The sequence below is a fragment of the Microcoleus sp. AT3-A2 genome (assembly GCF_036705685.1).
GTDB lineage: Bacteria > Cyanobacteriota > Cyanobacteriia > Cyanobacteriales > Microcoleaceae > Microcoleus.
The window spans coordinates 1-57,671 of record NZ_JAUBVF010000029.1 but is presented as its reverse complement, the minus strand read 5'-3'; the positions used below and the strand labels follow the sequence as shown (position 1 = coordinate 57,671).

Sequence of the window (57,671 nt, the reverse complement as noted above, 5' to 3'; positions counted from 1 at the left end):
TGGAATAGAGCGATCGCATCGCTCATTTTACCTTGCCCCGACAGCATAGTTCCCAATTTGTAATAAGCATCCGCTTCTTTGGGATAGCGAGCGATTAGTTGCCGGTACAAAGCTTCGGCATTGACAGCATTTCCTTGACCGTAAAGGTCGTTGGCAGTTCTCAAACCCATCGTGTAGCCTTTACCTACAACTTGGCACTTTTTCTCGGACTTGCCTTCCTGCTTGCAAATCCTGAGTTCGTCTCCCTTCATCTCGTAGGACAGAACTTCTCGAACTGCAGGGCCTCGGCGCGGTGGCTGCAAGTTCTGGGACTGCAAGTTTTGCGAGAGTTGCAGGGCGATTGTCTCAGCTTGTGCCGGTTGGGCCGCTGCGGCATTGCAGATTCCTGCACCCACCAAAATGCTTGGGGCGATCCACCTCAAAGGTTTGAACAAGCGAAACTCTCGATCGTTTTTCATGTCTTTTGTGGAAACGTGTTGTTGATATCCTGGGCTTCACTAGCGCCGTAAGAGTCGGAGCAGATCGGGGCCCACCAGATGAAATAGTTAGTTATTAACAGTCGAGATATTTTAGCACTGTGTGGCCGAGTTTGAGTTAAATTAGAGTAGAATTCCGATCGATTCTCAGTCAACCTTAGCAGGAAAATAGAAATGGGGCAGTCTATTCTTACCATGCTCTTTGCGCTCATCCTCGGCTACGCTGTTAACTCCAGCGTCAAAATAGTCAGCGGTGGCGACGAAGCTTTAGTGGAACGTTTGGGTCAATACAAGCGCACTCTAAAGCCAGGATTCCACTTTATCAGTCCCTTGGTCGAAAAAGTCGTCTGCGTGGACACAACCCGTGAAAGAGTTTTAGATATTAAACCTCAGTCAGCAATCACGGGAGATAATGTGGCTCTAGAAGTCGATGCCGTGGTGTATTGGCGGGTTGTGACTTTAGAGAAAGCTTATTATGGAATCGATCAAATTGAAAATGCGATCGCCAACTTAGTTTTAACGACGTTTCGCGCTGAGATTGGTCGATTGCCAATGCAAGACATCTTGGGTTCCCGAGATGACATGAATAAAAAGTTACTCAAGAAGTTAGACGAAGCTACTCAACCTTGGGGCGTCAAAGTAATTCGCGTAGAAATTCAAAGCATTACACCTCCGAAAAGGGTGCAAGAAGCTATGGAATTGGAGCGCGCCACCAAGAGCGAGTGGCAAGCAATGGTCAATAAGGCGATCGGCACTAAGGAGTACATGAGGCTCTTAGTTGAAGCTTTAGACTCCCATCCGAATAGTAAGCAAGTTTTGAATTACTTAGTAACGGAAAAATACTTAGACGCTCAACAAAAATTGGGCGAAAGCGACAATGCCAAAATTCTGTTTATGGACCCCAGGAGCATGAGCGAAGCTCTGGGCGAGCTGATGGGTTCTATGCCCGATGTGATTCATTCTGAGGGCGGGGAAATAAAAGTTATTGATACTCAGACTTCTCAAGACTGATTCCTGAAGATAGCGTCGGCAACCAGACAAACATCGTGCATTTCTCTGACATCGTGAACTCGCAAGATATCTGCCAAATTTGCGATCGCACCTGTACAAGCCGCCGCTGTCCCCCAAACTCTTTGTTTCGCTTCTGGCTGATTCAAAATGTGACCGATGAAGCTTTTTCGCGATACTCCGACTAAAATCGGACAGTTTAAAACACGGAATTTTCGCAACTCTCGCAGAATTTCTAAGTTTTGACTGTAAGTCTTGGCAAAGCCAATACCAGGGTCGAGAATTAGTTGAGATTTGTCAATTCCCGCAGCAACTGCTGCCGCAATTCGATTCTCGAAAAATTCCCCAATTTCCCCCATTAAATCCCGATAATCTGTCAGTTTTTGCATCGTCTGGGGAGTTCCCCGAATGTGCATCAAAATTATTGGTACTTTTAACTGAGCAACGGTTGACAGCATTTCCGAGTCAAAAGTAGCTCCCGAAATATCGTTAATTATATCCGCTCCCGCCTCTACCGCAGCTTTCGCAACCTGCGCTCTGGTAGTATCAACCGAAATAGGAACTGAGCCAAAAATATCGGCTTTTTGTCGCAGTATTTGTATTACAGGTATAACGCGATCGATCTCCTCTGCTAAGGATATTTCCACTGCACCAGGCCGGGTAGATTGACCGCCAATATCAATAATATCTACCCCCGATTTTACCATATTTTCCGCTTGCACTAAAGCAGATTCTATGGTATAGAAATCTCCGCCGTCGCTAAAACTGTCAGGGGTAACATTCAAAACGCCCATTAAATAAGTGCGTTTTCCCCACTCGAAAACTTTATTTCTAATTGTAATATTTTTGTTATTTATCATATCACCTCATCACTCGGCGATTGAAATCGCTTCTTGTCAAACGAACTCCCTCTCTAAAAGACGCAAGAATAAAGCAGAAGCGCTATTCTTAATTCAACCAAAACTCAACCAGCTAAAAACAGTGTCAACTGTCAATTCTAATTCAATTTTATCAATTATTGGCAACAGAGCTGCACCTTTGTACAGTTCTACTTTTTGTCCTGGAGATACTGCCAAAATACTCTCTTCTTCTGGATCTATTAACCACCCCAACTCAATGCCGTTTCGCGAACAGTGGAGTAAGTTACTCAGCACTTTTGTTTGGCTTTGGTTTGGAGAGAGAATTTCTATCTACCAGTCGGGATTAATGTCAAAACGGTTAGCAATTCTACCAGACGGCAAAAAAAGAATTCTTTCCCATCGGAATACTGCTCGATCTGGCACGATTGATGCGCCGCCAAAAGTGCAGCGCAACTCGGGAAAAGCATTGGCAATTTTCCGAGTTTTCGCTACTTGATTGATAGTCTTGCAGAGTTCACCTTGAACTACGCTGTGTTCACCTTGAGGCATCGGCTTCTGAATGATGTGTCCCTCAAGAAATTCTGAGGCAGGTTCAGTTTCAGGAAGCTTGAGGAACTCGTCTAAGGCGGGTTTGGGTTTAACTATCGCAGTCATAGGTTAATTCTCCCGATCCGAGAAACACTGAACGGCACATCACAATTGTAGGCGATAGCTGTTTAATTCCCGCTGCCCTTGTTCCACTTACCAATTAACAATTACCAATTAGCAATTACCAATTAGCAATTACTGATAATTGACAATTCGAGCAAAACTCGCAGCTTCCAAACTCGCACCGCCTACCAGAACACCGTCAATCTCAGGCATCGCCATAACTTCATCAATATTCTCCGGTTTAACAGAACCACCGTACTGAATTGGCACGCCAGGATTAGTCAATTTACTGCGAATCAAACCAATAACTCGGTTAGCTTCCTTCGTTTCGCAAGTATCGCCAGTGCCAATTGCCCAAATCGGCTCGTAAGCAATTACCAACTTATTTTGGTCAACACCAACCAAATCTTTTTCCAATTGAGAAAAAATGTGAGCTTCTGTTTCGCCTGCATCTCGCTGCTGCTTGGTTTCCCCAACGCACAGAATCGGAATTAAATCGTATTTCTGAGCAGCTTTCAGCCGCAAATTCACCGTTTCGTCAGTTTCCCCAAAATATTGGCGGCGCTCACTGTGGCCGATGATGACATAGCGCACACCAAGTTCACTCAGCATTGGCCCGGAAATTTCCCCTGTAAAAGCTCCAGACTCTTGCCAGTGAACGTTCTGAGCACCGAGTCTGATACGGCTGCCGTGCAAATTTTTCGAGAGGACAGCCAAGGAAGTGAAGGGAACGCAAAGCACGACTTCCCGTTCCTCTGGGGTTTCCGTCAGGCAGGACATGAATCCTTGAAGAAACTCTAGGGATTCAGTCCTAGTTTTGTACATTTTCCAGTTGCCAGCAATAACTATTTTCCGCACGGGTGACTCAGTAGCTCTGTGAACATCAAAATCAGGCAACTTATAGTTTAAAGCTTTAGGGTACATTTCAAGCCCTTATTGCCCAAACTCGATGCGAGCTTGCTCAACTAAGTCAACGGTGACGACTTGGGTTTCGGCTTCGCGGGCCAACTGCTCGATGCGGACGCGAGCTTGTCCCCGGACAAAATAGGGAATATTTTTCAGCTTCGCCTTGGCTTCTGGCGTCCATTTTAAATCATCGGAAAATGCGGAATCGGGCATGGCGTATTGAGCGATCGACTACAAGCCTTCATGGATCTGGCTTTGATGGAAAGCCTGGATGTATTAAATTTACCACGATTTGCGATCGCCCCACACCTTCTCACTCTGCCTTAAATTTGTTGCCTAAAATTGCCGACGCTTCTTGTAAAAGCTGATTCTGCTCTTCTCGAATTGCCTCCAACCTGCCCAAAATATTAGCAAGTCGTTCTTGAGACTCCAAACGGTTTGATTCAACTCCCCTCAATTGTAAACCTGAATTATTTTTGTCTTGGGGATTCTTTGAAACCAATGAGTTTACCGCCACTCCACCGACATTACTTACAGATTTAGAGCCGAAACTCACAACTCTTTGCATAAATTTTACAGGGCTTTGCAGAATAAATAACCATCCTCCAGCAAAAAAGCTACTTAAACCCTGAAAAAGACCCAATATAATGAATATAAATAGTAGCAAAATTGCTAAAGATATCAGCGGATGACTCACCAACCAGAAGACTACAGGGTGAGAATCAATCCAATCTTTGACAGTACCATTGATAGCACTTTTGATGGCATCTGAAGCGGTGCCGCTCATATTTCCCGCCTTGTTAATGCTATCTTCTAATGAAGCCTTAGCCTTTTCGGTAGCTTGATTTACACTCTCTACAGCTTGGCTAGTGCTTTGATTCAGAGTATTGACCGCAGAGTTAGTAGTTTGATTAATAGTTTCTTTAGCAGTTGCCGCAGAGTGAGAAACAGCATCAACAGCTTTGTTGGTACTTTCACTGACGCGACTAACTGCTTGATTCGCGACTTCCGATATAGAAAGTCTCGCTTTTTCTGTTTTCTCCGCTACAGTACCTAAAGCATTGTTCGTAGCTTGATTAACAGTATTGACTGCAGAATTCGTAGTTTGAGTGAGAGCTTCTTTGGCCTGAGATGCAGTTTCGGAGAGAGAAGATTTAGCTTCTGCTGTTGCTTCTGAAACAGAATTCACTGCTTTTCCGACTTGTTCCGTCCAAACTTCTTTCGTTTTTTGAACGCTTTGAGAAAAATCAGGGAGTGCTACTGCCATAGTAAGTTATCTCCATCAAGTTAATTTACTCTTTGCCAGTTATTATAGTCAGGGTAAGCTCATCTAATTTGGTATAAATTGTACTTGACAAAAAGACAACTATAGAAAACGTGGCATTCACGTATGAGCAATTCTATAATGCCTTAAAAGCTAAGTCATCAAGCCGTAAAACTCAATGGATAAAGGATTCCTGCCCGCCCGGCCAACGTAATCGTCAAAGCAACCACGCTCAGAAGCCCCACCTATTTCCATGCAAGAGTTACAAGGGAGCTTGTCAAGTTATTTTGATGACGTACCCGACACTCTTGGTGAACCGAACCAAACGCCACCTACTGAAAGACATTCTCGTCATTGCCATATTATCTACAATAGCTGGAGGTGAGGGATGGGAAGACATGGAAAATTATGGAATCAGTAAGCAGCAATGGTTGCAAAAATTTTTAGACTTACCCAATGGCATCCCGAGCGATGATACCTTTCGACGAGTTTTTGAAAAGCTAGACCCGAAAGTTTTAGAACAGAAGTTGACTGAATGGGTTAAACAATTAATTGGGCCAGTTGTCCAACAAGTTATCCCGATTGATGGAAAAAGTATCCGAGGTTCTTATGACCGAAAAACCGGGGAAAAGAATTTACATTTAGTGACGGCGTGGGCGAGTGAAAATAGGTTAGTACTTGGACAAGTTAAAGTTGAAAACCATTCCAATGAAATCACAGCGATCCCAGCCCTATTGGAATTAATCGATGTCACCGGAGCGATTATTACGATGGATGCGATGGGTACTCAAACCGAGATTGTACGGCTGATTCGTAAAAAAAAAGCTGATTACGTAGTTACTCTGAAAAAGAATCATCCCACCCTTTACAAACAAGTCAAAACCTGGTTTTAAACAGCCAGAACCCAGCAATTTGGGGGAATTGAAGTGAGTGAAGATTCCCGAACGGAAGAAGCACATCATCGAATCGAAACTCGAAAAGTTTGAGCGGTTCCAGTGGGGGTTTTAGGGGGGCTTTACAAACAAGAAGACTGGACAGATATTCAGACTATTGTTATAGTAGAACGTTTCCGTTATCTGTGGAACAAAACCACTCATGAAGTACAATTTTACTTAAGTTCCTTACCCGTAGATGCCCAGCTTAATGGTCGCGTTATTCGTCAACATTGGAGTATTGAAAATCAAGAACATTGGGTTTTAGATGTCACTTTCAATGAAGATCGATCTCGCATTCGGTCCTTGAATAGCCCTCGAAACTTGGCTGTTATCAGACGGATGTCCCTGAATGCTGTAAATCAAGAAACTACTCTCAAGCGTAGCTTGCGACAGAAAAGAAAACGGGCTGCAATGAATGATGAATACATGATGCTTCTTCTCAAATCCTTTTGTCAAGACTGATTGAGATGCTCTTACCCTGTTATTATAGTATATACCAATGCTAAATGAGTCATAAACTTTTTACCCACCCCAACCCTCCCCGAACTCGCGGGGAGTCCGTAAGAAATTCACAAATGATGCGAGAATTGCTATAGTATAGCTTCCCTGCCCCCATGCTTTGAAAGATGGTGCCAATGCTGTGACGATGTGTTCCAGACTCAAGCCCAAAGACAGGAGTTTAGACACTATCTGGGCGGATTATTGGGAGAAAGAAGAGAAACAACCTATCCGAGAACGCGCAAAAGGCTGTAAATATTTCTTAACAAAGCTTACGCCTTTTGGCAGTCAGAGCTTCCTCTTGCGAACAAACGCTCAACTAAGGGCGAAGCTATACGCGATCGTGTGACCATCAGATGTATTTCCCAAAAATAGAGCGGACGATCGCTCAAAGATGAGGGAGGAATTTGATGCACCTGAAAAAGCCTGAATTAAGTTGAGAAATATAGCATATTATTCGAGCGGCGATCGCCAGATAACAGGCGATCGTTCGTCAAAGCTCGCTCGACGTTGTAAAAACTGTTTAATGCCCCAAAAATAATTACATATTTACAAAAATTAGTGCAAGTGACCAGACTTTATATCCCCGAAAAAAAGCGATAAATTTTAAGTAGACTGTGGCTGTTGGTTTAACAAACCCGACGCTGCCTACGATTTTGTTGCGGCTGCTTAGCTGGTGTATAATTTATGACATATTGGTCAATTTTTCACTGTCCATCCCAAGCTCAAAATATGCTAGGCTAGAATGTTTCCAAAGCTTGAGATACACCATGACGTATGTATCAATCATTAGAAGAGTCAGCCATTTCGACTAACCCATCTACGGAACCGTCCTCTCTAATTCTGATTGTGGATGACGATGCCTTGATGCGTTTACAACTTCGACTGTATTTACAGAAGGAAAAATACCGAGTGGCCGAAGCTACGGATGGGTTGACAGGGCTAGCAGCTTATGAGGAAGTACATCCAGACCTAATCCTCCTAGATGCAGTGATGCCTACTATGGATGGTTTTGCTTGTTGTCAAAAATTATCTGAAGTGCCTCAGAGCGATCGCCCACCTATTTTGATGATTACTAGCTTGGAAGACAAAGAATCTGTTGATCGAGCGTTTGCAGCGGGAGCGGCTGACTATATTACTAAGCCGATCCACTGGGCTGTTCTGCGACAGAGAGTGCGACGGTTGATTCAGCAATTCCATTTGCAACAGCAACAAACCCTACTTTACAAGCAGCTAGAGGCCGCCAATCGACAATTAAAATACCTCGCGTCAATTGACGGTTTGACTCAGATTGCCAATCGCCGTCAGTTTGACCAACAGCTAGAGGAGGAGTGGCGACGCATGACGAGGCAGCAAACTCCTTTGTCACTGATTTTGTGTGATATCGATTTTTTCAAGCCTTACAACGATACTTATGGACACCAAGCAGGGGATTTATGTTTACAGCAAGTTGCCACAGCTCTCAATCGCAGTATTAATCGAGCTGGAGATTTAGTAGCACGTTATGGAGGTGAAGAATTTGTAGTTATTTTATCCGACACCGAGCTTGAGGGAGCCGTCCAAATCGTTAAGCAAATGCAGGTTCGCATCCAAGCTTTAGCAATAGTCCATAAGAGTTCTCCGTATCATTGCATTACGCTCAGCTTCGGTATTACCAGTGTGATTCCTACCCAAGAGAGCCGGCCAGAAACTTTAATTACTGCTGCCGATGCAGCACTTTATCACGCCAAAGACAAAGGTCGTAACACTTTTTGTACCACGATTCATACAGTTAATGAATTCACCCGTTAAATCATAAGGGTAAAAACTATGCCTCTCGTCATTTGGAATGATTCGTTAAGTATTGGTATTCCAGAAATTGACCACCAGCATAAACAATTAATTGATCAACTCAATACCTTAGTGGATGCCATGTTGGCAAACCGTGGAAAGGAAGAAATAAAAAATATTGTATATTTTTTAGACTTGTATGTAGCACAACACTTCGGCTTTGAAGAAACTTGTATGCAAAGATACAAATGCCCAGTTGCATCTAACAATGCAGCGGCGCATACCAAATTTATTAAAACACTGAGCGAAGTTAAACAAGAGCTACAAACCAACGGAGCGAGTCTTTCGTTAGCCATTAAGGTTAATGAACAATTGCTAGATTGGTTCGTGAACCATATTAAAAAAGTCGATCGAGAACTCAAGTCGTGTATGAGTAAGCCTTGATTGCTGCTGGAAAGCTTAAATAATCGATGGTGCGATCTTCATGGAAACTGTCAGGTAAATAATAGATCGGCTCGATGGCGCTTTTTTTATCGGAATCAGGTAATATTCAGCAACTAGCGATTATAAAAGTTTATGGGAAGGGCTAGCTCAATGCGTAATAAAAGATGGTTAGGTGCGATCGCCCTTCTCACTGGTGCGGGTTTTCTGGGCAACCATTGCAATTTGTCTCTTTTCTTTGGGGTTGATTTCCTCTTTGGCAGTATTCCCATACTGATTATTACTTACTACTTCGGCTGGGGCTGGGGAGGCTTGGCTGGTCTAATTGCAGGCAGCTATACTTATATCCTTTGGAATCATCCATACGCCACGATTATTTTGGTAATTGAGGCTCTGTTTGTAGGGTTTCTTTGCAAGAAGCGCAAACAGCCAAATATCCTGTTATTCGAGGGAATTTACTGGTTCTTAATTGGAATGCCCCTCGTTTGGCTTTTCTACGGTCAAATGATGCAGATGGATGCGAATCAGGCCATCCTCGTTATGTGCAAACAAGCAGTCAACGGCATTTTTAATGCCTTAGTTGCCAGCTTGATCATTTCGTATGCGCCGATTTATCGGTGGATTAGTGCTTCAAAGCATCTCGCCCTCTCTTTACAACAAACTATTTTTCATCTGTTGGTAGCTTTTGTATTTATTCCAGGACTGATCCTATTAGTTTTTGATGGTAGATACTTTGTTGGTCAAATCCAAACCACGGTGCAAACGGATTTACAAACAAACGCAACAACTATCACTAGCGCCATATCTAGATGGCATCAGCGACATCTCTTAGCTTTGAATACATTAGCTGAAGAATCGCTCATACCTGAAGCCACAACTGCTGCTAATACAGCGATTCAATCATCCGAGCAGCTACAAAAAAAAATTAGCCTAATCGAGCAGTTGTTGCCTGATTTTGACAAAATTTATGTTGCCGATTCATCTGGAACAATTTTAGCTACTTCTTCTCGTTTTAATCAAGCCCGTCGGCGCTTGATAGAACAAAGCAGGGAACATAAATCTCTCATTACCCTGGCTCAAGAGCGATCGACACCTTGGATGACTTCTATTCACAAACATTTATTAATGGACGAACCTAATGTAGGATTGAATGTGCCCCTGCAAGTTCAAGGTCGTTTTATTGGGCTGATCCACGGTTCATTAGGATTGAGCAAGATCAAATCTCTCTACATTTTCCAGAGAAACGATCAGAAAATACGCATTACATTGCTAGATCAAAACAACCGAGTCATTGCGAGTAATCAATCCGACCAAAAGCTTTTGACCAGTCTTGAGGAGTCAAAGGACGGCAGCACTCGCATCTTAGAGGGAACCTTGCAGCAGTGGCTTCCTAGCAATAACAAGAATCCAATGATCCGTTGGAAAAACTCTCTGTATATAGAGGAATTTACAATTAGCTCCGATCTGGACTGGAGATTACGCTTAGAAATTCCAGCAGCTCCCTATGTAGAAAATTTACAAAATCGCTACAAGGCTGACTTGAGTATTTTACTCGTCATCACAATGTTGGCATTTTTGTTTGCAACGCTGGTTAGCGAACGACTGGTCAAGCCATTATCCTATTTAGCTCTTGCGACTACCGACTTACCCAACAAGCTTTCAGAAGAAACATTTGAATGGAAACATAGCTCTGTTACTGAAATCAATGAGCTTGCTGGCAATTTTCAATTGATGGCGATCGTCCTTAATCAAAAATTTAGGGAGATTCAACACGCCAACGCTACATTAGAACAGCGGGTTCAAGAACGAACGCAAAAATTATCTATAATCAATCGATCTCTGAAAGCTGAAATTAAGAGACGTAAACAAGCCGAAACTGAGCTAAGAACAAGAGAGGCGGCGATACGAGCTTTATATGAAGTCACTGCTACCCAAAATCTCAATTTTGAGCAGCGCATCCAAGCGTTGATTGACATGGGATGTGAGAATTTTGGGCTTGAAAGTGGCATCTTGGCTCGTGTGCAAGATAATATTTATGAGGTGATGGTTGTGCGATCGCCCGATGGAGTCCTGAAACCAGGTGACGTCTTTGATATTAAGGAAACTTTGTGCTGTGAAGCTTTAGACACAAATGAACCCCTAACCATCGAACATATAGGCACCTCCAAATGGCGTTACCATCCTGCCTATGTTGTCCTTGGCATAGAAGCTTATATTGGAACACGAGTATTAGTTGCAGGCCAAGTCTACAGTACACTCAGCTTCTCTAGTAAATCTCCCCGTGCAGACAGCTTTAAATCTGCCCATGTGGAATTACTGAAGCTGATGGCTCAATGGATTGGTAGTGAAATTGAACGGCATGAGGCAGAAGTCGCTCTGCAAGCGAGTGAAGAGCGGTGGGAACTCGCCCTACGTGGTAGTAATGATGGGGTATGGGATTGGAACGTCAACACCAATGAAGCATTCTTCTCCGCTCGCTGGAAAGAAATGTTGGGCTACGAAGACCATGAAATTCCCCATCACCTGGACGAATGGAGCAAGCGGGTGCATCCCGAGGATCTCGGTTGCGTCATGCAAGTAATTCAAGATCACTTTGAGGGAAAAACTTCTTTTTATACTACGGAACATCGAGTTCTTTGTAAGGATGGGAGCTACAAGTGGATTCTAACTCGAGGGCAGGCGCTTTCGGATGAAGCGGGCAGAGTTGTCCGTATGACTGGTTCTCACAGCGATATTACCGAGCGCAAAAACTTAGAGCAGGAAATTCAAGCCAGAGAGCAATTATTGAATGCTTTCTTTAAAGGAGCTTCCCTAGCAGGGGTGGGGCTGTGTATCCACGATCAACAGTTTCGATTTTTACAAATCAATGAGGCACTAGCTAAAATTAATGGCCACTCTGTGGAGGCTCACTTAGGTAAGACAACCGATAATGTTTTGGGAGAATTTGCTTCTGGTGTGAATCCACTATTACAACAGGTTTTAACAACTGGAAAACCTTCGATCAACTTGGAAATTAGCACAGAAGTATCCAGTCAAACGGGTGCCAAGCGCTACTGGCTAACTTCTCACTTTCCCATTTTCAAGTATGCAGAGCAGCCTATAGCGGTGGGTTGCATTCTAATTGAAATTAGCGAGCGCAAACGAGCCGAAGCGGAACTGCAACAAATGAGTGCGGCGCTAGAAAATGCCGTGGCAGGCATTTCTCGGCTGGACCCTCAAGGATGCTATATCTCTGTCAATGTGACTTATGCTGCCATCTGCGGATATCAGCCCGAGGAAATGCTAGGGATGGAATGGCAAAGAACCGTTCATCCTGAAGATGTTGAGAAGATGGCGGCTGCTTATGAGCAAATGTTGAGAGACGGCAGAGTCGAAGTGGAGGCTAGGGGAATGCGAAAAAATGGCTCTAGCTTCTATAAACAAGTGGTGATGGTCTCTACTTATGACGAGCAAAATGTGTTTGTCGGGCATCACTGCTTCATGAAGGATATTAGCGATCGCAAGGAGGCAGAAGAAGCACTACAACGACAGTTGCAAAAAGCCCTACTGCTGAAGCAAATTACCGAAGAAATTCGTCAAAGCCTCAATGCTCAGCAGATATTTGCAACGGCTGCTATTCAGATTGGGCAAGCTCTTGGGGTGAGTCGCTGCTTAATTAGCACATACCAAGACAATCCACTGCCTCAGTTTCCTATCGTTGCCGAGTATCTAGCAGTGGGGTCAGCGCCCAGCGGGGAGCATGATATTTTGTCGGCCAGTCCTGCTTATACAAAACAATTGATGGCTCAAGATGAAGCCATCGCCTCCCCGGATGTCTATTGCGAATCATTGCTCACCTGTGCTCATTCAATTTGTACCAATCTCAATTTGAGATCGACATTAGCAGTGCGAACCTCTTACCAAGGAGAACCGAATGGTGCCATTTGTTTGCACCAGTGCGATCGTTACCGTCATTGGACCACCGATCAAGTGGAGTTGCTAGAATCAGTCGCGGCTCAAGTAGGAATTGCCCTAGCTCAAGCCAAGTTACTAGAGCAAGAAACTCGACAACGAGAAGAATTAACTCTGAAAAACTGTACCCTGGAGCAAACTAGACTGGAAGCAGAAGCTGCGAACAGAGCCAAAAGTGAGTTTCTGGCGATGATGAGCCATGAAATTCGCACTCCCATGAATGCGGTTATTGGTATGACGGGACTACTGCTCGATACAGAACTCAAGGCTCAACAGCGAGACTTTATCGAGACGATTCGTAATAGTGGGGATACCCTCCTTAGCATCATCAACGACATCCTTGACTTCTCCAAAATTGAGTCGGGCAAGCTGGAGTTAGAAAAGCATCCTTTGAGCTTGAGAGATTGTATAGAAAATGCGATCGACCAACTTGCAGTAAAAGCAGATGAGAAAAATATTGAATTGGGCTACTTCATCCAGCCTCAGACTCCTAACTTCATTTTGGGTGATGTCACCCGTCTCCGTCAGATTCTAGTTAACTTGCTCAACAATGCGATTAAGTTTACTGAAGCTGGGGAAGTTACCATTTCCGTAGAAGCCTCTCTAGTGGATTCTGACAAAACAATTTCTGAGCCAGGTAACTTGTCAGAAAGCTTGTATGAAATCCAGTTTGCCATTCAAGACACAGGCATTGGTATTCCAGCCAACCGGCTCGATCGACTGTTCAAGTCTTTTAGCCAAGTAGATGCTTCGACGACTCGGCAGTATGGAGGGACTGGTTTAGGTTTGGTGATTAGTAAGCGACTGACTGAAACGATGAACGGCATGATCTGGGTTGAAAGCCGAGGCCACGTCGGAGGAACCCCTTCACCAAAATGGCAAGCCGCTAAGCTTAATCGAGTCACAATGGGTTCTACCTTCTACTTCACGATTGTGGCATCCTCTGTGGCTACTGAGTTAGCGGAACCGATGGAAATGTTACCAGAACTATCTGGCAAGCGTTTATTAATCGTGGATGACCAGCCCACTAACCGACAGATTCTGACGTTGCAAGCAGATACTTGGGGGATGCAGAGTCTGGCTGCCCAATCGGCTGTGGAAGCGCTCAACTGGCTTGAGAGTGGAGAAACCTTTGATGTGGCTATTTTAGATATGCAAATGCCACAAATGGACGGCCTCACACTCGCTTCAGCCATCCACCAGCATCCTAAGTACCACCGTTTACCCCTAGTGTTGCTGACTTCAATGGGCTACCCAGAAGCGAGTTCTTCAGCGCTCTCCACCCACTTTGCGGCTTTTTTAACCAAACCCATCAAACAATCCCAGCTCTATCAAATACTGATCCATGTGCTACAAGCTCAACCGAAAAAAGTTCAACAACAACTTCCTAAATCTGTTCAGGATGATATGAAACTGGCCCAGAGACTCCCACTGCGAATTCTTTTAGCAGAAGATCATCTGGTGAATCAGAAGGTGGCACTGCTGCTGTTAGAGCGTTTGGGATACCGGGCAGATATTGCTGCCAATGGATTGGAAGTTTTGGAAGCCCTGAATCGCCAGCCTTATGATGTGGTGCTGATGGATGTACAAATGCCAGAGATGGATGGACTAGAAGCCAGCCGTCGTATTTGCCAGGAGTGGCCGGCTCATACTCGTCCCAGGATTATTGCCATGACGGCAAATGCCATGCAGGGCGATCGCCAGGTTTGTCTTGATGCTGGCATGAATGACTATATCAGTAAACCAATTCGACTAGAGGCTCTCATCCAAGCGCTGAGTCAGTGTCCACCCAACCCGGAACCGCAGCAGGCCCAAAAGGAGGAATCAGATAGCAACAAGCCAGAAATTGATGTGCCAGCGGTTAACCTCACTGAACTACAAGCCTTCTGTAGCAGCATCGATCAAGATTCAACCCAGATTTTGAGCTTGCTGGCAAACTGCTACTTTGAGGAATCTCTAAAGTTGCTACAAGCTATGAAATTAGCGATCGCCCAAGCGGATACTCAAACCCTAAAGCGAGTGGCTCATACCCTCAAAGGCAGTAGTGCGAATCTAAGCGCGAGTCCTCTGGCCCAGCTTTGTAGCAGGTTAGAAGTCATCAGTACCTCTGGTGAACTAGATCAAGCCTCAACGCTGTTGGCTCAAATCGAGGTTGAGTACGATCGTGTCAAGAATACTCTCCAACAAGAACTAGAAAAGACCGAAACTGATCTGTAAAAGTCAATTAAATAGGCATCTTTTGGCATCAGAACTTACGCAACTGTCACATCTCCGAAGTGACAAAAGAGAGATAATGACTGATAACTAATGACTAATGACTAATGACTGCTGGCTCCTGTCGAAGCGGAATCTCGATCACAAACTCAGTACCTTTCCCCAATTCCGAATTGCATTTTAAAACGCCGCCGTGTTTCTCTACCACAATTTGGTAACTAATTGACAGTCCCAATCCAGTACCTTTACCCACTGGCTTAGTCGTGAAAAAAGGGTCAAATATGCGTTTTCTCATAGATTCCGAAATCCCCGTACCGTTATCAGAAATCCGAATCAGCGCGCTAGGAAGAGTACCATTAAGTTGACCGACAGCAGTAGAGATTTTAATTTGAGGATCTACAGATTGACCAGCGAGCAACTTGTGCGATTCCAAAGCATCGATCGCATTCCCAATTACATTCATGAATACCTGATTCAACTGTCCAGCATAACACTCAACTCGATGCAAAATGCCGTATTCTTTCACTAGCACAATGTTTGCACTGTCCGCATTAGATTTCAGCCTGTGCTGTAAAATTAACAGCGTGCTGTCAATGCCCTCGTGAATATCAACCGCCTTCATTTGACTTTCGTCAAGACGAGAGAAATTCCTTAAAGACAGAACTATTTGACGGATGCGATCGGCTCCCACCTTCATTGACGATAGCAATTTTGGCAAATCTTCTAGCAGAAATTCCAAGTCAATATCTTCACTCAATTTGTCTATTTCAGGACTATAAGCGGGATATTGCTGCTGGTAAAGTTCCAGCAAACTCAGTAAGCTAGCAGTATATTCACTAGCGTGATTGAGATTGCCGTAAATAAAATTAACCGGATTGTTAATTTCGTGAGCAATCCCGGCTACCAGTTGCCCCAAACCAGACATTTTTTCAGTTTGAATCAATTGAGCTTGAGTGTGCTGCAAATCTTTTAAACTTTGAGCGATTTGTTCTGCTTGGCGTCTGGTTTGAGCCAGCAAATCGGCTTGTTGGATAGCAACGCCTAATTGATTGGCAATCTGAGCTAAAAAGTTAACTTCTGAACTTTCCCAACAGCGGGGCCCAGAATGTTGATACGCTGTCAGCAAACCCCAAAGTTCTTGTCCTACAAAAATCGGCGCGATCGCATAAGCCTTCACCTGAAATTGCTCTAAAATACCAATGTCACACTCCGAGTGACAAGCTTGATAGATATCGTCAACGACTATCGTTTCATTATTCAGATACTTGCCACCTTGGTTTGACTGCAAATAAGTATCTTGCCAAACCGTACTGATACCTTCCCCTACCAATTTTATCCAGCCATCTTTCACAAACTCGGCAATATATTGACCGCTCAAATCAGGATTTAAGCGATAAACGGCTATTCTATCGACTTGCATAAACTGACCAACTTCTTGAGTTGCAGTCTTAAAAATCGCGTTGATATCGAGAGATTCTCGAATCTTAGCCACCACTTCAAACAGTATCCGCTGTTGCTCGGCTGCCCACTGCAAATCAACTGATTGCTGCCGCGTTTTAGCCAACAAATCTGCTTGTTCTAATCCTGCACTCAACTGAATTCCAACTTGCGTAGCAAACTGAATTTCCGAAGTGTTCCAATGGCGCAAACCGCTGCACTGGTGCACGCACAGCAAACCCCAAAGTTCGCTGCCATTCATCAGCGGCATAATCACCTGAGCTCTAATTTGAAATTGAGCTAAAAGAGCAGCATGGCAGTCTGAAAGTCCAGCATTTTCGACATCTGGTAGCACTTTAATCTGTCCCTGACTATATTTTTTGGCATAGTTTTCGCTAAAGAAATGATCGCGAACTTTTACATTCATTGCCGAAGAAAAACCAGGCAAAACATCTTCGGTAATAAATTCGCCTTCATTAAAGTTTAAACTAGAATCAAAGCGATAAATGCCAACTCTATCTGCCTTTAATATCCGCCGCACTTCTGTAGTTGTAGTACGAAAAATTGTATCTAAATCGAGAGATTGTCGAATCTTAGCAACCACCTCAAATAGTATTCGCTCCTGCTCTGCTACCCGCTGCAACTCAACTGCTTGCTGCTGAGTTTGAGCGAGCAAATCTGCTTGTTCTATGGCGATACTGAGCTGCGCGGAAATTTGGGTAGCAAACTTAATTTCGGAAGATTCCCAGTTGCGGGGAGCCGAACATTGGTGTACGCACAGCAACCCCCAAAGGTCGTTGCCTTTCATAATCGGTGCAACTAAAGTAGCTTTGACCTGAAATTGCTCCAAGACTTGCTGAAAGCAATCTTGCAGTCCGGCTTGTCTGATGTCGGACATGGCGTGAACTCGCCCCTGAGAGTAGAGATTGGCGTAGTTTTCTCCAAAGCAGTGATCGTGGACTTTGACTGCCATTGCTGACACAAAATCTGGCAAAACATCTTCGGCAACGAATTCGCCATCGTTAAATTCTGATGCGGAATCGAAGCGGTAAACCGCAACTCTATCGGCATTTAAAGCCCGCCGCACTTCCTGGGACATCGTGCTAAAAATTTTGTTCAATTCGAGGGATTTCCGCATTTTTGCTACCACTTCAAACAGCACTCGCTGCTGTTGGGTCAACTGCTGTAGTTGAGCGGTGCGCTTTTGAACTTGATTTTCTAAATTTGTGTTAAGTTCTTCTATTTGTTGATCTAGTTGGTAGTGGTTGATAGCATTAGAAAAGTGGGTGCTAAAAATTTGGAATAATTCGATTTCTTCAGTTTTCCATTCGCGAATTTGGGCTGTTTTTGACTCTTTCCACGCTTCAAAAGAGATCCGAGATTGGGCAAGCCGCCCGTCGCTATCAAACTGTCTAGCCCAGAGAGTTTCGGTGTCAAATTCTTCTCGAAAAATGGTCAAGTAACCGAATATTTGCTGGCGGGTTCTGAGCGGTACGATTAAAATGCTGCGAATTTTAGTCGATCGAAATGCAGGTTGTAGGCTTCTCAAACTGCTAATTTGGTACAAGTCGGGAATTGCCCAAACCTGTTGCTCGCCGGATTTAAAATATTCGTGCCAGACGCTGTATTGCTCCACCTGCGGGTATTTTGCCGAAATTGGCATCTTCGGCTCTGAGCCGCAAGTGTAGACTGTGAGTTCGCCAGTGGAGTTATCCGAATAGGGAACTAGATTCGGAACTTTGCTGCTGTCGGAAATGAATGGTGTGGCGAAAATGCACAGCCTGCCGCCGCCGGCGTCTAGTGCTGCTACCGATTCTGCCAAAGCTGTTTGGAGTTCAATCGCTGGCTGGGAGTTAAGGGCTGCGGCGACGCGGTTGACTGCGGCTTCCCGTTGAGCTTTAGCCCTCGCTCGCGCGAGGAGGGTTGATTGGGCTATGGCGACGCCGAGCTGATCTGCCACCATCTGAACGCCTTGGAGTTCGTTTTCTGCCACACTCCGGGACTCGGAGTGGTGAGATACCAACAACCCCCAGAATTCTTCGCCGTGAAAAATTGGTACTACCAAGCAAGCCTTGACGCCCAGTGCAGTCAAGTATTCAGCGTGGCAGGGGTCAACCGCACGAAAGCGGATTTCGTCGTCGGGCAGCAGTTGGCCCGAAACCGCCTCGCGGCGCGGACTTTGGCCTAGCAGCCCGGAATCTATATCGACGATTGATCGCACCTGTAGTTGCGCGAACATTTCGCGGGCGTGAGGGGGAATATCGTCTGCTGGAAAATGCAGCCCTAATAGGGATGGCAAGCGGTTGCCGTTAATTGATTCGGCAATAACTTCACCGCTACCGTCGCTATGAAATTTGTAGATTTTTACTCTGTCTGTTCCCAAGAATGATTGAACTTCCGCTGCTGTTGCGCTCAGAATTTCGGGTAGTTCTAGAGAGCGGCGAATGCGGTTGGCGATGCGATCGAGCAAATTTGCTCGATCGAACGTCATCTTGAGATTTTCGATCTTTAATGAGTCCATTATTAATCTTTTGCTTTCCTAGCAATAACAGTAAGCGGCCCAAAAGTTTTGTGCCTGTTAAAAAATTCGGCAAGCACAGCCATTTAATAAAATATAAATATCCTGATGGCGATCGTCGATTAGTTTTGCACCTGTAGCGATCTGCCTTAAAACTGCAACTTTTCAGTGCAACTTTCCATTGTATGGGATTAAAACTTTTGTACTTTAAATATAAACTTTGTAGACCCTGCCTTGCAAGCTCTTTACCCCAACGGATTAAACTTGTCAAGTTTCAAGACTTGCAGAGTCATTCACCGCCACCGATGAAGATCGCACCGAAATATTTCAGTCCTGGATGCAAAAGCTGGCTCAGGAACGAGCTTACGGAAAGAAACAGCATGGAATTCAAAAGTTTAACTCAGAAACCGGGTTTATACTTCTAGGATTGGATCTGCTGCTAATGGGCTTGGAGAACAGTCGATCGACAATCCGTAGCTTTTTCAGATATTATTAGGTCAAAAAAAGCTCCTGCAGTTAAGCAGGAGCCTTTTTCAACTAGACAATCAAATCAGAAATAAATTCGATCGATTAGTCTAAGTCTGGCATAGCCAGCACTGGTTCATTTTCGCGATCGATACCCTTCTCAAAGCCAGCGACAGCCGCGCGAGCGCGACCAGCGTGCCACAAGTGGCCGACCAAGAAGAAGAAACCCATCACAAAGTGGAAACAGGACAGCCAAGAACGAGGAGAAGTGAAGTTAAACGAGTTAACTTCAGTCGCCACACCGCCCACAGAGTTCAAAGAACCCAAAGGAGCGTGAGTCATGTACTCAGCCGCGCGGCGAGCTTGCCAAGGCTGAATGTCATTCTTGATTTTGTTCAAGTCCAAACCGTTAGTACCGCGCAAGGGTTCCAACCAAGGGCCTTGGAAATCCCAGAAACGCATCGTTTCACCGCCGAAAATGATTTCGCCAGTAGGAGAGCGCATCAGGTATTTACCCAGACCGGTGGGGCCTTGTGCAGAACCGACGTTAGCACCCAAGCGTTGGTCGCGGATCAGGAAGGTCAAAGCTTGCGCTTGAGAAGCTTCCGGGCCCGTCGGGCCGTAGAATTCGCTGGGGTAAGCAGTGTTGTTGAACCAGACAAAGCAGCAAGCGATGAAGCCCATCAGGGACAAAGCGCCCAAGCTGTAAGACAGGTAAGCTTCGCCAGACCAGATTAAGGCGCGGCGAGCCCAGCCGAAAGGCTTGGTCAAAATGTGCCAAACACCGCCAGCGATACAAATCAGGCCGAGCCAGATGTGACCGCCGATGATGTCTTCCATGTTGTTGACGCTGACAATCCAGCCTTCGCCACCAAAAGGAGAGCGCACCAAGTAGCCAAAAATCACAGCCGGATTCAGAGTGGGGTTCGTGATAATACGCACGTCGCCGCCGCCCGGAGCCCAAGTGTCATAGACACCGCCGAAGAACATGGCCTTAGCTACCAGCAGCAGAGCGCCGCATCCCAACAGAATCAGGTGGTAGCCGATGATATTGGTCATCTGGTTCTTGTCTTTCCAGTCGTAGCCGAAGAATGAAGAATATTCTTCGAGAACTTCTGGGCCGCGAACGGCGTGATAAATGCCGCCCAAACCGAGAACAGCAGATGAAATCAAGTGAAGAACGCCGACTACGAAGAACGGGAAGATATCAGTGACTTCACCGCCGGGGCCTACGCCCCAACCCAAAGTAGCGACGTGGGGCATCAAAATTAAGCCCTGTTCGTACATGGGCTTTTCTGGGATAAAGTGAGCGACTTCAAACAAAGTCATTGCACCGGCCCAGAACACGATCAAGCCAGCGTGAGCGACGTGTGCGCCCAGCAGTTTGCCGGAGAGATTGATTAAACGAGCGTTGCCAGACCACCAAGCGAACCCGGAGGATTCTTGGTCGCGACCGCTTGCGTAGGAATTAGAGAGCGTTACCACCCGGTAGAACCTCCAACGATTTTAGATTTTGGATTTTGGGTTTTTTTGTTCCCTAGTAGGGCACGGGAGTACCGCACCTGCGCCGGGGAATTGGGATTTGGATTTCAAGTTCAATTTAAAAAATTTAAATTAATCTGAAATCCAAATCCTGATTTTTTTAAAGTGCGTTACCGCGAGGCAGAACTTCTTCAGGGAAGATGAAGTTTTCGTGGGGTTGGTCTGTCGGAGCCATCCAAGCACGAATGCCTTCGTTAAGCAGAATGTTCTTAGTGTAGAACGTTTCAAACTCAGGATCTTCAGCAGCGCGTAATTCTTGTGATACGAAGTCATAGGCGCGCAGGTTTAATGCTAAACCGACGATGCCAATGGAGCTCATCCACAAGCCTGTGACAGGTACGAACAGCATGAAGAAGTGCAACCAGCGTTTGTTGGAGAAGGCAATTCCGAAGATTTGCGACCAAAAACGGTTAGCTGTAACCATCGAGTAGGTTTCTTCAGACTGAGTTGGGTTGAAGGCGCGGAAGGTGTTTGAGCCTTCGCCATCTTCAAACAAGGTGTTTTCTACGGTTGCACCGTGGATGGCGCACAACAGCGCACCGCCCAAGATGCCTGCAACGCCCATCATGTGGAACGGGTTGAGCGTCCAGTTGTGGAAGCCTTGCAGGAATAACAGGAAGCGGAAAATTGCTGCGACGCCGAAACTGGGGGCGAAGAACCAGCCTGATTGACCCAAGGGGTAAAGCAGGAACACCGACACAAACACGGCGATGGGGCCGGTGAATGCTAGGGCGTTGTAGGGACGGATGCCTACCAAACGGGCGATTTCAATCTGACGCAGGCAAAAGCCGATCAGTGCGAAGGCGCCGTGGAGGGCTACGAATGTCCACAGCCCACCGAGTTGGAACCAGCGGGTGAAGTCCCACTGTGCTTCGGGGCCCCACAGGAACAGCAGGGAGTGTCCGAGGCTGTTGGCTGGGGTGGAGACTGCTACGGTGAGGAAGTTGGCTCCTTCTAGGTAGGAGCTTGCCAAACCGTGGGTGTACCAGGATGTGACGAAGGTGGTGCCTGTTAACCAGCCACCGATGGCTAGGTAGGCGCAGGGGAATAGCAGGATGCCAGACCAGCCTACGAAGACGAAGCGATCGCGTTTGAGCCAGTCGTCGAGTACATCAAATATGCCTCTTTCGGTCTGGGCGCGTCCGACTGCGATTGTCATAAAAAAAACTGGGTAAGTGGGAAACGAGCGTGTCTTCTGACCTGAGAGGAAAACAACGCGGCGATTTCAATCGCCTTGAATCTTTCCCCTTTCGGGGTTGGAGGGGTATGGTTGCCCCTTCGATGAGGTATGGTTGCCTCAGTCTCCCTTGTGGGGTAATGTTCGCCTCGACCTGGTTATAAAGGCTTGTTAGACCTGCGACACTGTTTCAGTGACTTTAAAACTGTTGAATCGCAGGTGACAGAGCGGAAAACTGGCGTCGCATTCGCCGGTGTCGTGACCTAAATAACGTCTCCTCTTGCGAGGGGTCTGGTCAGAACAGCTTGCAATTTCTTACAAGCTCAGTGGCCTTAGCCCTTAGTTCCTGACTGCGGTAAAATCCTTTTGCTTGTTAAAAAACTAAGGTTTCTAATTAAACTTAACATAAGTATATATTAGAAGTTCAGAATTTTTCAACATAATTAGCAGGAGTTGATACACAATGCCGATCGGTCGATCGCGATCTCGTCAGCGAAGCGTGACGCTCGGTGGGCTAATTGAATTAAGATTTGGCTTTAAGGCTGTTTAATTTTATGACTGCAAAAACAATGACCTCGATCGATCCTGTCCTGCGCTACCCGGTTTTGGGCTCCCGCCGCTTCAGCAATTACTGGTGGGCGACGGTGGTCAGCATTGGAGGGACTGGTTTCCTGCTGTCGGGCATTTCCAGCTACTTGCACGTTAACCTGCTGCCTTTTGCTGACCCGACTCAGCTTGTTTTCATCCCCCAAGGCATTGCGATGGGTTTCTACGGTGTCTGTGGCGTGCTTTTGGCGCTCTACCTGTGGCTGACTATTCTCCTTGATGTCGGTGGCGGTTACAACGAGTTCGATCGACAAACTGGTAACATTCGGATCTTTCGCTGGGGATTTCCCGGCAAAAACCGCAAAGTTGATTTTAATTGCAAGACATCGGACGTGCAATCTGTGCGGGTGGACATTAAAGAAGGTCTCAATCCCCGCCGCAGTATTTATCTTAAGCTCAAAGACCGCCGTCAGTTTCCCCTGACTAGAGTCGGACAGCCGATTGCTTTGTCTGAAGTGGAAAATCAAGCGGCCGAATTGGCTCGATTTTTGCAAGTTCCCCTAGAAGGACTTTAGGGATTTTCGATTTGCGATTTGATATCTGAGATTGGTAATGTCTCGTAGGGTGCGCCGGGCCGCGCACCTTACCTACCTGGTAAGTGAAAAAGATCGATCTGCGAGTAAGCCCGTTACCAATTTTTGAATCTATCAATTAACCATACTTCAATAGTCCGGACAGTTTTTGGAACCCGACTACAAGCTTACGCGGGGCAAGGATCATAATAAAGTCGAATTAAATGCCCCGTCAGGGGTGGATCGGACATTGATTTAATTATCCACAGTGGCTCAAATTCCTACAGAATAAGCCATTGGGCCATATAAAAACTGTCCGGACTATTGATACTTGCGAAAGTTTTTGATTGCAAACCGTAGAATAAGGGTTTCAAGGCTCCAAGGCCAGTTCGCTATCAAAGGAAAATCGCTGGTTTTAGACTACGAACTAAAAACAGTCCGGACTATTGAATTAAAATCTTTAGTTGCAAAGTCCGTAATTGACTCAAAGTGAAAATACAAATGCAAATGCAAATCAAAATTCAGCGGTGGTTGTTCTCACTTTTAATAATTGGTGCGTTATTTGTCGGAGGATGCAGTAATTCCCCTATGGCAAACTCGACTCCGACATCGAATCCGGCGTCGGGTGAAAATATTTCTTTGTCTCCGTCTCCTTCTCCTGCTGCTGTAGCGACGAGTTCGCAATTTAGCAATTTGCCACGCTTGGAAGGAAAAGCAACGGTGGTGATGACGGTTAAAGGTTCTCCAATTACGATCGAACTCGACGGCACAAATGCGCCAATTACTGCGGGCAATTTTGTCGATTTGGTTCAGAAAGGAGTCTACGACGGGCTGGTATTTCACCGAGTCGTGCGGGAACCTCAGCCTTTTGTAGTTCAAGGCGGCGACCCCCAGGGTAAAGACCCTAAATTCCCTACAGCGCGACTGGGAACTGGCGGTTTTATTGACCCGAAAACTTCTGCTGAACGCAGGATTCCTCTGGAAATTAAAGCTAAAGGTGCTGCCAATCCGACTTACAGCGCGACGTTAGAAGAAGCTGGGGTTAAGGAGAAACCCGTGTTGATGCACAGTCGCGGGGCTGTGGCTATGGCTCGATCGCAGAGTCCTGATTCGGCTTCTTCTCAGTTTTACATTACTTTGACCGATGTACCGTTTTTGGACGGTAGTTATGCGGTTTTTGGGTACGTGAAGCAAGGGATGGATGTTGTTGATAAGATTGAAGCGGGCGATCGCATTGATAAGGCTACTGTTACTCAGGGTTTGGAAAATTTTAAGCCTGTTCAGTAGTCAATAGTCAGTCGTCACTCGTCATATCAATTCCGGTTGCACAATGGAGATAATTGTTGACGGTTGGCTGTTGACGGTTGACTGTTGACTCGGGGTCGAAAAACTCAATGGTTGTTGAGTGTTGACTGTTGATTCGATTTTATTATTCCGATGCAACCGGAAACGATATCAGTCGTTGGTCGTTGGTTAGTAGTTAATAATTAGTTCCAATCATCAATAACTAATGATTAATGACTAATGACTAATGGCTAATGACTAAAAATTTGGGAAGCTGAGGGCAGATGTGGATGTTGTTGTTACGGGAATTGGCCTGGTTTCTGCTTTAGGCACTCTGGATTGTAGCTGGAAAAGATTGTTGTCTGGGGAATCAGGAATTCGGCAACATCAACCTTTTATAGAACTTGAACGACGACCTTTGGCTTTAATTGGCACAAAACCTGTCGATTTAATAAGTTTAATTCGGCAGGTTTTAGCAGATGCTTTGCAAGATGCTAATTTGACTTTGCCTTTGCTTGAGTGTGGGATTGCGATCGGTTCTAGCCGAGGTTTCCAGGCAAATTTGGAACTGTTGGCGAGGGAAGGAAGAGGGAAGAAGGAAGAAGGAAGAAGGAAGAAGGAAGAGGAAAGAGAATTCTCAATTACCGATTCGCAATGCCCAATGCCCAATTCCCAATTCCCAATGCCCAATTCCCAATTCCAAATTACCGATTCTCAATTTGTGAATTTTTTGCCTCACATGGGGGCGATCGCAGCGGCGAGGGCAATTGGTTCGACGGGGCCGGTACTGGCACCGATGGCTGCTTGTGCGACGGGCCTACAGTCGATCGCCCGCGCTGTTGATTTAATCCGCACTGGTGAGTGTCAGCGGGCGATCGCAGGTGCTGTGGAAGCGCCTATCACACCGCTGACTCTGGCTGGATTTAGCCGGATGGGTGCTTTGGCAAACACAGGCTGCTATCCCTTTGATGAAAATCGGGAAGGCTTTGTGCTCGGTGAAGGCGGGGCTTTATTTGTATTAGAGTCGGCCGAGTTGGCAAGGCGTCGTGGTGCTAAAATTTACGGTCGAGTTTCCGGTTTTGGCTTGACAAATGATGCTTGCCATGCTAATTCCCCGGATCTGGGGGGGGAAAGTGCGATCACGGCGGTAAATCAATGTTTGAAACGCAGCCATTTAGCGGCGATTGATATAGATTTTATTCATGCTCACGGTACTGCAACTGAGTTAAATGACCGACACGAAGCATTGTTAATTGAGAAGTTATTTCACCCAGGAGTTGCTGTTAGTTCGACCAAGGGGGCGACGGGTCATACTTTGGGAGCTTCGGGAGCTTTGGGCGTGGCTTTTTGTTTGATGAGCATTAAATATCAGATGTTACCGCCTTGCGTGGGAATTAAAAAACCAGGGTTTGAATTAGATTTTGTTCGCTGTGCGCGATCGGCTATTGTCAGAAATGCGGTTTGTTTAAGCTTTGGCTTTGGCGGGCAGAATGCTGCGATCGTTTTATCGGGCGAGCGTTAATTTTTGTAAACTCGGTCGATCGACATTTAAATTACACGATATCTCTACAGTTAAAATCTTCTGATGTAGCCAGAAGACCCGCCCGCAGATCGAATTTAAATCTCAAAAACAGTACAATATTTATGTATTTTAGTCAATTAACTGAGAATTTTGGTGAGATTACTGCTGCTGCTGTCCTAGTCTGACTCTACATCCCGGCGCTAATCCTTGCGTCAAAGCCTCGGAGGTCAGAAAATAGAGGCAGATTAAAGCAGTATTGTATTTGATTAACGCACCGATTCCGATCGGCGAAAATAGAAGAAAGAAACGGTTTAAATTAAGTCTCAGGTATTTTAACATGGATCTGGCATCTCATCGATTTATGTCTTATTTTGAACCAGAGCAAGCTGCTCACCTTTGCCAAATAGCTGTTTTGGAGAGTTTTGCTGAGGAAACGCTGGTTTTTGAAGAAGGAGAAAAAGCGGATTTTTTCTATCTAGTTTTAGAAGGTAAAGTCCAGTTTAGTAAGCGAATTGAAAACAATAAATATCAAACTGTTGCTGTGGCTAAGCCAGACGATTATTTTGGCGAACTCGGAGTTTTAGACGGAGAGCCACGCAGTGCTAGAGCTGTGGCAGTTGCAGGCTCGACTTTGGCAAAAATAGCCCGTGAAGAACTAATAACAACTCTCCAGTTTGCTAAAGGCAGTTCGGTACTGCAAATGTTTGGTTTCATTACTAAAAATTTACGGGATACCACGGATCAATATGTTAGCCAGTTGGTACACAAACAAAAAATGGTATTGGTAGGAGAAATGGTGAGTACAATTATTCACGATTTCAAAAGTCCTTTTACTGGAATTAAACTCTCCAGTGAAATGCTCAAAGAAATGCACCCAGATGAGGAAACTCAGGAGTGGTGTGAACTTATTCAATTGCAGGTTCATAGAATGTTGGGGATGGCTGAAGAAGTATTAGAATTTTCGCGCGGTAATTCTGTATTACATAAAAAACCAATTAATCTAATTCAGACATTGCAGCAGTTTGAAAAGTTGAACAGAGTTTATTTTGAAGCAGCCAAAGTAGATTTAGTAGTACGGGTGACAGAAGTAATAGTGGAAGCGGATGAAAATAAGATTTTGCGCGTTTTACAAAATTTAGTTGGGAATGCTGTTGAGGCTTTTGGCGGAAGAGGGGGTCGGGTGGAGATTGCGGTGACACAAAGTGACGAGTGGGCAGAAATTAGCATTTACGATAACGGCCCCGGCATTCCACCGACAATTAAGGAAAAGTTATTTGAACCGTTTGTGACTTATGGCAAGCGGACTGGTACTGGGTTGGGAACGGCAATTGTTAAGTCCATCGTTGAGGCTCACAAAGGGAAAATTACTTATGAGTCAGAGGACGGAAAAGGCACAACTTTTTACATCTGTTTGCCGAGAAGCATGGCTTTAGCAGATCAAAATTAAGTAGGTAGGAAGATATATACTTAGGACTTTCTCACTAAGCGTCAGAAGAGACTTGGTTGATGAGTAGATATCTTGTTATAAAACAATATTTTTCTAAGAAACCGGGTTGAAGAGCGTAAGTCCTAATACTGTGTAGCGGTTTGCATAATCAAGTAGAATTAAATTAATGAAGCGCTAAAAATCTGATGCCAGTTACTATTCAAACCTTACCCACAGAAGTTATCAATTTAATTGCCGCCGGCGAAGTGATTGACTCGATCGCCGCAGCGGTAAGAGAATTAGTTGAAAATTCTCTGGATGCTGGCGCAACTCGCATTGTTGTTTCTGTCTGGCCGGAACAGTGGCGGGTGCAAGTTGCAGATAATGGTACGGGAATGGATCTGGAAAATTTGCGGCAGGCGGCTTCGCCTCACAGTACGAGCAAAATTACCACTGAAGCTGACCTTTACAAAATTGATACTTTGGGATTTCGTGGGGAAGCTTTGCACAGTTTAGCTCAGTTGGGCTGTTTGGAGGTTTTGAGCCGATCGAATGATTTGGGATTGGGGGATTTTTCGGAAAATCCAGAGTCGGCGCAAACCCCCGCCAAATCTTCCTTTAACAAGGGGGGATGTGGAAATGCTCGATCGGGCTGGCGGGTGGTTTACAATAGCGCGGGCGTTGCTGTGGAGGTGGAAACAGCCGCGATCGCTCCGGGTACGGTGGTGACTGTTGATAATTTGTTTGGCAATTGGCCTGTGCGCCGCAGTTTTTTGTCACCGACACAGCAAATGCGATCGATCCAATTAACCCTTCAGCAAATTGCTATTTGTCACCCGCACGTTAATTGGCAGTTGCGTCAAGGAAATACGCCTTGTTTACACGTAACTCCTGGTAGCACAGCGGAACACATTTTACCTCAATTTGTGCGCGGCGTGCGTGCGAGTGATTTGCAGTATTTAAAGTTAGATTTGCCTGCGAGTCCTCAAAATCTAAAAGCAGCAAATTTATTGGTAGAAACTCAACTTGTTGGCGCTACAGTTAAATCTAATTACCAATTCCCCGTTGCTACTTCCAAATTCCAAATGCCCACTTCCCAGTTGTTAGAATTAGTAATTGGTTTGCCAGATCGCTGTCACCGCAGGCGGCCCGATTGGGTGAAAGTTGGGGTAAATCGGCGAGTTGTGCGATCGCCCGAATTAGAGCAAACTATTCTCAGCGCCTTTGCCCGCACTTGTCCGCGTGATCGCTATCCCGTGTGTTTTGTCCACCTGCAAATCTCCCCTTCGGAAATCGACTGGAACCGCCACCCGGCTAAGGTTGAAATTTATCTGCACGATCCGAGTTTTTGGCAAGCACAAGTGAGCGCGGCAATTGCTCGTGCTTTGCATTTGAACGATGAAGTTTTGCCACCTGCCCCAATTCCCGATCGAGTGGGAAAATTGCTGAAGGCATCGGAACAAAAAAGTGCTTACAGTGTTGGGGTTTCGGCTAGGCAGAATGAGGACGGCGGCGAAGAGGCAAAAGGTAATAAAATAGCATTGATGGAATTGAGGGCGATCGCTCAAGTTCACAATACTTACATTGTTGCCGAACATTCCAGCGGAATTTGGTTGATAGAACAGCACATCGCTCACGAGCGCGTTTTGTACGAGCAATTGTGCGCGGCTTGGCAGCTAAAATGTCTAGAGAAACCAGTAATTCTCAGTCAATTATCGGCGCTGCAAATAGAGAATTTATCCCGATTGGGTTTGGAAGTAGAAAGTTTTGGCGAACAGCTATGGGCTGCCCGCGAAGTTCCTGAATTGTTAGCCGATCGAGATGACTGTGCGGATGCGCTTTTTGAACTCAGTAAAGTCGCAGATTTACAAGCGGCTCAAGTTGCGACTGCTTGCCGTAGCGCTATGCGAAACGGTACTCCTTTGAGTCTTTCCCAAATGCAAAATTTGTTGGATGAATGGCAGCAAACTCGCAATCCGCGCACTTGTCCTCACGGCCGCCCTATCTATTTTGCTTTGGAAGAATCGACTCTGGCTCGGATTTTTCGCCGCAGTTGGGTGATTGGTAAAAGTCACGGGATTTGAAGGTTAAAAGTTAAGCTGTAAGGTGCGCGTTACATACAAGACTGTTTTTTTTAAACCGCAGAGGGCGCAGAGAACGCAGAGAGGAAGAGAAGAGAGATGTTTTTAATATTTTTTTGGGCAACTGGATATTCGTATAAAATGTCAATTAAAATCAAATAAATCATAAATATGGATTTTCCGATCGCCCGACAACTCTTTTATCGAGAAATAAATCAGCCTGATGGCTCGATCGACCTGGGGAAAGCTGCCCTTTATATGGCTTTGGAAGAATACCCAAATTTAGAGCCAGAGGAGTATCTCAACGCTCTCGACACGATCGCAGATGAAGTGCGCGATCGCCTGCCGGCACAGAATTATCCGCTGCGGATTATTCAAACTATTAACGGCTATTTATACGGGGAGTTGCAGTTTGCGGGCAATGATGCTGATTATTATGACCCCCGCAATAGCTTTTTGAATGAAGTGATCGATCGGCGTACTGGTATTCCGATCTCTTTATCTTTGGTTTATTTGGAGGTTGCTAAGCGGATTGATTTTCCGATGGTGGGAATTGGGATGCCGGGACATTTTTTAATTAGACCGGATTTTGAAGATGCTGGTATTTTTGTTGATGCGTTTAACGGCGGCGAAATCTTGTTTCCTGAAGATTGTCAAGCCCGACTTTCTCAAATTTATGGTCAACCTATGGAGTTGCAGCCGATTTTTCTCGGCCCGGTAAGTCGCCGACATTTGTTGGGGCGAATGCTGGGAAATCTGAAGGCGATTTACTTGCAACAGGGAGATGCTGTGAGGGTACTCTTGGCGATCGAACGGATTTTGCTGCTGTTTCCCGATGCGCTGGGGGAACGGCGCGATCGCGGAATTCTCTATTATCAATTGGGACGCTTGGTAGAAGCGCGCCACGATTTGGAACTATACCTGAGAAATGCTCCGAATGCTCCTGATGCTGCTAGAATTCGCCAATTGGTCGATCGGCTCGATCGGGATCTTTGAAGTTAAATTCGCTAGATGTCGCACAGCACACTATAAGACATAAAAGTGACAATCAATAAACTGCTGCCCGACGACCAAATTTCGCGTTTATGATTTTTGCAAAGGTATCTAAATTTGTCAAAAAGCTAAGCATAACATATTAGTTGTAAATTAACACCTATCTTTTGATAGGTTGAAATTGCTGGACTTGACTGTAAAATCATAGGTCATTTACGGACATCCCGATTCGACTTTCCCGACTGATATCCGCACTGATATCCGCACTGACGAGCAATCTAAAAAGTATTTTGACGTAAAGAGGAACAAACTCATGAACTTTCAGTTTCAACAACGTTATCTCAACGGAATGCAACCGCTGTCAGCCCATTTAACCAAAAGAATGTCAAAGTCTTTATCATTGGGTTTGGCGCTTTTGCTGGGAACAAGTGCAGTATTCCTAAGCAGCGGCAAAGCCTTTGCATTAGATAATGTTACCGTAAAATACGGTGCTGTTGACGTAACATTACCGATGAGCGACTTGCAAAGCTTTGCACAAAATGGCCAAGCATCATCTCAACTGCAAAGCGTTCTTAGTCTTGCGAAACAAACTCCCGAGTCGATGCGCGAAATATTAACGCGAGAAGTGCCTTTAGATTCCCAATTAGTAGCGCGGCTAGCAAGCACTTATTTTGGGGAAATTGTTTTCAAACAATTGGGGGAGGTTGCTTATGCGCCGGCAACTCGGCTGCAAAGCGCGCCCGCACTGCGCGATGCTTTAGTCGCAGCTTCCAAAGATGGCAAAATATCGCTGATTGAAGTGATGCAAAATTACAGCCCTACTGCCTTAGAAGTTGACGGCAATCAAGCGATGGTTATTTACGAGCGAGTGATTAAAGATGTGCAAGATTTGCAAGCTTTGTATCAGAATTCCCCGGCTTTGCAAAATACGGCTAACCAAGCCGTGAATTCGGCGAGAGAAATGATTTGTCAGCCCAATCCATCGGGAAGTGCGAAATAAATAACTGAAGTTGGAGGGAAGGGGTAATGGGAAATTGGGAATTGGGAATTGGTGCTTTTTTCCTATTAGCCCTAGCTTTCAGCTATTAGCAATTACTCATGACCCATTACCAATTCTTCGGCTATGCGAGGGTAAAAGTTCCCAATTACCCATTATCCATTACCCCTTACCCATTCTTTGAGATAGTTGCTCTGCTACCCGCTTGAGTCTGCGGAGTTGGTCTTTCATATCTTTTTCTGTCCAAGGGGCTGCAAAGCGATTGAAACCAAATCTAATTAAACGATTGGGAATTTGAAATTCAAAGCGGTTAATCAAGAGAGTTCCTTGGATTTGCGGCTGGCATTCCCAACGATCGCATCCTTTGAAAAATCCGTCAAACCCCCAAACAATTAAACCGGGTTGTCGCTCCAACACAACACTCTCTAAAGAGGGTTGCAAAACGGGAATTTTTATGATAAATAAGCTGCGACTTCCTACGGCAGTATCCCATTCGCCCTGGGGATCGCAGCGTAGCAGGGGATTGAGCCACTTGTGCATTAAAGTGCGATCGACTATACATTGCTCCACCAGAGTAGCAGCAGCGCGAATTTCAATGGATTGCTCGAAAACTTGACGAATTGACATGAGAACCTGCAACAGGGAGGGTATTACAAAACTTTGCTTACTTGATAGTCCTTTATTTACTTGTAACGTCAATTTTTCCAGAAATTAAAAGATTGACACACTCATAAATACAGTGTATCATCTTGAATTAAAGTATATATACCGATTATGGAGTTAGTCGAAAGGCACATCATTAAACCAAATCATAGGTTTTATCGAGAAGCCGATAGACTATCTTTGCTGTGCAAAAAACTTTACAATAGCGCTAACTACATCTACCGTCAAAACTTTTTCGCTAGCCAACAAACAAACGCTCTGGCTGTTTATCAGGCGCTCAAAACAAGTCCTGATTACAAAGCACTGCCCGCAAAGGTAGCACAAAGCACGATCGGCTTACCCCTCAAAGCATGGACTAGCTATTATCTGGCGGTGCGAAACTATCAGGAAGACCCAACTAAATTTAAAGCCGCCCCGAAAATCCCTCATTACAAAGGTTCAAGAGAGCGAAAAAGAGAGGAGGGGCGCTATGTAGTTGTATTTAATTGTCAAGCTGTTAGCAAAAAATCCTTAAAAAAAGGATATGCTCGTCCCTCTGGGACTAATATTTGGTTGCCCTCAAAAGTCACCTCGATTCGGGAAATCCGGATTGTTCCCAAAGTAGGTTGTTATGTTGTCGAGGTGCTCTATGAAAAGTTAGAACAGCCTTTACAAGTTAATCAGAGAGTAGCTGCCCTAGATTTAGGATTAAACAATCTGGTAACATTAACCTACAATATTCCTGGGTTAGTACCGACAATCTACGAGGGACGGGGTGTTAAGTCAAGAAACCAATACTGCAATCAAGTTTCATCGGCACTGAAATCATTGCTGCCCGTAGCGCAAAAAAACAGTAAAAAACTCGCCAAATGGTGGCACAAGCGTAACTGTCAAGTGGATTACTACCTCCACACGACGAGTTCCGCAATTATTAAAGAACTCGTCAATTATCAAATGGGCTTGCTGGTTATAGGGTGGAACCAGGATTTTCAAGATGGGATTAATACTGGTATGATTAGAAATCAAAATTTTGCCTGTATTCCCCATCGCCGGTTTCTGCAAATGTTGCATTACAAAGGACAACTTGCGGGAATTAAAGTTGTGTTAGTTAAGGAAAGTTACACCTCTAAATGTTCAGCTTTGGATTTGGAACCAATTCAACAACATTCCGACTACATTGGCAGTAGGGTAAAAAGAGAATTGTTCAGAATCCAAACTGGATAACTAATAAATGCCGATGTGAACGGTTCTTTGAATATTGGCCCCAAAGCAGTCGGAGATGGGTTGATCCCAAATTCGATGGAGGGTTTTGTAGTTAACCCAGTACATTAAAAGTGTACAAACATTAAATTTAGGCGATGTCTAGATTTTTTGGAACTATTATTAAAGTTTCGTCTTCTCCTTGTCAAATGTGACGTTAACCTGAGAAAAAAATGAATGAAAGTTGGCAAGAAATAACTAGACCCATATCGGACCCAATAGCGGCTTTTTCCGATCGCATTTTGGCACAGGCCCAGCCCGCAAATCCGCTGGCACAGGCAGAGCGCGGAATTAACAATCTCTTTCAGGGCTCAAACATTGAAAATCTCCTCTGGGCCGTCGGTATCCTGCTAGTTGGCTTGATAATATCAGCCGTCGTATCATCTGTAGTCGGGGGATTGCTCAAGAAGACTACGATCGACAATCGGCTGGCTGCTTGGATTACCGGCCGCCCGGAAGGAGCTGAAACCCCGCAAGTGGAAAAATGGATTTCCACAGCGGTGTTCTGGATCATTTTTATCTTTTTCCTAATTGCCTTTTTCGACCGTCTGAATCTAACGGCTGTCTCGCAACCGCTCAATACTTTTCTCAATCAAATTACCGGTTTCTTGCCGAAGTTAGCCGGCGCGCTAATTTGGTTGGGGATTGCTTGGGTGTTGGCGACAGTCGCCAAAATGGCCGTATCGCGCGTGATGCGGACTTTGAGCGTAGACGAGCGCTTGAATCAGGAGGTGGGCGCTGCGCCCACTGAGCGCCCTTTGCTGCTGAGCGATACTGTGGCGAATGCGCTGTACTGGTTCATTTTTCTGCTGTTTTTGCCGCTGATTCTCGACTCACTGGAAATGCAGCAGGCTCTGCTGCCAGTGAATAATTTGCTCAACCAAATTCTGGCGGCAATTCCGAAAATTCTGGAAGCTGTGCTGATTGGGTTTGTGGGCTGGCTGCTGGCTATGGTGGTGCGGCGGATTGTCACGAATCTGTTGGCTGCTTCTGGGGCGGACAGTTTGGGTGCTCGGTTTGGAATTTCGCGGACTTCTAGCGGACAATCTCTGTCGTGGATTGCCGGGACGATCGTCTATGTTTTGATTTTGATTCCAACGGCGATCGCAGCTCTCAACGCTTTGGACATTCAAGCGATTTCGCAGCCTGCAGTCGCGATGCTCAACGACATTTTGGGCGCGGTTCCCAAAATTTTCACGGCAGCGCTGATTCTGGCGCTTGCTTACATTTTGGGGCGCTGGGTAGGCGATTTGGTTACTAATATCCTGACGGGAATTGGCTTTAACAATGTCTTTTCTTGGTTGGGGGTGCAGCCACCGAAACAGTCGCTGAGGCTACCGCCAAGTTCGATCGATCCGGAGGCAACGATTCTTCAGGAACCGGAACTTCCTACCCGCACGCCTTCTGAGTTTGTCGGCATTGTGGTGCAGGTGGGCATCCTGCTGTTTGCAGTGGTGGCGGCTACCGACGTGCTGCAAATTCCAGCGCTAACGGCGATTGTTAGCGGTATTGTCGTAGTTGCGGGTCGGGTGCTGGCCGGTTTGGTGGTATTTGCGATCGGCTTGTATTTGGCGAATCTGGCGTTTAGTTTGATTGCCAGTTCTGGAACTCGTCAAGCGCGGCTTTTGGGCCAAGCGGCTCGGATTGCGATTATTGCCTTTGTTTCGGCCTTGGCCCTGCAACAGATGGGCATTGGCAGCGATATTGTGAATTTGGCTTTCGGGCTGCTGCTTGGGGCGATCGCAGTTGGCATTGCTCTAGCTTTTGGTTTGGGCGGGCGCGAGATTGCGGCCGACCAAATTCGCGAATTGTTAGCGTCGTTTAAACAAGATAAGACGCCACGTTTGTAATTCTATAAAATGGCGTTTGTCAAGTACAAACGCCATTTTTTTATATTTTTTATTAAATAAATGAATTGCTAGACTGCCTGAATGGCGTTAATCACATTTTGACGCAGGTCGTAGCTATAAGCTTTTGCCATTTCTTAGGCTCCTGTAAGGAAAAAACTTGTATTTTATGTCCTAAGTGTCTTAGCAATAGCTATTCTACAAAAGAAAGTTTATGGACTTCTACTATATTTCCATTATGAGAAAGCCACCTACCTAATATCATGTCCGGTCGATTCCCTCCGCAAAAATATAGCCTTTCTTAAAAAGATGAGGTATCCGAGATTCCCTGAATAGCGGGACTTTCAAGCCTTATTACATACCTCATCTATCTGAGAAAGGCTATATATGTTATAACTAAATGTTTTGAATTTTAGACCTTAACTGTGAAGCTTGGGGAAATCAAATATCTAATAATGAGTAACTAACTTAAATATATATTTGACGGCAGCAAATGTCTTACACATATGATAGCACTTCCTAATCCATTATTGAGCTTGTAACCAAATATCTTCAATTGGATTCTGAGTCGGATCGTTGGGTGCAAATCTCAAACAATTGATTTTCCAATCAGATTCTTCTAAACCATTATTCACCACTGATAAAAACTCTTTAACCTCTGCTGAAGAATGATATAGTCATTTCAAATAAAAAAGAGACACTATTGAGCGCAGTAGGCACAGATAAGTTCATCTAAAGATGTGCCAGGAGGAGAATACATTCTGGCTCGCTTTAAGGCACTAAAATCGTGTTCAATATCGTTCAGGTCGGGAGAATATTTCGGGAGAAAAAGAACTTGATGACCAGTTTCCTCTACCAGTTCTCGAATGGCTGTTTTTCGATGAATCGGTGCATTATCCATGATTAATATAGATGGCTTTGTTAGAGAGGGTAATAAATATAAAGATAACCACCCTTCAAAGCCTTCTGCATTGAGGCTTCCCGTAAAAACCATTGGGGCAATTAAGTCTTTTTTTCCTTTCCGTCTTCCAGCTACTAGATTTTCTCTTGTTCCCCGTTTGCCGGACTTTTCACCCCAGATTTTTTTGCCTTTTTTAGACCAGCCATAAGCACAATCTAGAAACGGCTCAAATCCTGATTCATCAACAAAAACCAGACTTTGACTTCCCGATACTTTAATCAATTCTCTGAGATGAGAGTAGTATTTCATTCTTTCTTCTCGGTTTCTCTCCTGGTAACGAAGTTGTTTTTTTTTTTGGGTAATTTTCATTTCTTTAAGAGCATAAGATATGGCACTGGGTCTGGTTCCAAACTTATTGGCTCTGTCGATTAATCTGGCATCTGGATTCTCTTTAACATCCTTTTCCAATGCCTGCCAATCTAGTTTTCTCTTACGTCTTTTTACCTTTGTAGCTTGAAGGTCTGACCGACCGAGCCACCGATATATCGTTGCTCTTCCTACCTTAAATAGGACAGCAGCTTGGGCGATACGACCGCCATTTTCTACATAGTCCACTACTCTTTTTCTCAAATCTATGCTGTAAGACATTTTCCTAACTGGTTAACGATTTTTTTTCATTTTACATCATTTTTTAAAATTCTCATACTTATTTGAAATGACTATACAGCAAATTCCAGGTTTATGAAGTACAGTAGCAGCAGCTTGTAAACCAGTTTTTGACGTGCTTAGGACTGACCAAATAAGCGTGCCGTAGCCAGCAAAATGTCAACCATTTTGGTAGTGCTTGGTGAGAATTGGCGTAAAAAAAATTTGAGTTGCGACCACCATAATTCTATAGAATTGAAGTCGGGAGAATAGCGTGATAAGTTCAGTAAACTAGCACCAGCGGCTTGTATTAATGGTTCCATAGTCCCCAACTTGTGAGCGGGTAGATTATCCATAACAACTACTGCAGCCTCCCATAAGTTTGGTACTAAAAAATGTTCAATAAAGACTTCAAAAGCTCTGCCATCCATTGACCAATTTAGTGTCATTAATCCTACTACTTTTTTTGAACTAATTACTCCTAGAACTGTGATTTTGACGCCGCGATAAAAGGGTATTAAATCGTAGATTCTACAACCACATAGTGAACGTGCATAGGTTCTTGTCAACCCAATAAGACGCCCATTTCATCCAAAAAAATCAGGTTGTCAGGGTCAATTTTTTTCACGTTTTTCCAATATTCACACCTCAGAATTTGCACTCTTTCAGTGGCAGACTGACTACTGCGTATGGTCTTTTTTTTCGCGTCAAATTTTGTTTTTGTAGTTCACGACACATCATGATCGGGCTGACAGCTTCGTTGTAGTTCCAAAGCCAATATTCACTTGGGTTCTGACAACGTCCCATCCGGATATTTTTCTACCATCTGAGTCAATTCAGTCGTGCGCGAGTTTAACACACTTTTGAGGCTTCCACCCTGTTGTTTGGGTTGAACATAGCCAGTCGTTTGTTTTTGTTTTAAAATTTTTTGAACAAACCCTTTACTCACATCAAATCTGGCGGCTACTTTCCTAATTGATGTATCACCTTGTTCCTAAATTTTAACTATTTTCTCACGAAACTCGCTCGAATAAGGTTTCATTTTTTTCGCTTAGGTACTAAATACGCTGTATCATATATACATGGAATCTGCTGTATTTAGCGCCATCCAAATTAATGCTATCCGCTTGTCGTTATATTAACTCATCAGATATTTTAAATATTCAATAGTATGTTCTCCATTTCCCTTTGGATAGGCCTGGATAAGACATTGAGCAGTCGCAATATTTACTGAGCCAAAGTAAGTCGGTAGCTCTTTCTCATTAACTATTGGCACTTCTACTCTTTCATTCTTCTTGCCCCAAACATAGCCACAAATATCTCCCCAAAGAAGATGACATTCATCCTGAAAAAAAACTACCAATTCACCTAATTCAATTTCATTCCGATGAGCTTCTAGCTATTGGATCAATTCTTTTGTTTGACCAGTTCAGGATCTGTTTTAGGATTACGTTTTTGAGAATTTTTCTGTTCTTGAGCCAGCAGCGTCAAAAATCTCATAGTAACTCTGCTGAGAACTAAAAACTATCTTATACCGCTCCTGTATATAAGCTTTTAGTTCTCCTAAATTCCAATAATTATTTTTTTGTAGCCAATCAATGATGGCAGCCCGTTCCTCAGATTTTAAATATCCCACAGAACCCTTATAAGCCAGCTTGAGAGCAGATAGACCTTGCATGGTAAATATCTGACTCCATTTACTAATAAAGCCAGAACTCACTGATAAACTTTCCTGAATCTCTTGATGCTTATATCCTTTAAGCTGCATAGAGACGGTAATCGCTCGTTTCAACTCGCGGGGATCGGGATTAGATTGGATAAATTCCGTTAACTCTTCTAACATACATAAATTATGTAGTGATTTTGGCTATTATCTCATAAATCATTTAGGAGTGCTATATAAGGGCTTGTGGCAGGTTAGCAATCCTAAATGATTTGGAGCAGCTTTCCGAGCGTCTAAGTCTTCAAGATAGCGAATCCCGTATTCGTTTACCAGAACTCTGCTAGCCGATCGGGTTGCTGTTGAGCAAACACTGGACTCGATGCGAACTGTTCGGTTGTTACTTTCATAGCTCGCTACAAAAGCTTTACTTTGGACTTTCCCTATAACACTTCTGTCTTAAGATAGATGACTAAAATTCAAAACATTTAAGAAAAATCATTTATGTTAGATCCGCTTTGAATCTAATTTTACTCCCACCCTTGGGATTACCTTGGTCGCCGGCAAAGCAATTGAACAGGCAGCTAAACCAATTGAACAGGCAGTTTCGGAATTAATAAATTTTATTGCGAAACTATTTTTATTGTTAAAGTTTTTTCCATCACCAAAGTCTTATCTTACTCTTGTAGTAAGTCGGCTATTTGGTGATAGCCGATGCTCAAAAAAGCGAAGAAGATTTCCTTGCCTATTTAATATTTTTTAAAGGTGAGATAGATGACAGATTCTCAGATAGCCAGTCCTGAAATACTGGCACCTCCTCATAGACGATTAGCCCTGAGTCTTCCGGCGTGGCTGGTGCTAATCTGTATCATTGCTTTTACCGCGCTACTGGCAGCAGGGGCTGCCATCTGGAAAAATGCTCCCCCTTTACCCGATGTAATCCACTCTCCAAAACAGGAGATTGTGATCACAAAAGCACAGATTCAGGAGACCTCTTGCAAAAGTCCCCAATAAGAATAATAGTGAGGTGATTGAGAGGAAAAACTGATGACTTACGAACAAGTACAAAGCTTAAAGCCAGAAGCCTTCAAGAGATTATGTGGCGTTGGGTCTACAACTTTTGCAGAAATGGTGTCAATTCTAAAACAACAGCAACTTCAGAAACAGAAACCCGGTCGTCCGCCTAAACTGAGCTTAGAAGATCAGGTACTACTGGCATTACAATATTGGCGAGAGTATCGTACCTACTTTCACATTGCTCAAAGCTGGAACATCAATGAATCGACTGCGTTCCGTCGTGAGACACGTAGAAGACACATTGATTCGTTCAGGTCGGTTTAGCTTACCCGGAAAAAAAGCACTGCTGCAACCGGACTCAGTTTTAGAAGTGGTTGTGGTCGATGTGACTGAAAGTCCAGTCGAGCGTCCAAAAAAAACAACGACAAGTGTTTTCCGGTAAAAAAAAGTATCATACCTTGAAGTCGCAATTAGTGGTTAATCAAAAGACGGGAGCAATTATCTGCATAGCTCATGGTAAAGGCAGAAGGCATAACTTTCGCCTATTCAAGAGCAGTAAAGTTAGGCTAGACAATACAATTAAGCTTTGGCGTGACAAGGGTTATCAAGGAATTGCCAAACTTCATGCCAATAGTCAGATACCTACTAAAAAGCCCAAAAGCTCTAATTTATCTCAGGTTCAACGGCAAGAAAACCGTACTCTGGCAAGCGAACGTATTATTATTGAACACGTTAATAGGAGGCTGAAAATTTTTCGGATTCTGTCGGAACGTTACCGAAATCGCCGACGCAGATTTGGTTTACGCTTCAACCTGATTGCAGGCATCTATAATTATGAACTTAACCTTTCATAATGACTTTTGCAAGAGGTCTAAACAACTTTGTGGGATTAAAAGATTTCTGTCAATGCGTAAATCCTAGCTTTGTTGATAGCCTGACATAATAGGTCTCATAAGAAATTCTGTATCTAAATATACTATATTTGTATAAATCATGACATTTATCAAGTTATCCTGACATTAAGGGCGAGATTCCACACCTTACCTACAAAATTTGTAAGCTCCTGAGTTGAGAAGGTATTCCAAGCTTTCACCAGTCAATCGCCCTTGGTTGTTGGCGTTGGCACTCGAGCTTAGTTCTCAAATTTTTGTCGTCCGTGAAATGTGATATGAGTTGAAATCTCCGAAATTCATGCCGAAACTAAAAGAATCTTTTAATCACCCCCATACCGAACCAGCCGATACCGCGATTCGCCTAAAGCAGCATAAAGACCTGTTTTCCTGGCTTTCGATCGCTGCGGGGCTAATTTTTCTACAGGGGTACATGATTGCTCCCCTGATTCCACGTTTGGCTGAAGTTTTTAATGTTCCGGTTCAGGAAATCGGCTTTATCGTTCCAGCCTATATGCTGTCCTATGCACTGATGGCATTATTCTTCGGCCTCCTGTCCGATCGCTTTGGTCGATGGTCTATTATTCGCATCTCGCTTGCTCTTTTTGTCATTTTCACGGCTTTAACTGCCACTGCTCAAAATGCTTCGCAGATGGCAACCTGGCGGCTATTAACCGGGATTGGAGCAAGTGGTGTGATTCCCCTTACCTTCGCCTTAATTGGCGATTTATTCCCGTTTGATCAGCGAGGTGCCAAGCTAGGATTGGTGTTTGCAGCAATGGAAGGGGGAATGGCAGCAGGCTCTGCGGGGGGAGCGATTCTTGAGCCATTTGTAGGTTGGCGAGTGCTCTTTCTAGGTACTGCTGTGTTTGCTGCTATTGTGCTTTGGCGGCTTCATCCTTACGGCTCTTTATTTGATACACCACAAGTCACCAAATTACCGCCTATTCGCCAAATTTTTAGGGGATACAGCCAGATATTAGCAACCTTTAGGGGAAAGCGTACATATGCTTATGTTCTGTGGAATGGTATCTACCACTCTGGGGTATATACATGGCTAGGGTTGTATTTATCCCAACGGTACAACATGGATGCCTTGAGCATTGGTTTAAACATTCTTGGGTACGGCATTCCCGGTTTATTGCTGAGTTCTTTGATTGGTCAAGCCGTCGATCGGTGGGGACGGCGTTGGCTCGTTCCAGCAGGGTTGGTCATGGCTGCTGTGGCTGGAATTGGAATGATTTTTGAGATTCCGCCAATCGGAACGACGATCGCAGTTCTTATTTTGTCTTTAGGGTATGACCTGACTCAACCGTTGTTTGTCGGAATTGTGACCGATCTCGGAGATGACAACAATTTGGGGCAAACGATGGGACTGAAGGTATTTACTCTCTTTACTGGATTTGGTGTAGGCAGTCTCATATTTGGAGAGCTACTGCGCTTTGGATTTGGGCCTTCTCTCGCTATCTTTGGTGGCATTCAGTTGATAACTGGTTTGATCGCAGTCCCGCTATTCTGGCAGGAAGTCCCCTCTCGATTACGGGGTTAGCGACTGTTGCCCAAACCAATGTTGCCTACATCAATACTGCTCAAATAATTGCGATCAGTGGTGGTAATAACTCTCTATAGATGTTCTGTTGTAGAGCATCTATAAAGTGTCATTTTCAATAAGTTATTTCTAAATGAATGTCTCCGAATCTTAAAAAAATAGCCCGATTGCCGATAGTATATAATAGGGTATTACCTATTAAAACACATATGAGTCAGCTTCTTCATAAATAATAATATATTGATAAACATTTATCTCAAACTCAAAGCTTGCTCGGCATAAACTACGAAAAGTAATAACTTTAATTGTTAACGCTGAGGGTTTGCTCGCTAAAAAAGAAGCATAAATAGAGCGAAAAAAAGATAGCTATTAAAGCGGGAAGCGGCAGCCATCATGAGGAAGATGCAAACAACCCCGTCACACAATAGTTTCATAAAAATCAATACGGGATGCGGGAAACTCAGCGGCTTTAGCCCTGAGAGGGAAGCGGATCGGGGGACTTCAGTCCCCGTGTTCTTTCTTTCTTAATTAGCAGAATGATGCGGATCTTCTATGTATTTTTTCACAACTTCACTACTAATATTGCCTGCGGTACTAACAAAATAGCTGCTCGTCCACAAAGACGGCAGCTTTTTTAATTCTGGGAACTGGGCCCTTAAATGATGACTAGAACGTCCTTTGGACGCCTTAACGACCAGCGCAGGAGTATCCATCGGATTGACGGCGACGAATAAATGTACGTGATCTGGTGCCACTTCTAAAGCTAGAATATCCCAACCTTTCTCAGTCGAAAGCGCTAAAAATAGCTCTCGCAGTCTAGTTGCTACGTCTCCCACTAGAACTTTCTTGCGACGCTTGGGAATGAAGACGAAGTGATAATTGAGTAAGAATTTGACGTGGTTGTGAGTCTTGTACTCTGGAAGAGGCAACATAAACTTTTGTTGTTATCGCTTAATTTATCCACTGTATCCAGTTAAACTAAATAAATCAAATAATTTACAGAAAAAAGAGGTGGCTAAGGTCAAAAAAATGATGGGAGTACAGCAAGTATTGTTGTCTCCCACCAAAGAAGTTGAAGCAGTATTAAACTACCTTTGTCGGCAATCTGGCAAACTTTATAATAGTGCCGTCTATTTGGCTCGCCAAACCTTTTTCAAAACGGGAAGGTTGCTGACCGGAAAATTTGACTTATCTTTTGAACCGTCAATTGCAAAGTCGATGGTTGCTAAGTCGCTGCCTTCAACGCCTATGCAACAAACTTTGATGTCGGTTACGGAGGTCTTTAAAAGCTTCAAAGAGTTAAAAGCTTTGTATAGCAAAGGTCAATTGCACTTTAGACCCAAGCCTCCGAGCTATTTAACAGGTTCTAAGTTATTTAAAGTCGCTTATCCAAATTCTGGTGGATTAAAGCCAGCGCTTGTCGGCGACCAATTGAGATTTTCCCTGGGTTTAACAGTACGGCGCTGGTTCGGGATTTCTGAATTCTTTCTACCCATGTCGTCAAACATTGACTACTCAAAGGTTAAAGAGTTCACGATTCTCCCGAAGAATGGTGTTTTCTACTTGGAGATGTCTTATGAAGTAGAATGCCAGCAGCACACTTTAGATTACACCCAAGCGCTGTCAATTGATTTGGGAATTGCTGACAATTTAGCAGCCTGTGTAGACACCCTGGGAAATTCTTTCTTGATTGATGCTCGTGCCATGAAAGCGATGAATCAGCTATGGAATAAAAAAGTAGCAACTAGAAAGGAAGGAAAGCCCGCTGGTTACTGGGACAACTGGCTATACCGTGTAACTCGCAAGCGTAATCACCAGATGCGCGATGGTATAAACAAAGCTGCGAAGCTGATTGTTTCCCACTGCTTACAGCATGGGATTGGTAATCTAGTCATTGGATGGAACCAAGGTTTTAAATCTAATGCCGATATGGGTAAGCTGAACAATCAGAGATTTGTTCAAATGCCATTAGGAAAGCTGAAACATCGACTAAACCAATTGTGCGATTTGCACGCCATTAAGTTTACGGAAACCGAAGAAGCATATACGTCCAAAAGTAGTTTTCTTGATGGAGACTCCCTGCCCAGCTACGGTGAAAAACCGCCTGAGTGGAAAGCATCTGGAAAACGAATTAAACGTGGTTTGTATCGCTCTGCCGATGGAACTGTAATCAACGCAGATTTAAATGGCGCGGCTAACATTCTCAGAAAAGTAGCTAGTAAGTTAAGTGTAAATCTTGACCGACTAGGTAGACGGTGTTTGACCACCGTAGCGAGAATGAGGCTTTGGTAATAACTAAAGTCAATCTGTCAGCAGAATCTCAGTGGCTTTAGCCCTGAGAGCGTCAATATTTGATGAGGGACGATCGCCCCATAAAATTAGGCATATTATCAAAGGATACGCTCGCCTCTGTTCTGGGGGAAACTAAATCCAAACCAAAACTCCAACACGCCCGCCATGCCCAAACTTCCCGAATGCGTAGGCGTAAGCCGGGGTCGAGCCATCGCTGTCTCCTCTACGCCCGCAACCCACACTTAATCTGTGCAGTTCATCCCACAGGCTCAGACACCGACACTTGCCCCGACCTTTGACCAGACCCCAACGCCTAAGCCGATGAACTGTGGGAACCCGAAGGGGCAAGCTACTATGGCTGCGAATTGATTCTGCAACCGAGGCAGCGGTGGACACCAGAGAAACAGTTAGAACTTTTGGATACCCACTCACTGTTTACTGGCCGGTGTCTCCAAGGTGAAATGACTTACCCCCAGTATGAAACGCCGCCTGTTCATTGGGATTGTTCGGCTTGCGGATGGATCACTGATTCGGTTTGAGGTGATGGTCATTGGTAACAAGTTAAGCTAATAAAGCATTTGTCAATCAGCAATTATGCTCAACATTTACTCGGATTTTGGGCATAAAACTGAGATTTTGGCGATCGAGGAATTATGCCTACCATGATATTTATACCTACTCCCTATCAAATCGTAAATTTTCCACTCCTAAAAAAGTGGTTTTTTTGAGTAATATTACTGATTGACAAATGCAATTAAGTCTTAGCTTGTCACCAACGGGTGATAGTTGACAAGGATAATTATCAGCAAGGGGAAAACGCTCCCTCGACACCCCACTTGAAAGTGCAGCCGACTAATCCCCCAACAAACACCCAAAACGCGCATTGAGGCAGCACAGTTAACAACACAATCTCATGAGACCACGATTGCCAGAAGCGAAACATGAGCTCACTTTTGTTGAGTAAATTACTATGTTACAATCAGCTCCAATAATAATTAAGTTTTAAAATCGGCCTTAACCTCACGCTCAATTCCCTTGCGATCGCTAGAATAACAATGACTATCAACTTAGCTGGCTATCAATTCGTTGAAACTCTCCACAGCGGGATAAGAACTTCAGTCGATCGCGCTCGGAGGATTTCGGACTTGTCCAGCGTGATCGTCAAAACGCTAAAGGCTGAGTATCCCACTCTTTCTGACATCACCCGCTTGCGGCACGAATATCAAATTCTGCAAAGCTTGAACGTAGAACCGATTATCAAAGCCATTAGTTTAGAAAGCTATAAAAACGGTTTAGCACTGATATTACAAGATTCAGGCTCCGAGTCTCTCAACGATTGGATGAAGGGTAAAAAACTCACAATCATTCAATTTCTTTCTTTGGGTCTCCAGCTTGTCTCTGCCTTAGCAGAAATCCATAAACATAACATTATTCATAAAGATGTAAAGCCACAAAATATAATCATCAACCCAGCCACTGAAAAAGTTCAAATTATTGATTTCAGCATCGCTTCGCGCCTGGAGCGAGAAAATTCGACGCTCAGCCATCCAGATTTGCTCGAAGGCACCCTCGCTTATATGTCGCCCGAACAAACTGGCCGGATGAATCGGTCAATTGACTACCGCACTGATTTTTATTCACTAGGCGTTACCTTCTATGAAATGCTCACAGGCGAGTTGCCCTTTAATTCCACAGACCCGCTGGAATTGGTACACAGCCATATTGCCAAAACTCCCATTCCCCTTCACCAGCTAAATCCTGAAATCCCACCACAAATTTCAGCGATTGCGATGAAGTTATTAGCTAAAAATGCTGAAGACCGCTACCAAAGCACTGAGGGACTAAAATTTGACTTAGAAACTTGCTTGGTAAAACTACAGGCTAGCGGATATATTTCCAACTTTGTTGTTGGAAGTGCGGATAAAGCAGGGCAATTAAATATACCGCAAAAGCTCTACGGTCGCGACCAAGAAATTGAAATAATTATAGAAACTTTCGATCGCGTTGCCAGTGGCACCACCGAATTAATGCTGGTTTCCGGTTATTCCGGGATAGGCAAAACAGTGTTGGTCAATGAAGTTCACAAACCCATTGTGCGGCAACGAGGCTATTTTATTGCGGGTAAATTTGACCAGTTCAAGCGCAATATTCCTTATGCTTCCCTCATTCAAGCATTCCAATCCTTAACTCAGCAACTTCTAACCGAAGGCGAAGCAGAAATCCAAACTTGGAAAGAAAAACTGTTATCCGCTTTAGGCGATAACGGACAAGTCATCATAGATGTTATCCCTGAAGTCGAATTAATTATTGGCAAACAGCCACCCGTAGCAGAATTAGGGGCAACTGAAGCTCAAAATCGTTTCAGTCGCGTGTTTAAACAATTCATTGGCGTATTTACCACTATTGACCATCCCTTAGTTATCTTCCTCGATGACTTGCAGTGGGCGGATTCGGCATCGTTGAAATTAATTGAATTGCTAATAACTGATTCTGATAGCAAGTATTTATTGCTGATTGGGGCATATCGAGATAATGAAGTTTCTCCCACTCATCCGACGATTCAAACGATTGACAAGATTCGCAAAACGGGTGCGACGGTGAATAATATTGTCCTTCAACCATTACACCTGGTTCATGTCGAAGAATTAATTGCGGATACTTTAAATGAATCTGGCGGTTCGGAATCCCTGTCTGTAAAGACGCGAAATTTCGCGTCTCTACTTTTTAATAAAACACAGGGCAATCCTTTCTTCTTAAGTCAACTCCTCAAAACTCTCTATCAAGAAGATTTGTTGACTTATAACTTCACCCCCCTAATCCCCCCTTACCAAGGGGGGACAAAGGGGGGTTGGCAATGGAATATCGAACAAATTCAAGCGATCGGCATCACCGATTACAATGTTGTCGAACTGATTGCTAGAAACATACGCAAATTGCCCGAATATACACAAAAAGTATTAAAATTTGCTGCTTGTATTGGCAACACTTTTAACTTAGAAGTTTTGGCGATTGTTAATCAGGAATCATCCTTAATCACGGCGGCGCAATTGTGGGAAGCACTTCAAGCTGGGTTGATTTTACCTTTGAGCAATGAATACAAAATTCCCCTCGTATTTAGTCAGGAAGAATCGGGCGGTTTTACATTAACTGATGTCAAGGTTGACTACAAGTTTTTACATGACCGAGTGCAGCAAGCTGCCTATTCTTTGATTCCCGATGAGCAGAAAAAAGAGACCCACTTAAAAATCGGTCAACTGCTCCTGCAAAGTACAACGCCAGAAGACCGAAAAGAAAATATTTTCGCTTTAGTTAACCAACTCAATTATGGTACAGACTTACTTACAACTGAATCCCAAAAATATGAACTAGCCCAATTGAATCTGATTGCAGGTCAGAAAGCGAAAGCTGCTACAGCCCACGATTCCGCCGTCAAATATTTGCAAGTGGGTTTATCTCTGCTAGCGGTAGATAGTTGGGAAAATCGGTATGAACTGGCATTAAGGCTGCATGAGGAAGCAGCAGAGTCAGCATATTTGAGTGGTGATTTTGACGGAATGCAGAGATTCGTTGAGATAGTACAAAACTGCGCCAAAACGCTATTGGACAAAGTAAAAGTGTACGAAGTCCAGATTCAAGCTTATATGGCGCAGAACAAGCTGCTCGAAGCATTGAATACGGGGCTACAAGTCTTAAAGCAGTTGGAGGTAGAGTTTCCTGACTCACCAAACCCATCTGATATTGGGCAGGCGCTGGGGGAAACTGCGGCAATTTTGAGCGGAACTCAAATTGAGGACTTAATCGATCTCCCTGAAATGACAGATCCTTATCAATTAGCAGCGATCAGGATTTTGTCAAGTATATTTTCTGCTTGCTATTCTGGGATGCCCGTACTGGTACCTTTAACAGTGTGCAAACAGGTCGATTTATCCGTTCAATATGGCAATGCTTCTGTGTCTCCCTTTGCATATGCGGTATACAGTCTTCTTCTTTGTGGGGCGGTAGGAGATATTGAGCGGGGCTATGAGTTGGGCCAATTAGCTTTACGTCTAGTGTCAAAGTTAAATGGCAAAGAAATCGAAGTCAAGACTTGCCACTTAGTGTATGCTGCCGTTCAACATTGGAAAGAACACGTCCGAAATACCTTAGAACCTTTCCTGGCAGCTTTCTCTACCGGGCTGGAAACTGGAGATTTAGAATATGCTGGCTATGCCGTCATGGTGTGGAGTCATTACTCGTTTTTTGTTGGCAAGCAACTAATGCAACTTGAACGAGAGATAGCAACTTACACAGATGCACTTCATAAAATCAGCCAAGAAACAGCGCTTAATAATACAAAGATTTGTTGGCAAGCCGTCTTAAACATGATGGGAAGCAGCCAAAATCTATGCCAGTTAAAGGGGGAAGTATACGACGAAGAGAAAATGCTGCCGCTATACCAGCAAACCAACAATCAACTGGCAATTCATTACTTATACTTGCACAAACTTGCGCTTTGTTATGTGTTTGATAATTACCAGGAAGCCTTACAAAATATCCCTCAAGTAGAAAGTTCTTTCGGCTCATCGACAGGGCAGCTAACTGTTGTTATTTTCTATTTCTACGATTCTCTAATACGGCTAGCTGTGTATCCTGAAACTTCGCCGTCCGACCAACAGGACATTCTTAACCGAGTACAAGCTAATCAAGAAAAGTTGCAAAACTGGGCACATTATGCCCCAATGAATCATCTGCATAAATTCTATTTGGTAGAGGCCGAAAAGCATCGGGTTTTAGGCGAAAAAGTAGAAGCGATCGAGATGTACGATCGCGCGATCGCTCTTGCGAAAGAAAACGAGTACATAAACGAAGAAGCATTGGCTCACGAACTCGCTGCCAAATTCTATTTGTCATGGGGTAAAGAAAAGATTGCCCGCACCTACATGACCGATGCTTATTATGCCTATATGCGCTGGGGAGCTTTAGCTAAAGTTAAACATCTAGAAGAAAAATACCCGCAATTAATAGCGCGATCGCCTGTGGTCACCGAAACCCCTTTCGACCCTACGAGGACAATTCCTCCTTTGACCATTACAGGCGGTCAAACAGAGTTGCTAGACTTGGCAACTGTAATGAAAGCATCTAGTGCCATTTCTAGCGAAATTGTTCTACCTAACTTGCTCACCAAGTTAATGAAAATTTTGATAGAAAACGCAGGTGCTGAAACTGGATCGCTTATTCTCTCAAAAGAGGGTCAACTTGTTATAGAAGCGGCGGGGACTAAAGATCAAGTCCGAGTGCTAGAATCTTTACCAGTATCAACTTCTGGGCAAGTTCCTATCTCGGTACTTAATTACGTCACCAGAACTCAGAAAGATGTCGTTTTAAATGATTCGGGCCGCGAGGAAATCTTTAACGCCGACCCCTACATTGCCCAACACAAACCAAAATCAATTTTGTGTGCGCCTATCCTATATCAAGGTAAGTTAAGTGCCATCCTGTACCTAGAAAACAACGTGATTGCTGGCGCTTTCACGCCGAAGCGGGTAGAAGTGTTGCGGATGCTATCGGGACAAGTTGCGATCGCCTTAGAAAATGCCAACCTCTATCACACTTTAGAAGTCAAAGTAGAAGAGCGAACCGAGGAATTAAAAGCCAAAAATACGCGCCTAGAAGTAGAAATTCAAGAGAGACAGCGAGCCGAGCAAGCGGCCGAAGCCGCAAACCGCGCCAAGAGCCAATTTCTCGCCAACATGAGCCACGAACTTCGCACACCGCTCAACGGCATTTTAGGTTATACCCAAATCCTCAAACGAGACACAGGTTTAACCAGTCAGCAAAATTCTGGTATTAACATCATTCATCAGTGTGGCGAACACCTCCTAACTCTGATCAATGACGTTCTAGACCTCTCCAAAATCGAAGCCGGAAAAATGGAAATCTACCTCACCGAGTTTCACCTGTCAGACTTTCTCCAAGGCATTACTGAAATCTGCCAGATTCGCGCCCAACAGAAGGGAATCTCTTTGATTTACGAACCGCTAACTCCACTTCCAACTTGCGTCCAAGCCGATGAAAAAAGATTGCGGCAAATTCTGATCAACTTACTCGGTAATGCCATAAAATTCACCGAGAAAGGAGGCGTTAGTTTTAAAGTAGACAGATTGGAGGCTCAGCCATCTTTGTCATCACCAATCGCCAATCCCCAATCCCTAAGAGCGAAATTTATTTTCCAAGTAGAAGATACGGGCATTGGCATCGCGCCGGACGAACTCTCAAAAATATTTTTGCCCTTCGAGCAAGCCAGCGGTTCAGTTAGCCAAATAGAGGGGACAGGATTAGGACTGCCAATTAGTCGCCAATTAGTGGAGATGATGGGCGGCGAACTGAAAGTACAAAGTTCTTTAGGTAAAGGCAGTATTTTCTGGTTTGAGTTAGAGTTGCCTATTACCGAAAGCTGGGAAGGGTATCAAAAAGAACCTGAAAAAATTATCAGGGGTTTCTCAGGCTCTCAGCGGAAAATTTTAGTCGTTGACGATCGCTGGGAAAATCGCTCTGTCCTAGTTAATCTTTTAGGTCCTATTGGGTTTGAATTAATGGAGGCAACGGACGGTCAAGACTGCGTGAATAAAGCGCTGTTATTTCAACCGCACTGTATTATAATTGACTTAGTAATGCCCGTCATGGACGGCTTTGAAGCGGTGAGGCGGATCAGAAAAATCCCTGCATTGAAAGATGTAATCGCGATCGGAACTTCTGCTAGCATTTTATCCGGCGAACCCCACAGTATTTTCCAGGCGGGTTGCAACGCTTTTCTCCTCAAACCAATTCGGGCAGAAAAGTTATTAGAATGTTTGGGCTACCATTTAGGTTTAGAATGGATTTATGAGGAGCGAACAACTTTCAGTTCAGAAGGTATCTTAACCGATTCCCCTTCTCAAATCCCAGACCAACAACTGATTGCTCCCCCTTCGGAAGAAGTTGCAGTCCTGTTCGATTTAGCCATGAAAGGTGAACTCCTCAGTATTGAGAAGCGAGCCAGCAAGCTGAAGGCAATAGATATGCGTTATGCACCTTTTGCCAATCAGTTGCTTGAATTAACCAAAAACTTTGAAGAAGACAAATTAGTTGAATTTGTTCAACAGTTTAGATGAGGACTAAAAATGACTAGCGAATCTTTAGACAGAGGAACCATTTTAATTGTGGATGATACGCCCACTAATCTGGGTTCAGTATTGGATTTTTTGAGCGCATCTGGCTTCACTGTTTGGGTAGCTCGCAGTGGGTCTAACGCTCTCAAAAAAGTGCAATATAGCCAGCCGGATTTAATTTTGTTGGATGTTCTGATGCCAGAGATGGACGGATTTAAAACCTGTCAACATCTAAAAGCAAGTGACTTAACTAAAGATATCCCAGTCATTTTTATGACCGCGCTGGACGATACAGAAAGCAAAGTCAAAGGCTTTAATGTGGGGGGAGTTGATTATATCACTAAGCCCCTTCAACAGGAAGAAGTTTTAGCTAGGGCTATCACGCACCTGAATCTGCGAAATCTAACTAAAAAGCTTCAGGCGCAAATTGTCGAGCGCGAGCGAGCGCAAGCCGACCTACAAGTTTTGACACAAGAGCTAGAGACGCGAGTAGAACAGCGCACCGCTGAACTTTCCCAAACGAATGAACGCCTCAAGCAGGAGGCTGCTGAACGCAAGCTTGCAGAAGCAGCTTTGCAAGCATCGGAAGCGCGAGAGCGGCACAAAGCCCTAGAACTCGAAAATTCCCTGCACGAACTCAAGGAGCTGCAAAGCCAGCTCATTCAGAGCGAAAAAATGTCCGGTCTAGGCCAACTCGTAGCTGGCGTAGCCCATGAAATCAATAATCCAATTAATTTTATTTATGGAAATCTTTCCTATGCTCTGGAATATTCAAAAGCTTTGGTCACTATCCTTGACCTCTACGAAAAGCACTATCCTAATCCGGCTCCAGATATACAAGCAGAAATCGCAGCAAGCGAGCTAGATTATGTCAAAAACGACTTGCCTAAATTGTTCAAATCGATGTACTTAGGAGCCGATCGCATCCGCGAAATCGTTTTGTCTTTGCGCCTCTTCGCACGGCAAGAAGGATATGAAATGAGATCGGTCAACCTTCACGAAGGCATGGACAGCACGCTGATGATTTTACAGAGCCGACTAAAATTTAAGGCAGACCGCCCCTCGATTGAAGTGGTGCGGGACTATTGCCCAAACCTGCCCGAAGTGGACTGTTATGGGGGAGAAATGAATCAGGTATTTATGAATGTACTTGCAAATGCGATCGATGCTATTGACGAGTGGAACAAGCAGAGATCGCTAGAAGAAATTAAAGCGAATCCTAGCGTGATTCGGATTAGCACAGAAGTAACAAGCAGCAATTGCGTAGTTGTCCGAATTGTGGACAATGGGCCAGGGATCTCGGAAGAGGTTCGTCGCCACGTATTTAACCCGTTTTTTACGACAAAACCCCCCGGTAAGGGCACAGGGATTGGGCTATCTATTAGCTGGCAAATTGTAGTGGAAAAACACCGGGGAAGCTTGGGGTGTGTTTCTGCACCAGGCAGGGGAACAGAGTTTACTATTGAGATTCCGATTCGGCAGGAGTCTCCTGTGTTGTCGCTGTCAGCTTGATGTTATGCAAAAAGTTAGTGAATCCATTGGGTTGATTTTTTAGGACAATTTCAGGATAGCAAGTTAAAAAAACTAAGGGGCGATCGCGCTTCGATGTTACTCTCTAACCCACCACTGATTTCTCACCTACAGAATGAAGTATTCGGGTGCGATAGCCCTCAAAAAAATCCACCTGTAAATAATCTGGATTTTTAACAAATATGTCCGACCATTCGATCGGATTCAACAGCAACGACGTAAGACATAGAGGCAAAGCCTCGCAAGGGATCGACTAAACTAGCCTCGTTCTCTCGCCCAAATGCTGCAACATTGACCTTACACAGCCTGAAGCGATATAGCAGCTTTATCCCACTTTTTGTCTGAGTATGTCATATCTTGTCACCCCTTACTTATTGAGAATGACAATGTGCTGCGAAATCTCCCTAAAATGATGGAATCCCTGATTTCTCAAGGATTCCATCTATCGGAGCGGCGGGATTTGAACCCACGACCCCTACTACCCCAAAGTAGTGCGCTACCAAGCTGCGCTACGCCCCGACAGCTTTAATAGCTTAGCATAGAATTCCCGAAAAAGTCAAAAAACTTTTAAAACTTTTGCAGCCTGCACCAAAGTCGGAACCACAGCCGTCGGCCAAAAACCCTCGCACCTCCTGCCAGCATTCAAGATCAATTGCACGCTGTAAGCTTCGGGATAGCCTTCCACCTGCACCCACAGCAAGTCGCTTTCAGCTTCAATAGCTATTTTTTCCTCGTCCATTAACTCAGAAGCCATTTGACTCATTGCGCCTGCTAATTGCCCCAACAATCGGCAAAAATCGTTTAACTCAGCCTCCGTGAGTTCGATCGCCCAACCGTCGCCAGCCACCAAACCCTTAAACTCCTGGGCCTCTGGGTTCCATCCCAAACGCCACCCAACACCCGTTTTAATTACACGTTCCACCATTGAGGGATTTTAGATTTTAGATTTTAGATTTTAGATTTTAGATTAGTAGGACTTACCCATAAATACGAAAGAAAACGGGTTTTTTACTTGTGTTAAAAGCTCAAATGCAGTATTTCCATAAAAAACCCGGTTTCTGCATTCGTGAGTATTAAGGTGCCAGCAACTTCGCATCTCCCGGCTGCGGCTGCGGTATCTCCGGCGAACTCGATCGCCCTTGTGGTTTTTCGCCCGTCGGTGTGCGCCCACGCCCGGAAGTCTCGGTAAAGACATCAACCAAAGCTTGAACCAAAGCATCCCGCTGTGCTCTATTTAACCTTTGAATAGCAGCGCGATCCTGTTCCATCGGATTTGACCGCAAAACGTCGTTTCCCGGATACACGCTTTCCACCAAATAATCGGGAGTCGCGCCCAAATAGTCAGCTAAACTCAACTTCCAATCAAAGCGGTAATTGGGCGGGCGTCCTTTGACAAATACGTGATATCGAATCAACCGCCCGACTAAAGTATTGGTAGAATCGACTTTTCCAGTTTCCTTGGAAATGTAGTTATTTTCGATCGGGAAATCCGGCAATTTTTCGTACACCAATTTCCACGCATCTTGCACCCTCACTTGCAACGGCGCAGATTCTTGAGCAACCCGCTGCACCGACGCAGACTCAGAACTCCGCAGCAGCGAAGGTTCCAAAGCCGACAGACTCAGTTCGCCCGATTCCAATACCCAACTCAAAAGCGTGAAAATCGCCACACTCAAAGTAACGAACAGAAAACTCAAGGCCAGCTTTAATTTCTTCACAGTTTTGATAATAATTTCAAAAATAGAATAATTTCATAAACTTACCTCCAAGCAGATGTCCTAGTTTATAATTTTAGGACTTAGGAAAAGAAACCCGGTTTAGGAAAATCAGAAGTTTGTCAACGAGACAGCTAAGAAGAAACCGGGTTTCTCGCCCTGGCCCGCCAGTCTAGTTTGAAAAAGTTTTGAGTGTGAAGTTTAAAAAAATTGCTCGCAATTCACCACTCAAAACCCAAAACTCCCGAAGTCTAGATGTCTCCGATAATTTCCGGCTGAGTCAGTTCGTCCGACATCTCAAATATTGCCCGCATTACAGGTTTCATTTGATGGTCGTCCATATTGTCAAAATCTTCATAGCGACGGCGTTTTGCGCGGTTCGCCACCTGCACCGTAATCCGATAGCGGTTGGATGCAGCACTGATCAATTCTTCCGCCCGACGGGTTAGCTGAGTTGAATCGAAGGGTGGACGCTTATTAGCCATGAGACTACCTACTTTATGTAATGTTACATTCTAGTCTAGTATGTCAAGATTCATAATTTATTAACTGAGTATCATTGCTTATGCAGGTAGCAACAGCCTATTCCTTTGGTCACTTGCATCGGGGAAACTCTCATCCCCTCAAATTGGTTGCTTTCGGTGACAGCTTAATCTACGGTTTCGGCGACGGTGTAGGCGGTGGCTGGGTGGAAAGATTGCGGCGCCAGTGGATGTTACCGGAGAGTGCAGGACACGTTTTATACAATTTGGGCGTTCGGGGCGATCGCACCTATCAAGTCTCCCAGCGGCTCGAAAACGAGTTTCGCCACCGTGGCGAACTGAGAAACCGCGTCCCGGATGCGATTATTCTTTCGGTAGGTCTCAACGATTCGGCGAGAGTGCAGTCGCCTACCGGGCGCAGCTACACTGAGTTTGAACATTTTAAAACTGTTTTGGATCATTTATTAAACCTGTCCCAACAACTTTGTCCGGTGATATTTGTCGGGATGGTGCCGGTGGATGAAAGTAAAATGCCTTTTCAAGATTGTTTGTATTACAGTCATGCTGACCAATATCGGTATAAAGAAGCAACGAAATTAGCTTGTGAGTTGCGGGGAATTCCCTATTTAGATATTTTTGATAAATGGGTAAATCGGGGCAGTGATTGGTGGCGATCGCGCCTGATTGCAGACGGGCTTCATCCCAATGCAGCGGGGTATCAATCTTTATTTGAAGATGTGACAAGTTGGGAACCGATCGCCAGCATTAGTCATTAGTCATTAGTCAGTAGTCATTAGTCATCAGTAAAAATGAAGTAGGGTGCGTCAGCTAGCATTATTTCCCCTACAAATTAAGAATCTCACAACTGACGCACTCCCGCAAAAAACGGTGCGTCAGATTCATACTTTCCGTGCAAATAGAAAATCTCAAACCTCACGCACCCTAACACTGATTGTATTCTTCACCATCAAGTGAAACTTGATAAAATGCTCAGTAACCAGGTGGGTGTTGCAAACTACCAACCACTTTGTCGATCGCCTCTGCGATCGCCAACAACTCCATTTCACGCCACCGCTTACCAACAATTTGCATTCCAATCGGTAAACCATTTTGAGTTTGTCCAATTGGAATTACCACCGCAGGATGTCCACTAAGATTAAAGGGCATGGTATAAGATCCGTTTGCCACTGAATAAGGATAGGATCTGCCATCAATGTCAACGGCATTCCAAGCGGGACGGTGAGTAAACGCAGCGGTTGCGGCAACCGGACAAAGCCATACATCCCACGGTTCTAATGCCTCATCTATATGGGCAGTAAAGCGATCGCGCTGTGTGAGTACCTCGAAATATCTTTTCAAACTTGGATTCAATATCTCAGGTAGCAATCTGCTGAAATCTCCCAATTTTCGGAGTTCCTTGTCGCCTTGGGTGGCGGTGCGAAAGATTAACTCTAAACTACGACGCAGGTTATATCTATCCTGCGGTTGAGCGTAGATAGTGAGGTACATTGAGATCCGTCCGTAGAGATTCAATATTTGGGAAAGGTCAAAGTCTTTGGGAAGCCAGCGTTCGGTTTGGACACCTGCGTCAGAGAGTGTCTGCACGATCAACTCCATAGCTGCTCGAATTTCAGAAGCAACGGAAACTTCGGCCCATTCAGCAGTCCAAGCGATTTTGAGATGCTGCAAAGGCTTGCCAGAGGGTCGATCGAGCGGAACCGGTGGGACATCAGGGCGACGCAGATCCGCGCCTGCAATTAACGAAAAACATAGCCGGATATCTTCGATTGATCGAGCAAAACACCCAACGGTCATCATTTGCCGAATAGACAGTGGCATTCCCGGCACTTCAGGAATCTGCCCTGCTGTAGAAATACGGCGATCTGTCGGCTTTAAACCATATATGCCGCAGAAATGAGCGGGTTGACGCACCGAACCCCCGAAATCGTTGCCCAAATCCAAGGGTGAAAGTCCTGCTGCGACAGCCGCGGCACTCCCCCCAGAACTGCCTCCAGGTGTGTAGTCAAGATGCCAAGGATTATTCACCCGTGGAAACAGAGAATTTATGCTTTGATAATCGGCAGCCAGTTCCGCCATGTTGGTTTTTCCCATAATGACAGCACCTGCTGCCCGCAATCTCGCAACAGCAGTTGCATCCTGTTGAGGCACATAATCTTTGAGGGGAATATAGCCTGCTGTGGTGCGGAGTCCGGCTGTTTCAAAAATGTCTTTAATCGTGATGGGAACGCCATGTAAAGCACCCCAGTTTTCTCCTCTGGCTAGGGCTTCATCTGCAAGTCTTGCTCTTGTACGAGCATTGTCTTCATCCAGAGTACAAATGGCGTTTAATTGCGAGTTGTGCTTTGCGATTTGAGTAAGGTAAGCGTCCAGAACTTCGACGGCAGAGACTTCGCGATCGCGAATCATTCGCGCTAGCTGATGGGCAGAGGCAAACGTCAGGCTACTCATAAGCAACAAACAGGTATTTCTCGATCGAGTCAATTATAAGCTGTTCGACATCTAAACTGCATTAACTAAGTTACCTTTATTTTTTATTTTTCGGTTCCATTTTATAATTAG

36 protein-coding genes, 1 tRNA gene and 3 pseudogenes (1 of these 40 running past the window's edge) are annotated in these 57,671 nt (G+C 44.6%); 20 read left to right on the top strand and 20 right to left on the bottom strand.

Translation table 11 applies throughout. From position 1 onward, the window contains the following. Positions 1–458: the 5' portion of a tetratricopeptide repeat protein gene (locus QUB37_RS17320; RefSeq protein ID WP_333164176.1), read on the bottom strand. The gene continues 313 nt to the left of window position 1, outside the view; the window shows 458 of its 771 coding nt (coding positions 1–458); the start codon lies at positions 456–458; its stop codon lies off the left edge, out of view. Between the two features lie 192 nt (positions 459–650). On the opposite strand from QUB37_RS17320, the gene QUB37_RS17315 reads away from it, so the two are divergent. Further along, entirely contained in the window at positions 651–1,487 is an 837-nt protein-coding gene (locus tag QUB37_RS17315) for a stomatin-like protein (protein WP_333164173.1), read from the top strand. Here the strand turns inward: QUB37_RS17315 and folP are convergent. The 5 genes and pseudogenes from folP to QUB37_RS17290 form a co-directional block, all read right to left on the bottom strand. After that, positions 1,478–2,344 (bottom strand): dihydropteroate synthase, encoded by an 867-nt coding sequence (folP, locus tag QUB37_RS17310; RefSeq protein WP_333164172.1) that lies wholly within the window; start codon positions 2,342–2,344, stop codon positions 1,478–1,480. The two genes, QUB37_RS17315 and folP, sit on opposite strands and share 10 nt — an antisense overlap. A 93-nt stretch (positions 2,345–2,437) precedes the next feature. Beyond that, positions 2,438–2,998 (bottom strand): annotated as a pseudogene (locus tag QUB37_RS17305) (Uma2 family endonuclease). Positions 2,999–3,127: 129 nt separating this feature from the next. Next, positions 3,128–3,853 (bottom strand): triose-phosphate isomerase, encoded by a 726-nt coding sequence (tpiA, locus tag QUB37_RS17300; RefSeq protein WP_333164239.1) that lies wholly within the window; start codon positions 3,851–3,853, stop codon positions 3,128–3,130. Between the two features lie 75 nt (positions 3,854–3,928). Continuing rightward, positions 3,929–4,114, bottom strand: coding sequence for a PCP reductase family protein (locus QUB37_RS17295; RefSeq protein ID WP_333164169.1), 186 nt, complete (start codon positions 4,112–4,114; stop codon positions 3,929–3,931). Positions 4,115–4,214: 100 nt separating this feature from the next. Beyond that, positions 4,215–5,168, bottom strand: coding sequence for a hypothetical protein (locus tag QUB37_RS17290; protein ID WP_333164166.1), 954 nt, complete (start codon positions 5,166–5,168; stop codon positions 4,215–4,217). A gap of 250 nt (positions 5,169–5,418) precedes the next feature. Between QUB37_RS17290 and QUB37_RS17285 the strand changes: the two are divergent. The 4 genes and pseudogenes from QUB37_RS17285 to QUB37_RS17270 all read left to right on the top strand — a co-directional run bounded on the left by QUB37_RS17285 (position 5,419) and on the right by QUB37_RS17270 (position 14,977). Further along, positions 5,419–6,562, top strand: a pseudogene (locus tag QUB37_RS17285) (ISAs1 family transposase). An 813-nt stretch (positions 6,563–7,375) separates the two neighbouring features. Continuing rightward, on the top strand, positions 7,376–8,389 hold the full coding sequence (locus tag QUB37_RS17280) for a PleD family two-component system response regulator (protein WP_333164163.1): 1,014 nt from the start codon (positions 7,376–7,378) through the stop codon (positions 8,387–8,389). Positions 8,390–8,407: 18 nt separating this feature from the next. Continuing rightward, entirely contained in the window at positions 8,408–8,812 is a 405-nt protein-coding gene (locus tag QUB37_RS17275; RefSeq protein WP_333164160.1) for a hemerythrin family protein, read from the top strand. Positions 8,813–8,944: 132 nt separating this feature from the next. After that, positions 8,945–14,977 carry a response regulator gene (locus QUB37_RS17270; RefSeq protein ID WP_445300035.1) on the top strand — a complete coding sequence of 2,011 codons (6,033 nt, stop codon included), beginning with the start codon at positions 8,945–8,947 and terminating at the stop codon, positions 14,975–14,977. A 94-nt stretch (positions 14,978–15,071) separates the two neighbouring features. Here QUB37_RS17270 and QUB37_RS17265 read toward each other — a convergent pair whose 3' ends face one another. The 3 genes from QUB37_RS17265 to psbD form a co-directional block, all read right to left on the bottom strand. Next, entirely contained in the window at positions 15,072–18,932 is a 3,861-nt protein-coding gene (locus QUB37_RS17265) for a GAF domain-containing protein (protein ID WP_333164156.1), read from the bottom strand. Positions 18,933–19,499: 567 nt separating this feature from the next. Continuing rightward, positions 19,500–20,879, bottom strand: coding sequence for a photosystem II reaction center protein CP43 (gene psbC, locus QUB37_RS17260; RefSeq protein ID WP_333164154.1), 1,380 nt, complete (start codon positions 20,877–20,879; stop codon positions 19,500–19,502). Between the two features lie 157 nt (positions 20,880–21,036). Beyond that, positions 21,037–22,095 (bottom strand): photosystem II D2 protein (photosystem q(a) protein), encoded by a 1,059-nt coding sequence (gene psbD, locus QUB37_RS17255; protein ID WP_333055206.1) that lies wholly within the window; start codon positions 22,093–22,095, stop codon positions 21,037–21,039. A gap of 572 nt (positions 22,096–22,667) precedes the next feature. Here psbD and QUB37_RS17250 point away from each other — a divergent pair. The 7 genes from QUB37_RS17250 to QUB37_RS17220 all read left to right on the top strand — a co-directional run bounded on the left by QUB37_RS17250 (position 22,668) and on the right by QUB37_RS17220 (position 31,537). Beyond that, positions 22,668–23,234 (top strand): photosystem I assembly protein Ycf4, encoded by a 567-nt coding sequence (locus tag QUB37_RS17250; protein WP_333164151.1) that lies wholly within the window; start codon positions 22,668–22,670, stop codon positions 23,232–23,234. Between the two features lie 498 nt (positions 23,235–23,732). After that, positions 23,733–24,518 carry a peptidylprolyl isomerase gene (locus QUB37_RS17245; protein WP_445300034.1) on the top strand — a complete coding sequence of 262 codons (786 nt, stop codon included), beginning with the start codon at positions 23,733–23,735 and terminating at the stop codon, positions 24,516–24,518. A 283-nt stretch (positions 24,519–24,801) separates the two neighbouring features. After that, positions 24,802–26,037: a beta-ketoacyl-ACP synthase gene (locus QUB37_RS17240; protein ID WP_333164147.1), complete on the top strand. Its 1,236-nt coding sequence runs from the start codon at positions 24,802–24,804 to the stop codon at positions 26,035–26,037. Between the two features lie 337 nt (positions 26,038–26,374). Next, positions 26,375–27,484 carry an ATP-binding protein gene (locus QUB37_RS17235; RefSeq protein WP_333164144.1) on the top strand — a complete coding sequence of 370 codons (1,110 nt, stop codon included), beginning with the start codon at positions 26,375–26,377 and terminating at the stop codon, positions 27,482–27,484. Positions 27,485–27,669: 185 nt separating this feature from the next. Then, a complete protein-coding gene (mutL, locus tag QUB37_RS17230; RefSeq protein ID WP_333164141.1) occupies positions 27,670–29,547 on the top strand; it encodes a DNA mismatch repair endonuclease MutL in 1,878 nt (625 codons plus the stop codon). Positions 29,548–29,715: 168 nt separating this feature from the next. After that, the gene (locus QUB37_RS17225; RefSeq protein ID WP_333164139.1) at positions 29,716–30,540 is read left to right on the top strand and encodes a transglutaminase family protein; all 825 of its coding nucleotides are present in this window, start codon (positions 29,716–29,718) and stop codon (positions 30,538–30,540) included. A gap of 310 nt (positions 30,541–30,850) precedes the next feature. Continuing rightward, positions 30,851–31,537, top strand: coding sequence for an alpha/beta hydrolase (locus tag QUB37_RS17220; RefSeq protein ID WP_333164136.1), 687 nt, complete (start codon positions 30,851–30,853; stop codon positions 31,535–31,537). A 159-nt stretch (positions 31,538–31,696) separates the two neighbouring features. On the opposite strand, the gene QUB37_RS17215 is transcribed toward QUB37_RS17220, so the two are convergent. Further along, positions 31,697–32,161: an SRPBCC family protein gene (locus tag QUB37_RS17215; RefSeq protein ID WP_333057572.1), complete on the bottom strand. Its 465-nt coding sequence runs from the start codon at positions 32,159–32,161 to the stop codon at positions 31,697–31,699. A 147-nt stretch (positions 32,162–32,308) separates the two neighbouring features. Between QUB37_RS17215 and QUB37_RS17210 the strand changes: the two genes are divergently transcribed. Both QUB37_RS17210 and QUB37_RS17205 read left to right on the top strand, forming a co-directional pair. Then, the gene (locus QUB37_RS17210; RefSeq protein WP_333164133.1) at positions 32,309–33,400 is read left to right on the top strand and encodes a transposase; all 1,092 of its coding nucleotides are present in this window, start codon (positions 32,309–32,311) and stop codon (positions 33,398–33,400) included. Positions 33,401–33,609: 209 nt separating this feature from the next. Further along, positions 33,610–35,286: a mechanosensitive ion channel gene (locus QUB37_RS17205; RefSeq protein ID WP_333164130.1), complete on the top strand. Its 1,677-nt coding sequence runs from the start codon at positions 33,610–33,612 to the stop codon at positions 35,284–35,286. Between the two features lie 697 nt (positions 35,287–35,983). Here the strand turns inward: QUB37_RS17205 and QUB37_RS17200 are convergent. The 4 genes from QUB37_RS17200 to QUB37_RS17185 form a co-directional block, all read right to left on the bottom strand. After that, positions 35,984–36,832, bottom strand: a complete 849-nt coding sequence (locus QUB37_RS17200; RefSeq protein WP_333164128.1) for an IS630 family transposase — start codon at positions 36,830–36,832, stop codon at positions 35,984–35,986. A 137-nt stretch (positions 36,833–36,969) separates the two neighbouring features. Then, positions 36,970–37,398, bottom strand: coding sequence for a transposase (locus QUB37_RS17195; protein WP_333164126.1), 429 nt, complete (start codon positions 37,396–37,398; stop codon positions 36,970–36,972). Between the two features lie 569 nt (positions 37,399–37,967). Further along, positions 37,968–38,192: a hypothetical protein gene (locus QUB37_RS17190; RefSeq protein ID WP_333164124.1), complete on the bottom strand. Its 225-nt coding sequence runs from the start codon at positions 38,190–38,192 to the stop codon at positions 37,968–37,970. Between the two features lie 84 nt (positions 38,193–38,276). Beyond that, positions 38,277–38,672: a transposase gene (locus QUB37_RS17185; RefSeq protein ID WP_333164122.1), complete on the bottom strand. Its 396-nt coding sequence runs from the start codon at positions 38,670–38,672 to the stop codon at positions 38,277–38,279. A gap of 864 nt (positions 38,673–39,536) precedes the next feature. Between QUB37_RS17185 and QUB37_RS17180 the strand changes: the two are divergent. Together QUB37_RS17180 and QUB37_RS17175 are read left to right on the top strand one after the other, a co-directional pair. Next, positions 39,537–40,360: pseudogene (locus tag QUB37_RS17180) on the top strand (IS5 family transposase). 337 nt (positions 40,361–40,697) lie between these two features. Next, positions 40,698–41,945 (top strand): MFS transporter, encoded by a 1,248-nt coding sequence (locus tag QUB37_RS17175; RefSeq protein ID WP_333164119.1) that lies wholly within the window; start codon positions 40,698–40,700, stop codon positions 41,943–41,945. A gap of 524 nt (positions 41,946–42,469) precedes the next feature. On the opposite strand, the gene tnpA is transcribed toward QUB37_RS17175, so the two are convergent. Next, the gene (tnpA, locus tag QUB37_RS17170) at positions 42,470–42,877 is read right to left on the bottom strand and encodes an IS200/IS605 family transposase (RefSeq protein WP_333164115.1); all 408 of its coding nucleotides are present in this window, start codon (positions 42,875–42,877) and stop codon (positions 42,470–42,472) included. A gap of 79 nt (positions 42,878–42,956) precedes the next feature. On the opposite strand from tnpA, the gene QUB37_RS17165 reads away from it, so the two are divergent. The 3 genes from QUB37_RS17165 to QUB37_RS17155 all read left to right on the top strand — a co-directional run bounded on the left by QUB37_RS17165 (position 42,957) and on the right by QUB37_RS17155 (position 52,876). Further along, positions 42,957–44,237, top strand: coding sequence for a transposase (locus QUB37_RS17165; protein WP_333164113.1), 1,281 nt, complete (start codon positions 42,957–42,959; stop codon positions 44,235–44,237). A 1,055-nt stretch (positions 44,238–45,292) separates the two neighbouring features. Further along, the gene (locus QUB37_RS17160) at positions 45,293–51,367 is read left to right on the top strand and encodes an AAA family ATPase (RefSeq protein WP_333164110.1); all 6,075 of its coding nucleotides are present in this window, start codon (positions 45,293–45,295) and stop codon (positions 51,365–51,367) included. Between the two features lie 9 nt (positions 51,368–51,376). After that, positions 51,377–52,876 (top strand): response regulator, encoded by a 1,500-nt coding sequence (locus tag QUB37_RS17155; protein WP_333164107.1) that lies wholly within the window; start codon positions 51,377–51,379, stop codon positions 52,874–52,876. 463 nt (positions 52,877–53,339) lie between these two features. On the opposite strand, the gene QUB37_RS17150 is transcribed toward QUB37_RS17155, so the two are convergent. The 4 genes from QUB37_RS17150 to QUB37_RS17135 form a co-directional block, all read right to left on the bottom strand. After that, a tRNA-Pro gene (locus tag QUB37_RS17150) sits at positions 53,340–53,413 on the bottom strand. Between the two features lie 37 nt (positions 53,414–53,450). Then, positions 53,451–53,819: a DUF1818 family protein gene (locus tag QUB37_RS17145; RefSeq protein ID WP_333164104.1), complete on the bottom strand. Its 369-nt coding sequence runs from the start codon at positions 53,817–53,819 to the stop codon at positions 53,451–53,453. A gap of 148 nt (positions 53,820–53,967) precedes the next feature. After that, positions 53,968–54,612 (bottom strand): hypothetical protein, encoded by a 645-nt coding sequence (locus QUB37_RS17140; RefSeq protein WP_333164101.1) that lies wholly within the window; start codon positions 54,610–54,612, stop codon positions 53,968–53,970. Between the two features lie 248 nt (positions 54,613–54,860). After that, on the bottom strand, positions 54,861–55,094 hold the full coding sequence (locus tag QUB37_RS17135; RefSeq protein WP_333164099.1) for a DNA-directed RNA polymerase subunit omega: 234 nt from the start codon (positions 55,092–55,094) through the stop codon (positions 54,861–54,863). 80 nt (positions 55,095–55,174) lie between these two features. Here QUB37_RS17135 and QUB37_RS17130 point away from each other — a divergent pair, with 80 nt between their 5' ends. Next, the gene (locus tag QUB37_RS17130) at positions 55,175–55,867 is read left to right on the top strand and encodes a GDSL-type esterase/lipase family protein (RefSeq protein WP_333164096.1); all 693 of its coding nucleotides are present in this window, start codon (positions 55,175–55,177) and stop codon (positions 55,865–55,867) included. 214 nt (positions 55,868–56,081) lie between these two features. On the opposite strand, the gene QUB37_RS17125 is transcribed toward QUB37_RS17130, so the two are convergent. Next, positions 56,082–57,560: an amidase gene (locus QUB37_RS17125; RefSeq protein WP_333164094.1), complete on the bottom strand. Its 1,479-nt coding sequence runs from the start codon at positions 57,558–57,560 to the stop codon at positions 56,082–56,084. Between the last annotated feature and the right edge of the window lie 111 nt (positions 57,561–57,671).

What these genes read in the sequence shown, in the direction of transcription:
- QUB37_RS17315 (WP_333164173.1), top strand. Translation starts at nt 651, where the DNA reads ATGGGGCAGTCTATTCTTACCATGCTCTTTGCGCTCATCCTCGGCTAC.
- folP (WP_333164172.1), bottom strand. Translation starts at nt 2,344, where the DNA reads ATGATAAATAACAAAAATATTACAATTAGAAATAAAGTTTTCGAGTGG.
- QUB37_RS17295 (WP_333164169.1), bottom strand. Translation starts at nt 4,114, where the DNA reads ATGCCCGATTCCGCATTTTCCGATGATTTAAAATGGACGCCAGAAGCC.
- QUB37_RS17290 (WP_333164166.1), bottom strand. Translation starts at nt 5,168, where the DNA reads ATGGCAGTAGCACTCCCTGATTTTTCTCAAAGCGTTCAAAAAACGAAA.
- QUB37_RS17280 (WP_333164163.1), top strand. Translation starts at nt 7,376, where the DNA reads ATGTATCAATCATTAGAAGAGTCAGCCATTTCGACTAACCCATCTACG.
- QUB37_RS17275 (WP_333164160.1), top strand. Translation starts at nt 8,408, where the DNA reads ATGCCTCTCGTCATTTGGAATGATTCGTTAAGTATTGGTATTCCAGAA.
- QUB37_RS17270 (WP_445300035.1), top strand. Translation starts at nt 8,945, where the DNA reads ATGGGAAGGGCTAGCTCAATGCGTAATAAAAGATGGTTAGGTGCGATC.
- QUB37_RS17265 (WP_333164156.1), bottom strand. Translation starts at nt 18,932, where the DNA reads ATGGACTCATTAAAGATCGAAAATCTCAAGATGACGTTCGATCGAGCA.
- psbD (WP_333055206.1), bottom strand. Translation starts at nt 22,095, where the DNA reads ATGACAATCGCAGTCGGACGCGCCCAGACCGAAAGAGGCATATTTGAT.
- QUB37_RS17250 (WP_333164151.1), top strand. Translation starts at nt 22,668, where the DNA reads ATGACTGCAAAAACAATGACCTCGATCGATCCTGTCCTGCGCTACCCG.
- QUB37_RS17245 (WP_445300034.1), top strand. Translation starts at nt 23,733, where the DNA reads ATGCAAATGCAAATCAAAATTCAGCGGTGGTTGTTCTCACTTTTAATA.
- QUB37_RS17235 (WP_333164144.1), top strand. Translation starts at nt 26,375, where the DNA reads ATGGATCTGGCATCTCATCGATTTATGTCTTATTTTGAACCAGAGCAA.
- mutL (WP_333164141.1), top strand. Translation starts at nt 27,670, where the DNA reads ATGCCAGTTACTATTCAAACCTTACCCACAGAAGTTATCAATTTAATT.
- QUB37_RS17225 (WP_333164139.1), top strand. Translation starts at nt 29,716, where the DNA reads ATGGATTTTCCGATCGCCCGACAACTCTTTTATCGAGAAATAAATCAG.
- QUB37_RS17220 (WP_333164136.1), top strand. Translation starts at nt 30,851, where the DNA reads ATGAACTTTCAGTTTCAACAACGTTATCTCAACGGAATGCAACCGCTG.
- QUB37_RS17215 (WP_333057572.1), bottom strand. Translation starts at nt 32,161, where the DNA reads ATGTCAATTCGTCAAGTTTTCGAGCAATCCATTGAAATTCGCGCTGCT.
- QUB37_RS17210 (WP_333164133.1), top strand. Translation starts at nt 32,309, where the DNA reads ATGGAGTTAGTCGAAAGGCACATCATTAAACCAAATCATAGGTTTTAT.
- QUB37_RS17205 (WP_333164130.1), top strand. Translation starts at nt 33,610, where the DNA reads ATGAATGAAAGTTGGCAAGAAATAACTAGACCCATATCGGACCCAATA.
- QUB37_RS17200 (WP_333164128.1), bottom strand. Translation starts at nt 36,832, where the DNA reads ATGTCTTACAGCATAGATTTGAGAAAAAGAGTAGTGGACTATGTAGAA.
- QUB37_RS17185 (WP_333164122.1), bottom strand. Translation starts at nt 38,672, where the DNA reads ATGTTAGAAGAGTTAACGGAATTTATCCAATCTAATCCCGATCCCCGC.
- QUB37_RS17175 (WP_333164119.1), top strand. Translation starts at nt 40,698, where the DNA reads ATGCCGAAACTAAAAGAATCTTTTAATCACCCCCATACCGAACCAGCC.
- tnpA (WP_333164115.1), bottom strand. Translation starts at nt 42,877, where the DNA reads ATGTTGCCTCTTCCAGAGTACAAGACTCACAACCACGTCAAATTCTTA.
- QUB37_RS17160 (WP_333164110.1), top strand. Translation starts at nt 45,293, where the DNA reads ATGACTATCAACTTAGCTGGCTATCAATTCGTTGAAACTCTCCACAGC.
- QUB37_RS17155 (WP_333164107.1), top strand. Translation starts at nt 51,377, where the DNA reads ATGACTAGCGAATCTTTAGACAGAGGAACCATTTTAATTGTGGATGAT.
- QUB37_RS17145 (WP_333164104.1), bottom strand. Translation starts at nt 53,819, where the DNA reads ATGGTGGAACGTGTAATTAAAACGGGTGTTGGGTGGCGTTTGGGATGG.
- QUB37_RS17135 (WP_333164099.1), bottom strand. Translation starts at nt 55,094, where the DNA reads ATGGCTAATAAGCGTCCACCCTTCGATTCAACTCAGCTAACCCGTCGG.
- QUB37_RS17130 (WP_333164096.1), top strand. Translation starts at nt 55,175, where the DNA reads ATGCAGGTAGCAACAGCCTATTCCTTTGGTCACTTGCATCGGGGAAAC.
- QUB37_RS17125 (WP_333164094.1), bottom strand. Translation starts at nt 57,560, where the DNA reads ATGAGTAGCCTGACGTTTGCCTCTGCCCATCAGCTAGCGCGAATGATT.